Source organism: Microvirga arvi, from assembly GCF_016892765.1.
Classification (GTDB): domain Bacteria; phylum Pseudomonadota; class Alphaproteobacteria; order Rhizobiales; family Beijerinckiaceae; genus Microvirga; species Microvirga arvi.
Genome location: NZ_JAFEMD010000028.1, coordinates 1 through 57671 on the forward strand (window position 1 = coordinate 1; position 57671 = coordinate 57671).

Consider the following 57671-nt stretch of genomic DNA (forward strand, 5'->3'; position numbering starts at 1 on the left):
CGACTGTCGCGTTTCCTGCCTCATCTCCAATCCGAGACGCCGGCAAAACGGTGGATGGGCTTCCGCCCCTCGATCCCGGATTCCCTGCCGGTCATCGGGCCAGCCGGAAAGGACCGGCGCGTGATCTATGCCTTCGGTCACGGGCATTTCGGTCTGACGCAATCCGCGATCACGGCGCGCATGGTGGCGGCGCTGATCGCGGGTGAGACCGGGCCTGTTGCTGTCGAACCCTTCTCTACGCAACGCTTCTGACCAGCCTCAAGTGCCTTTAAAACGCTGAAGCACGATGCGAAGCCTGTCATATTGGATGAAAGACCGCTCATAATGGGCGTCCACAAAGCGAGCCTTGATAGATGCCCTCGAACCTCCTCCCCGATCTTGAGCGCCCCTCGCGGGCTCTTGTTGTCGGGGCTTCCGGTGGCGTTGGGTCTGCTGTGACCAAACTGCTGGCACGGGAAGGCTTCGAGGCTGTCCATGCCCTTTCGCGCAAAGGGCAAGCTGACGAACAGCCCGGCGTCCATGCAGGCCCGATCGATATCGAGCATGAGTCCAGCATCGCCGCAGCTGCTGAGGCGGTTCGGGAGGGCGCGCCCCTGCGCCTTGTTCTTGTGGCAACCGGGCTGCTCCATGACGCGACCCTCCAGCCCGAGAAGACCTATCGCAGCCTCGATCCGGAATTCCTTGCCAGGAGCTTTCGCGTCAATGCGATCGGTCCCGCCCTGGTCGCCAAGCACATGCTCCCCCTGCTGCCGAAGCACGGGAGAAGCATCTTTGCGGTGATCTCGGCCCGTGTCGGCAGCATCGAGGACAACCGGCTCGGCGGCTGGTACGGCTACCGCGCGTCGAAGGCTGCGCTGAACCAGTTCGTGCGAAGCCTCGCCGTCGAGCTTCGCCGCCAGAAGCCTGAGGCCCTCTGTGTTGCTCTTCATCCTGGCACGGTCGATACGGCCTTGAGCCAGCCGTTCCAAGGCGGCGTCGAGAGCGAAAAACTGTTCACGTCAGCCTATGCAGCGGAGCGACTGCTCACTGTATTGAATGGCCTGACAGCTACAGATACGGGGCAGTTCTTTGCCTGGGATGGGCAGCGCATCCCGTTCTGAGTTCTCCCTTAAGCGGATCTGAACCTGTGGCAGATTGCCCCGAGAGGATCCTGCAATTTCCGGTCGGCGTTCTCCGCTGAAGGAGATGCCATGTTGAAAGCCTCCGAACCGATCCTGGACGAGACGAGGGAGCAGGCAACGCCGAGGCTGTGGCGGCCGAAACGGGTGCTCGTAACCCCGGCTGCTCTCGGATGGGATCACGGCCGCTCCATCCTGGAGCGAGCTGCCTCTCTCGGATCCGAGATCGTCGAGCTGAGGAGCAATCGTCTCACAGGTCTCGCCGATGACGATCCTCGTAAGAGCTATGTGAATGCCAAGACGACGCTTGCCGTTGTGGTGGCGCCTCCGGGCAAGCGCCGGCTGCAGCCGATCCCGCCGAGCGCGGATTGGCGGGTCGATCTGGCGGAGGGATGCCCGGCCCATTGCCAGTACTGCTACCTTGCAGGCTCGCTCGCCGGTCCTCCGGTCACGAGGGTCTACGCCAATCTTCCTGAAATCCTAGGCGGGTTGGCGGATTATGCCGGCAAGGGAGCCGTGACATCCCGCTCCGTAGACCGCATGCATGAGGGCACCACATTCGAGGCGTCCTGCTACACTGATCCATTGGGAATCGAACACCTCACCGGCTCGCTCTCGGCAATGATCGCCCATTTCGGGTCATGGCAGGCCCCCGTGCAGCTCCGCTTCACCACCAAGTTCGACGCGGTCCGGCCTCTGATCGGCATCGAGCACGGCGGACGGACGCGAATCCGTTTCTCGGTCAACGCGGCGTCCGCCGCCCGCTTCGAGGGTGGCACGGCTCCCGTTGCGGCGAGACTGAACGCCATGCGGATGGCAGCCCTTGCCGGCTACCGGATCGGCCTCACGATCGCACCGATCATGCCGGTCGAGGGCTGGCGTGAGGTTTACGGGCGGTTGCTCAAGGACGCCGCCGGCGCGCTTCGGGACGTGCCGAACCTCGACCTGTCGGTGGAGCTCATCACCCATCGGTTCACGCCAGGGTCCAAGACCGTCCTGAACGGGTGGTATCCGGGCTCGGACCTCGACATGGATGAGCAGACACGGGCCCGAAAGACAACCAAGTTCAATTCGGTCAAGTATGTGTACACTTCCGACGTCATGAGGGAGATGCGCGGCTTCTTCGAGAGCGCGATCAGAAGCGATCTTCCGTCCGCCCGGATCCTGTACTGGACCTGAAAGCGGTCATCTGAACGAAAAAGTCCGGCATTGATCGCCATCAAGGAAATACCGGAATGCCACGTCATGATGCGCGGGACGCTTGCGCCAAGAACGGAGGCCCTCATGCTCAGCTGGATCGTTCGTCTGTTGATGATTGCAGCCGGATTCATGACGAGCTGGTTCGTCGCCAAGGATGCGCCGATTTTCGGGATAGCTCAGGTGATGATGACCCTCATCCTGATCGCGCTGATCGTCGCCGTCGTGGCCTTCTGGCCGCAGCGCTGGACAATGGCTCTCAACCGCCTACACAAGCCCCGGTGAAAGAGACCGCGTAGCCTGGTCACATGGCTCTACCCCTAGTGCTGAACCTCGAGCGGCCAGGGGGCAAACAGGTTGGGACGCCTCCACAGCACGAAGTGGTCCTGCACGGCGAGCTTCAGGTCGGCGTCTTTCCCCACAAGGGCAATCTGCGCCTCGACGATCTTGAGCTCCCGCTCAAGCTTTGCCGCGCGACGTGCGTCGAATGTAAAGGATTTTCTTTTCCTGCTCTTCATCTAGCACCTCATGGTCCGAAGAACAGCCTTCGTTCTTCCTGCCGAGGAAGACGATGACCGACATTCGGATGGCCATGCTTGTGCCCCCTCGAAAATCGTTCGTTGTATTGTTGATTCGAATGGTACCGAAGCGCGCTTCGTCTCGTCTGTCAGGATCCCGACACAGGCGTGACATTCTTTAACTTCGATTAACCTTTGAAACCTCAGATCAGCACCGACGGTTGAGAGGATGAATCAGGTCTCCAACCCAGGGCGCATGGTGGCAATTACCGTATCGCGACGCTATCATCCATGGCCGGGCTATGTGCTCGGCTTTGCCCTCGGTGGCTTCTTCGACGGGATTCTGCTCCACCAGATCCTGCAACGGCATCACCTTCTCAGCGCGATCAACGGTGATGACATCCGTTTTCAGGTCGCCGCGGACGGATACTTTCACGCGCTGATGTATGTGATCGCCGTCGTCGGACTCTGGATGCTTTGGACAGCCCGGCACGATCCTGGCAGGCGCTCGGGCCGTCGGCTGGGTGCCGGAATCCTAATCGGCTTTGGAATCTGGCATATCGTCGACGCCGTCCTGTCCCATTGGACGCTCGGGCTTCACCGCATCCGGATGGACAGTGGCACCCCGCTTTTCTGGGATCTCTTATGGCTGGGTCTTTTCGGCGTCGTGCCAACAGTTCTCGGATGGAGCCTGAACGGTCCTAGGGATGACGGACGGCAGATCGTCTGCTCGTCCGGTCCGAACATTGACAGTTCTTCTGGTTCTCGGGGCGGGAGCTTTGGGAATCTGGCCTGTGAGAGGAAACGAATTCACCACGGTGCTGTTCGCCCCGGGTATCGGGCAGGACCAAATTTCCAGGTCGCTCGCATCGGTCGGTGCCCAGCTGGTCTGGACGGACGATAGCGGGGAGCTTGCGGTGGTCAGACTGGCTGATGGGCAGTCAGGCTGGAGCCTGTTCAGGCACGGCGCGATTCTGGTGACCGGAGGTGGACTCCCCGCAGGCTGTTTCAACAATTTGCGCACCTGATTGCTTTGTTCGCACCTGATTGCTTTGTTCGAATGTCAGCGCCTGCGCAGCCGCTCGATGGCATCCTTGTGCGCGGATGGATCGACATCGTATTCGGCGGCAAGACGCTCGATCTCGGCGCGCCGCTCCTCGAGGCTCAGCTTGGGGCTGAGGCTTGCAACAGCTGCCAGAAAGGAGGCGCCAGCAAAGACCGGATCGCGACGCCGCGCGGTCTGCTCGCGCTCCTTCTTCAACTCGGCCTGCCGTTCCTTGTAGGTCTCGAGGGGGCCGAGCGCCCGCAAGGCCCGGTTTCGCAGAGCCTGAGCCGGCACTCCGTGCTCCTCTGCGATCTCCGACAGGACCACCTCCGGATCTTCTCCCGTGAGCAGGGCTTCTGCGAGTTCTTCGAGAGCGGAAACGAATGGATCCATTGCGGCCCCTTTCCAAGTGCTTTCATCGTCAACGGATGGTGATCCGTTCGGTTCGTGCAAAGTGTTGCCGAAGGCCCGGGCTGACCAATAATCCCTGTCATCGACTCCCATCCGCCCGCCATCTCCCACCTGCACGGAATCCCCACGCCATGGCTGAACAGATTCAGGAGCGCCCCGACCCCTATCTCTGGCTGGAGGATGTGGAGGGCGAACAGGCGCTCGCCTGGGTGCGCGCCCATAACGAAGCCACCAAGGCCGTCCTGTGCGATGCAGCCTTCGAGGCCGACAAGCGGATACTTTACGAGATCTCGACCCGGCCGGACAATATCCCATTCATCACCCGGCGGCGGGGACAGCTCTACAATTTCTGGCAGGATGCGAGCCATGTCCGCGGCCTGTGGCGGCGCACCGGCATGGAGGATTACCGCAAGTCAGAGCCCACTTGGGAGACGGTGCTCGACATCGATGCGCTGGCAAGGGCCGAGGGAGAGGACTGGGTTTGGAAGGGCTGCGGCACGCTCCAGCCGGAGCAGCGCTACGGCCTCGTGAGCCTGTCCCGCGGCGGTGCCGACGCGGTGGTGATGCGGGAGTTCGATCTCGTCGAGAAGCGCTTCGTCGAGGATGGCTTCGCCTTGCCCGAGGCAAAGGGCGGCGCGGCTTGGCTCGACCGCGATACGGTTCTCGTCTCGACGACGCTCGGCGAGAATGCTGCGACCGCTTCAGGCTATCCGCGTACCGTGCGCCGCTGGCGGCGCGGCTCGGATATCATGGACGCCCCGTTGCTCTTCGAGGGCGAAGCCAGCGATATCTATATCTCGGCGTCCGTCGACCTGGAGCCCGGCTACGAGCGCACATTCTACCGGCGGCAGATAACCTTCGAGGAGGGGATAAGCTATCTCGCGCGGGAGGAGGGCGAGCCCTTGCTGATTGACCTGCCGCTCGATGCGCGCTTCGACATCGAAAAAGACTGGCTCGTCGTGAAGTTGAAAAGCGACTGGGCTTTGATGGGGTGCACTTACCCGGCCGATGCCCTGCTGGCGATCAGCTTTTTCCGCTTCCTTGAGGGAGATCGGCAGTTCGAGGTGCTGTTCGAGCCGGGACCGCGGCGCGTTCTCTCCGGATTCTGGTGGACGAAGTCCCGTCTGGTGCTCACGGTTCTCGACAATCTTGCCAGTCAGATCTGGCTGGGAACGCCGGGCTCGCCCTGGAGCCTGGAGCAGTTGGAGGGCTTGCCGGATATGGCCTCCGTCCATGCCATGTCGCTCGACGCGAGCCAGGTCGAGCGCACGGACGAGTTCCTGCTCACGATTTCGAGCTTCGTTGAGCCGACGAAGCTCGCGCTGGTGACGGAGGACAAGAGAGTCGAGGTGCTGAAGGAGGCGCCGGCTTCCTTCGACGCCTCGGGTCTGGAGGTGACACGGCATGAGGCCGTCTCCGTGGATGGAGAGCGAATTCCCTATTACCAGATCGGGCCGAAGGATCAGGGCAGTCCTCGTCCGACGGTGCTCTATGGTTATGGCGGTTTCTCGGTTACCATGACGCCCGGTTATCTCGGTGGCATCGGCAAAGCATGGTTGGAGCGCGGCAATGTCTGGGTTGTGGCCAATATCCGCGGCGGCGGTGAGTTCGGGGCGGCCTGGCACAAGGCGGGCATGCGCGAGGGCAAGCGCCTCTCCCACGACGACTTCGCGGCCATCGGCCGAGACCTCGTTGAACGCGGCGTGACGACCCCGGAGCAACTCGCAGCCTATGGCGGCTCGAACGGCGGCCTTCTGGTCGGCAACATGCTGACCCGCTATCCCGACCTCTTCGGAGCGATCTGGTGCACCGTGCCGCTCCTCGACATGCAGCGTTACACGCGCCTGCTGGCGGGTCCGAGCTGGGTGGCGGAATATGGCGATCCCGACAAGCCTGAGGACTGGGCCTACATGGCGGGTTTCTCCGCCTACCAGAACCTGGAGGAAGGGCGCAGCTATCCTCCCGTGCTGCTCGTGACGTCCCGACGGGATGACCGCGTCCATCCCGGCCATGCCCGCAAGATGGCGGCCAAGCTGGAAGCCATGAAGAAGCCGGTCTTCTTCTACGAGCCCGACGACGGGGGTCATGGAGCGGCGAACAAGGAGCAGGCGGCCTTCCTGTCCGCCTTGGGCTTGTCCTTCCTGAGGAGGACACTGGGCGGCAGGGCTGGTGCCTGACCCCTTTCCACTATTCTCTAGGGGATAAACCCATGAGAACGGGAGCTGCCCATAGCCGGCGTCTCTCTTGTTATTGCAGGCTGCCATGATCACATAAGAACAGAGGAAAGACGCGGCACCTCAAGATCTTAACCCTGCAACCACCCATCCGAGGATGGGGCGGGGCAGCGGCGTGCTTTATCGCCTTGAGGCGGTATTCGAAAACATCTGCAGCCTTCTGGAGTTTACTCCGGCACGCGGCTCAAGCTGCGGCGATAGGCTGTCCCATGAACGAGGCTGGAGCCGCACCTTGCGTGTTCCACCCCGCGGAAACCTGAATGTCCAAAAAATCGAAGAATCTCGTCAGCCTCAACCACCTGCCCGGAATCCTGCTCGCAAGTCAGGCGGAGTGTGAGCGCTGGATCGAGTCCGGACTGATCCCCGTGGCCGAGCGCCGAATCGTCCATAAGCGTGGGCGCAGCTTCGAAGCACCGATGTTCGATCCGGACGTCGTCTCACAGCTTGCTGCCGAGGTTCCGGCTTGGCGGGCGCAGAGCGGAGATGAGGCAAGCGACCCTCGCCCTCATGCCCGACGAGGCGCAGAGGACAGGCCTGCTGACCCGTTGCTCGACGATGCAGCGCACCGCCGCCGCCAGAACATCCTCGCGCCCGTCCGCAGGAATACCGGGCTCTATGTCGCCGAGGACATCCGGCGGATCGAGAGCGGCCGCTGGAAGCCGGAGCGCGTCTTCGCCGGCTACCGGGCAGTATTCAGTCGCCCCATGCAGGTCTTGCCCGATAGCGACCCAATCGAAATAGCCATCGAATTCGCCTTTGCAGAACCTCTGGAGGTCGCAGCCGTCGCGCTCGCGCCGTCGCGGGTCGAACGCGCGGAACTGACCGCAGCCTCCGAGGCTCTCGAGGCGAAGCTGGTGGAGTTGCGCGATGCCACGTTCGAGGCGTGCGAGCAGGAGCTGGCGAGCTGGCGCGACGAACTCGAGACCTATCTCGACGCCTTCGAGGACGCGGACGAGCGACAGGCGATCCTCAGCGGTATCCGGGCGGCATTGGAAAAGCTCGACCGAGTCCATGCTTCCGACAAGGGCGGACCCGCCGGCGCAGGCCGAAAGCTGCGCCATAAGCTCGACGATTACCGCTCCAAGGCGGCCTCCCGACGGCTCCGGCATCTACGCGAAGTGCAGATCCGCGAGGCCTCCGGCTATGAACGCTACGCGGCAATCTTCCCTGTCGCCCGTTCCCTGAACCGCCGGTTTCTGTTCCTGGCTGGACCGACCAACTCGGGCAAGACCTATGAAGCCCTGAAGCTCGCGCGCGAGGCCGAGGCGGCCGAGATTCTGTCGCCCCTGCGCCTCCTTGCGCTCGAGCACTTCGAGCGCATGAGCGAGGAGGGGCTTCCTGCCGGCATGGTGACCGGCGAGGAACGGGTCTTGCCGGAAGGCGCGACGCACATAGCCCGCACCATCGAGACCCTCGATCTCCATCGCGTGGTCGATGTCTGCGTCATCGACGAGGTGCAGATGCTGGGTGACCCGAACCGTGGCTGGGCCTGGACACAGGCCATGATCGGCGCGCCTGCGCGACTCGTGGTTCTCACCGGTGCGCCGGAAGCTATCCCGCTCGTGGAGCACCTGCTCGCCATGACCGGCGAGCCGCTCGAGGTGAAGATCCTCAAGCGCAAGGGCAGGCTGCGCGTCGAGGGTGTTCCGGCAAACCTCAGCAAGCTGATCCGTGGCGACGCTGTCGTGGCCTTCACGCGCCGGGATGTGCACGAACTGCGCGCGCGCTTGGTGCATGCCGGCCGCACGGTGGCCACCGTCTACGGTGCGCTGGGGCCAGAGGTCCGCAGGGCCGAGGCCGCGCGCTTCCGCAATGGCGAGGCCGAGATCCTGGTGGCAACGGACGCCATCGGCATGGGCCTGAATATCGGGCCGTTGCGCAGGGTCGTCTTCTCCACCCTTCGGAAGTTCGACGGCATGCGCGACCGCCAGCTCACCGCCATGGAGATCAAGCAGATCGCCGGCCGGGCAGGGCGCTTCGGACACCATGACGAGGGTCTCGTGACAGCCCTGCAGCAGGCGGGAGCCTACGCACAGGTCGAGTCGGTTATCGGGAATGCTTTGACGGGCGATGCCGGCAAGCTACGGGGCAAGGCCTATGTTCGTCCGAACCAGGAGACCGTGTTGTCTGCGAGCGAGGTGCTGCAGACCGACCGCCTAGGCCGCGTGCTCCGGCACCTGAACGATACGCTGGTTGCCGGCCATCCGGATCTGCGCATGGCCGATATGGAGGAGATGATCGATCTGGCCACGCTCCTCGACACGGTGGACATGCCGATTCTCGATCGCCTGTCCTACTCCATGGCGCCGGTCGATGGACGCGAGCAGTTGGCTGTCGAACTTCTGATCGACTGGGCTCGCCAGCATGCTCGCGACGGACGGGTTCAAGCACCGGATTTCGGTGTCAACACGGACCTCCTGAAGCTGGAAGCCCGGGTGAAGATCGCGACGAGCTGGCTCTGGCTCGCCCAGCGTTACCCGGACGTTTTTGAGGATGTGGAAGCCGTGGTCGAATTGCGGGCGAGCCTGAATGCGAAGATTGAGGAAAAGCTCGTTGCGACCTCCGTTTCGCATCGCCGCAAGCCTGACGAGAAATCGCGGCGTGATCGAAGCGGAAAGGCCGAACGGCAGAAAAAGAATCGCCGCAATCGGGTCAAGGCCGATATTGGTGATGCTGAGCCCTATCGCTTGAGACAACGTTAAGCCTAAGGCTTCGATGAACGAAGTTTGGATGTCATGGTCGGGCTTGTCCCGGCCATCTCGATGATGTGAGGCGCAGCGCCTTTCGGATCGGGATTACCGGCACAAGGCCGGTGATGACGACAGAAAGTGAACCGCCCGCCAGCCTCAGGCCGCAAGCTCCTGCTCGACGAGCGCCACCCAAAAGGCAACGCCTGTTGGAATGGCCTTGTCATTGAAGTCGTAGGCTGCGTTGTGGTGAAGCGCTCCGTCAACCGCAGGGCCGTTTCCGAGCCACACATAAGCGCCGGGCGCAGCCTCACTGAGGAAGGCGAAATCATCACCGGCCGTCGAGGGCTCAAAATTCGTCACGACCTTCGAGCCGCAGACGGCCTGCGCCGCCTTCAATGCGCGGGCCGTCGCGTCGGGATGATTGATCACGGGCGGGATGCGCCGGCGGAATTCATAGACCACATCTATGTCGAACATCGCAGCGACGCCCCTGGCGAGGCGCCCGATCTCTGCTTCGAGCTGGTCGCGCACCTCGGCGGAATAGGCTCGGGCTGTGCCGCCGATCTCAACCACATCCGGAATGACGTTTAGTGCCCGCGGGTCGCCCGCCTGCACCGAGCAGGCGCTCACCACCGCAGGCTGCAGCGGGTTGACTACGCGTCCGACAATGGTCTGCAGGGCCGAGAGGAAGTGGCCGCTCGCCGTGATCGGATCCTTGCCGAGATGCGGCTTGGCACCGTGGGTGCCGACGCCCTTGAAGGTCACGAACCAGCTGTCGGACGAGGCAAGCTGCGGACCTGCGGTGACGGCCATTTCGTCGACGGCCAATCCCGGCATGTTGTGGAGCCCATATACCGCATCGCATGGGAAAAGATCGAACAGTCCGTCCTCGACCATCTTCTTGGCGCCACCCCGACCTTCCTCCGCCGGCTGGAAGATGAAATGCACCGTGCCGGAGAAATTGCGTGTTTTGGCGAGGTGGCGGGCAGCCCCGAGCAGCAGGGTCGTATGCCCGTCGTGGCCACAGGCATGCATCTTGCCGGGAAATCGCGACGTGTAGGGCCGCTTCGCCTGCTCCGGCATCGCCAGAGCATCCATGTCGGCACGGAGGCCGATGGTACGCTTGCCGTTGCCGACCCGCAGGGTACCGACCACACCCGTCTTGCCCAGGCCCCGATGAACCCGAAGGCCCGCTTCCTCCAGCAGGTTGGCGACGATCTCGCTCGTGCGCTCCTCCTCGAAGCCCAGTTCCGGATATGCATGCAGATCCTGGCGAAGGCTTCGCAGGAATGGTAGGTCGGCCTGGATGAGATCCTGAAGGAGCATCATGCTGTCGTCCTGGGTATCCCGTTTGGGCATGTTCGATAGCGCGGCGATGGTCAGGCTACAATCACCGTTCTCGCAGCCGATGGACAAGGACAAGCGATGCAACCTCATGACTTCTGGCAGGAGATTCATCCTCCCTTGACCTTCGAGCGTCAGCCGACAGATGGGCACCGCGGTTTTTATCCGGCGGAGTTCGAGGACGGGCGGCAGCTGCGCCTTCCCATCCGTGAGCTGGCGGATGGGGAGCATGCCCTGGCCTCCCTCATCATCAACCAGGCCGGCTTCGCCGTCGAGGAGGCTCTTTGCTCCAGCCTGGCTGAAAAGGTCCGCGCTTTCGAGCCGGAGGTGGTGGTCGGGCTTCCGACGCTGGGGCTCACCCTAGCGAGCGGTACGGCGAAGAAACTTGGGCTGAGCCGCTACGTTCCGCTCGGGACCTCCCGCAAGTTCTGGTACACGGAGGACCTTTCGGTGCCGATGACCTCCATCACCAGCCCGGAGCAGCTCAAGCGCCTCTATCTCGACCCGCGCATGCTGCCCGTGATCGAGAACAGGCGTGTTCTGCTCGTGGACGATGTCATCAGCAGCGGACGATCGATTGCCGCAGCGCTGGACCTCCTTTCCTCATGCGGGGTCAGACCTGTCGCCATCGGCGCGGCGATGCTGCAGACGGATGCGTGGCGGGAGAAGCTCGCGGCCATCGATCTCGCGTGGCCGGATCGCGTCGTCGGCGTGCTTCGGACCCCACGCCTGGAGCGGACAGAAACCGGCGGGTGGGCAGCTGAATAGCCCCTTTTCGATTTGCGAGCATTTTGGGCAGAATGGCTGTAACGTGGGCAGCCACCTCAAGAAGCGGGGCTTTCCCGAGGCCACGGTTGTGTTAATGCCTGTGCTCTGGGGCGGGTGTCCCTTTCGGTGGTGAAACCTTGGAACGTAGGAGACCTTAAGATGGTAGGGCGTTGGCAAAAACCAATTGCGAGCATGGCCTTTGTTCTGGCGGCGCTGTCTGCAGCCCCGGCCATGGCTCAGAACAAGACGCTCACGATCTCCTGGTGGGGCTTCAACGGCGACAAGCTCGAAGAAATCGTCCTCAAGCCGTTCCGCGCCCAATGCGGCTGCGAGCTGGTCTTCGAGACCGGCAACAACGCCGACCGCCTGAACAAGATCAAGATCCGCGGCGGCAGCGGCGTCGACGTGGTCTATCTGACCGACAGTTACTCTCAGCTCGGCATCCAGGAGGGCCTGTTCCAGCCCGTCGACCGCTCCAAGCTCCCCAACCTCAACGGAATCTATGAGCTGGCCCGCGCCCCGCAGGGCCAATTCGGGCCGGCCTACACCATCGGCCGTGTCGGCATCATCTATGACAGCGCCAAGGTCAGCGCTCCGATCACCTCCTGGAACGACCTGTGGCGTGAAGACCTCAAGCGCCGCGTCTCGCTGCCCGGCATCACCACCACCGCCGGCCCGATGACGGTTCTGGTTGCCGCCAGCAAGGCGGGCGTCGATCCGTACAAGGACGAAAAGGCCGCCTTCAAGGCCCTTGAGCAGCTGAAGCCCAACGTGGTGAAGAACTACAACACCGGCTCCGAGCTCGTGAATCTGTTCTCCACCGGCGAGGTCTCCGTCGCCATGGCACAGGACTTCACCCTGGCCCAGATCCAGGCGGCCGTGCCGACGGTGCGCTGGGCGGAGCTGAAGGAGGGCGACTATGCGACCCTCAACACGGTGAACGTCGCCAAGGGCGCCGCAAACCCGGAACTCGCGCATCAGTTCATCAACTTCATCCTCGATCCCAAGATCCAGCAGACCCTGGCCGAGCGGGGCGTGGACGCGCCCGTTGCCACCGCGGTGCAGCTGAAGCCCGAGGAGGCTGCCCGCTGGACCTATGGGCCCAAGATGATCTCGTCGCTCAAGCGGCTCGACTATGAGAAGCTCAATGCGGCCAAGAACGATTGGCTCGATGCCTGGAGCGAGGTCTTCGGGAAGTAATCCAGCCACCATGACCTCAAGACGCTTCTGGCGCCGGAACGGCGCAACCGGGTGGGCGCTCTCTGCGCCCGCCACGCTCGCCGTCATCGGCTTCCTGCTCGTGCCGATCGGGGCCGTGATCGCCGGCACCTTCATGGACCCGCGCGGGGTCTTTGCCCCTTACGTCTCCTATTTCAACAGCGGCTTCCGTACGACCGTCCTGTTCAGGACGCTCCAGATTGCGGCGCTGACAACCATCATATCGCTGATCTTCGGCTTCATGACCGCCTATGTGGTGTCGCGTGCGCCAGGAAAGCTCAAGAGCCTGCTCATCGTGGCGGCCGTGTTCCCGCTGCTCACGGGCGTCGTGGTACGCGCCTTTGCCTGGCTCATTATCCTTGGCCGCAACGGCATTCTCAACCAGACCCTGCTCTCGCTCGGCATCGTCAACGAGCCGCTCGAGATGCTCTACACCCAAGGGGCGGTCATCATCGGCATGGTCTATCTGTTCGTGCCGCTCATGGTTCTCTCCCTGGTCGGCGTGCTGGAGAACATCCCCAAGGATGTGCTGCAGGCTTCCTCCTCGCTCGGCGCATCCCCGATGGCGACGTTCTGGCAGGTGCTGCTCCCCTTGGCTGTGCCCGGCCTGATTGTCGGCGCCGTGCTGGTCTTCACCGGCAGCTTCACAGCCTATGCCACCCCGCAGCTGCTCGGCGGCGAGCGCCAGACCGTGCTCGCGACCCTGCTTCAGCAGCGCGCCATGGTATCCTTCGACTGGGTCGGAGCCTCGACGATCGCGGCCATCATGACGGTGATCACCATCACCATCGTTCTCGCGATGACCCACGTCGCTCGCCGCATCAATCCCATGGCCACGTGATGTCCGACAGACCTCATCCCATCCTCATCGCCGTTGCGGCGCTGGTCTATCTCTTCCTGATGCTGCCGCTCGTCATCGTGGTCGGCGCGGCGCTGAGCGACACGACCTACCTGACCTTCCCGCCGCAGGGGCTGTCCCTGCGCTGGTTCGAGAACATCTTCGCGATCAGTGCATTCCGCCGGACCATAGTCACGAGCCTGCAGATCGCCTTCACGGGAACTCTGCTCGCACTCCTGATCGGCATTCCGGCGGCCTATGCCCTGAACCGCTTCCGGGTCGAGCTGCCGAAATGGCTCGGGACGCTGTTCGTCCTGCCGATCCTCGTCCCTGAGATCGTCTTCGGCTTCGCGCTGCTGAAGTCGCTGACGGTTGGCACGGGAGTACCGATCTTCGCGGCTCTCCTCATCGGTCATACGCTTCTCGTGCTGCCTTATGTGGTTCGTGTGATCAGCGCGAGCCTGGCCTCGTTCGACTTTTCCATCGAGGAGGCGGCGATCAGCTTAGGGAGCGCGCCTGTGAAGACCTTCTTCACCATCGTGCTGCCGAACGTGAGGGCAGGGGTGATCGCGGCCTTCATCCTCGCCTTCATCACCTCGCTCAACGACGTGTCGGTGTCGCTCTTCCTGACCGGGCCGGGGATCAGCACCCTGCCGATCCAGATTCTCGCCCATGTGGAGCAATTCTTCGACCCCACCGTCGCGTCCGTCTCCGTGCTCCTGATGTTTCTCACCGTGGCCGTCATGGTCGTGGTGGAGCGAACTCTCGGCCTTACCTTTCTTGCGAAGTAGCTTTTACGTGACACAGCCCCTCGATCTCCATGCCGTCTCGGCCCATTACGGAACGACCAAGGTTCTCGAAGACCTTTCGCTCTCAGTCCAGGCCGGCGAACTCGTGTCGCTTCTCGGAGCCAGCGGCTGCGGGAAGACCACGACCCTGCGTCTCATTGCAGGCTTCCTCTCGCCGACCGCCGGATCGATCCAGCTTGGGGGGAGGGACCTGACGCGGCTGCCACCTCATAAGCGCGATATCGGCCTCGTCTTCCAGAACTACGCTTTGTTTCCGCATCTCTCCGTCCTCGACAACGTGGCGTTCGGGCTGAAACAGCGGGACATCCCGTCCGCAGAGCGCCGGAAGCGCGCCACGGCCATGCTGGAGCGCGTGGGCCTTGCGGCTTTGGCGGATCGTGCGCCCGGAGCGCTCTCGGGCGGCCAGAAGCAGCGCGTCGCCCTGGCGCGGGCTCTCGTCATCGAGCCGCCACTCCTGATGTTCGACGAGCCTCTCTCGAATCTCGATGCCAAGCTCAGGGTCGACATGCGCGTGGAGATCCGCCAGTTGCAGCGGTCGAATGGCACCACCTCCGTCTATGTCACCCACGACCAGGAGGAGGCCTTCTCGATTTCCGACCGCGTCGCCATCATGAATGCCGGTAGGTTGATGCAGTTCGACAAGCCTGAGGTGCTTTACCGACGCCCTGCCAATCCCTTTGTGGCCCGCTTCGTCGGGTTCGAGAACATCATCCCCTTCAAGGTCATCTCCCGTGACGGCGAGATGGTGACGGCAGAGACCGCCGGAATGACCCTGCGACTGTCGCAGGCCGTCTATGGCGCGATCCCTGATACCTTCCTGCTCGCTACAAGGCCCGATGGTCTGATGGTGTCCACCGATCCCGCCGCCAAAGGCCTTCCGGCTCAATTGGGCCTGCGGACCTACCTCGGCCGTGCCTATCAGTACCAGTGCGAGACCTCCGCCGGCCATCTTGTCGCCAATGGCAGCCTCACGACCCCGCTCGAGGCGGGCACCGGGGTGAAGCTCGTGCCCGTGCCGGAGCAGTGCACGATCCTCGCGACCGAGGATGCCCGGTGATGGCCTCGATCCTGATTAGGAACGCCTGCCTGCTCCCCATCGACGAGACCATGAGCGTCATCGAGCCAGGCTGGATCCACATCGAGGGCAGCACGATCCAGGCGCTCGGCGCCGGCGAGCCGCCGCAGGTGGAAGGGGCCGAGATCATCGATGTGGACGGTGATGTGATCATGCCCGGCATGGTCAATCCCCATGCCCATCTGGCAATGACCCTGTTCCGCGGTCTCGGCGAAGACGTAGACGACCGGCTCTTCCGTTATGTCCTTCCCATGGAACGCAAGTTCGTGACGCCGGAGATGGTGCGCGTGGGCACGATGCTGGGCGCACTTGAGTCTATCGAGGCAGGCGTCACCGCCATCGCGGATATGTACTACTACGAGACGGAGGTCGGACGAGCCCTCGATCAGGCTGGCCTGCGCGGCGTGGTCGGCCAGACCCTCGCCACCTTCGACCCGCCCGATCACAAGACGATGGACGAGGGTTTCGCACTGGTCGAGGAACTCGTCTCCGAGTTTTCGGGGCACGACCGTATCATTCCCTCCATCGCACCCCATGCGCCGTACTCGACCGATATTGAGATCATGGCGCGCGTCGCCCGCTGGGCCGAGGTGCGTCCCGGGGTGCCGGTGCAGATCCATCTCGCCGAAATGGACAGCGAGATGGAATGGTGCCGCAAGAATCATGGCTTGCGGCCCGTCGCCGTTGTGGAGAAGGCGGGGCTTCTGATCCCCGGCCTGATCGCGGCCCATTGCCTGCATATCGATCCGTTCGAGATCGAGCGCATGGCCAAAGCCGATGTGCGTGTCGCCCACAATGCCCGCTCGAACGCGAAGGCGGGGCGCGGCATCGCCCCCATCGAGGCCATGCGGGCCGCGGGCATCAAGGTCGGCATCGCCACCGATGGGTCGATGAGCGGCAACACCCTCGATCTGTTCAGCCAGTTCGGGCCGGTCTCCATGTTCCAGAAGCTCCTCGGCCACAGCCGCAAGCCCATGCCGGCGGCTGAAGTAATTCGCATGGCGACGCTGGAAGGCGCGCAGGTGCTCGGCCTCGACAGCCGCATCGGCTCGCTGGAGCCCGGCAAGCAGGCCGATCTCATCCGCATCGACCTGTCGGCCCCGCGCCTGCAGCCGGTCTACGACATCTACGCCACGCTCGTATTCTCCGCGATGCCGGTCGATGTGCAGGACGTGATGGTCGGCGGCCGCTGGATCATGCGCGGCCGCCATGTGGAAAGCCTGGAACGCAGGAAGATCCTGCGCGATGCCGGTCAGATCGCGGCGGCGTTCAAGGCCGAGATGGCCCGCATCGACGCCGCCGGCTGATCCCTACCAGACGACCGGGTGCGTCTGCCCGGTCGCCACATTGACGAAGCCCTGAGGCGCCGCCTCGCAGGGTGCCACGAGAACCCAGCGCCAGGGCGCGCAGGTGAGCGTTGCGAATTGGAGCCGCTCCGGAAAGCCCGGATACCAGCGCGGCGAGAAGGTGGGCTCGTAGAGCCAGTCGATGGCTTCTGCTGTTGCATAAAGCTGCTGCATGTCGGCATCGAGCTCTTCCGCCGGGCGCTGAGTCATCAATCCGCCGATCTCGTAGCGAACCTCCGCCAGAACCTTGCCACCGCTGACGAGAACCCAGCCGCCGCCGATCTCCGCCACGCGATTCGCCACCATCGCCATGGCCTCGTCCGACGAGCCGACGACCCAGAGGTTGTGCTTGTCGTGCGCAACCGTGCAGCCGACCGCTGTATCGGGTGTCTTCGGGCCGCAGCCGAGCCAGAACATGCGGGAAATTTTGGCCTCGCCGGAGAAGCGGTCGACGATGGAGAACTTGGTCACGTTGCGGGCTGGATCGCGCTGGACCTCGCCGTTCTGGACCGACAGTTCCATGGTGATGAAATCGTCGTGCCAGTGGAAGGGGCGCAACAGCGCCGCCCCCATGGTTTCCCGGCCGGGGTCGGCGGCAATGGCGAAATCCGTCGGTTCGATCCTGCGCTTGATATTCACGGTTCTTGAGGCCCAGTCGGGCCAAGTGATCGAGGGTAAGGGGCCGAGATACTCCGTTCCCCTCGAGGCGGCGTTCCCATCGGCCCACACCTCGGCGATGGAGAGTTTTTCCACGTCATCGAGCAGCACGATGTCGGCGAAACGCCCCGGCGCGATGCTGCCGACCCACGGCGTGAGTCGCATGTGGCGCGCCGGATTGATCGTGACGCATTGGATCGCGGTCTCTGGCGTGAGTCCCGACTGGATCGCAAGGCGCACATTGTGGTCGGTCGCGCCCATCCTCAGCGTGTCGGATGCGCTGCGGTCGTCTGTGGCGAAGGCGATCTGCGACCAGTCGGTGAGGCCTCGCTGGAGCAGGCCCTCGATGATCTCCGGCATGGAATGCGGCCTAATCTCGATGAAGATCCCGTGGCGCAGCTTGTCCCACACTTCTTCAGCGGTCCAACCCTCGTGATCGGACGCAAGGCCCGCCGCCGCGAAGGCGTTGATCGAATCGAGATCGCGCAGGCCCGCGCCATGGCCCTCGACCACGCCGCGCTTCTCGAACGTGGCCTGGATCATGCCCCAGAGCCGCTTGTGCGAAGGATTGTCCGGGTTCCAGACGGCAGGCCAGTCCATCACCTCGTCGAGGCCCGCGACCAGGAGGCTCTGTTCCAGGAAATCCGCTTGCTCGTCATGGCCAAAATAGCCCCCGCCCCACTCATAGGCGGTGGGCGGCACGGCCGATCCCGGAAGCGGGAAGATCTTCATCGGTGAGCCATGGCGGCGCGCCGTCAGCCAGAATTCGAGATTGTGAGGGCCATCGACATTGGAGAACTCGTGGCTCGCCTCGCAGGTCCATGTATTGCCGCGCGGCAGCACGAGCGCCGCTTCATATTCCGGGGTGATGTGCGAGCTTTCAATGTGCTTGTGCACCTCGCCGAAGCCCGGAACGGCGGCCAGGTTTGAGCGATCCTCACGCAGGAAAGCTGTCCCTGGAAATTTGCCCGCAGGACCTGTCCAAGCGACGCGCCGGCCGCGGATGGCGATCTCCTGATCCTCAAGCCAAGTCCGGGTGTGAACATCGAGCAGGCGTCCGACCCTCAGGAGCTTGTCCGCAGGTCGCTTGCCGAGGGCCACCAGAACCAGATCCTGGCGGATCGTCACCTCATCCACGGCATTCACCAGGAGGTCGTCGGGAAGCGAGGCTGAATGCGTCACGGGGCACCTGGAAGCTATGGTCAAATCGAATGCGCTGTCCGATAACCGAACGCTCGGACCTGAAAAGGCTTCTACCCCCATCATGCCCCATGCAAAACCCCGCGTGACCATCATCGACACCGATCCCGGCATCGACGATGCCATCGGCATCCTCCTGGCGCTTGCCTCCCCCGCTTTTACGATTGCCGGCATCACCACTGTCGCAGGCAATATCGGGATCGAAACGACGACCCGCAATGCAGGCCGGCTTCTTGCTTTTGCAGGCCGGGAAGATGTTCCGGTTTTCCAGGGAGCCGCCGCGCCCCTGTCTCGGCCGGGTCCGGAGCCGCTGAACCTTCATGGCGAGGGCGGCATCGGTGGTGTCGACTTGCCCGATCCTATACGAGAGCCCGAGGGCCTGAATGCCGTGGAGTGGCTGGCGGGCTTCCTGCTCGATCAGCCGGCGGGCACCGTCGATGTGCTCGCCCTCGGCCCGCTGACGAACATCGCTCGCCTCGTTCTCGGACAACCGGACGCAGCAAAGCGCATCGGCCGGATCATCGCCATGGGCGGGGCGATCCACGAGCATGGCAATGTTGGCCCTCGTTCTGAGTTCAATCTCTGGGCGGATCCCGAAGCCGCGGCGGCCGTCGTAGCATCCCGACTACCCCTGGTGCTCATCCCCCTCGACGTGACCCGCCGCGTGCGTGCGACGCGCGCGCTCGTGGAGACTTTGTCGGCCAGCGGCAAGCCCCTCGCATCCATGGTCGGCAGCCTCATCGAGTCCTATTTCGAATCCACGGCAAACCGTGAAAGCCGTCCGCTGCACGACCCCTGCGTGATGCTGTTCGCCCTGGCTCCCGAACTCTTCCGCGTCGAGGAGCTCAGTCTGAGCGTTGACATCGGGTCTGTCGAGGAGGCGGGAGCGCTGACGATTGACGGGAGCGGCACTCCGGTGCAGGTCGCTCTCGGTGTTGAGGGGCTGGCTGCTCTCGATCTTCTCGCCCGGCATCTCGCCGCCAGTTAGGCAGGGGTCGACGCGCCGAGCATGATCCGGAGACTGCAATGTCCGATGAGACGCCGAAGCAAACACCTGAAATGGACGAGGAGACGATCGCCTTTGCTCAGCGCGTATTCCAGCACGCGAGGGCAGGGCAGGTGCAGGAACTGGGCGACCTGCTCGGTATGGGGCTTCCGCCCAACCTGCGCAACGAGAAGGGCGATTCGCTCCTGATGCTGGCGAGCTACCATGGGCATGCGGATGCGGTGCGCCTTCTCCTCAAACACGGTGCCGATCCGGAACTCGCCAATGACCGCGGGCAGACGCCTCTGGCCGGAGCGGCATTCAAGGGCGATATGGCGACCGTTCAGAGCCTTCTGGATGGGGGTGCCGATGTGAACGGCCGCAGCGATGGCGGCAAGACCCCGCTCATGGTGGCCGCCATGTTCAATCGGGTCGAAATTGTCGAGACCCTGCTTGCATGTGGCGCGGATATTCAGGCCTGCGATGCGGGTGGTCTCACTGCCGAGGCGCTCGCCAGTGCCATGGGGGCAACTGAAGCTGCCGAATTGCTGGGGCGTTCAGCGTAGCCCTAGCGACCGGGGGATTGCGCGGGCTTGTGAGCCGTCAGAAGACCATAACCCATCGATCCCGTCAGATAGGCAATCCAGATGCGCGGAACGCTCAGGGCAAAAATGCGATTCCTCGCGCAGGCATCCAGCAGATAGCGTCTGTACTGCGGATGAGTCAGGAGTTTCTTGGCGACTCGGCTTGTGCAGAGCGCCCAGGTCCGGCGTACCCGTGTGCCGAGATCCTCAAAGCCATCGAGCACGAAGCCCGCCCCGGTCGCCCATGCGCGATACTCCGCTTCGCTCCCCATGCCCGGGAGACGTCCCTCGCGGCAGATGGGCTCCAGCAGATGACGCTCCTCCCAGGGACGAGCACCAGCGCGGGCGAGCCAAGCATACACGGCGAGCCGTCCGCCGGGGCGGAGGGTACGATAGGCTTCGTCGAAGAAACGCTGCTTGTCCGTCATATGCTCGGAACTCTCGATGGCGATGACGTGGTCAAAGGCACCATCCGCAAACGTGTTCTCCAGCCAATCCTGCTGAGCGAAATGCAGGAGGGGCGATGCGGCGCTTCGCATCTGCGCCTGCCGAAACTGCACGGCGGAGAGCGTGATGCCAGTCACGTGAACCTCGTAGCGGCTCGATAGCCACTCCGCCGTCGCCCCATAGCCGCAGCCCACATCGCAAACGTGCTGCCCCGGCTGAAGGCCCAGCGCACGGGCAAGGTGGGCGACGAGGGCTTCCACCGCCTGATCCGGCGTTTCACGACCGGTTGTCCAGAGACCGTGATGAACATGCTCGCCCCAGATCTCGCGGTAGAACGGATCCAGTTCGTCGTAATGCTCCGCGACAGCGTCCGGTGTCTGAAGCTCCCGAGGGACGATCATAGGGCAGCCAGCGCTCGTTGCATGGAGGTCTCCTGCACACGGGTCATGGACGCAACCTGCTGCATGATGGCGGGCCAGGTTCGGCAGAGATGAAAAATCAACTCCTGGCCGATTGCCTGGCGCGCAGCTTTGTTGAGCATGAAAGCGAACCGGATCTGCCTACGGATGTCCGAGCGCATCTGGCGGTGGAAAGCTGAATGGCTTCGGCCATGGCGAAGGAAGGCTGACGCGGCAAGACAGCCGCTGTGCAGGGCCATCGACATTCCTTCGCCCGTGAACGACGGAATCACACCCATCTGGTCACCAAGGCGGAAGAGCCCCTGAGACTCAGCTGAATTTGGCTGATGAAGAAAGCCGTAGGGAATCTGGAAGACAGAGAGAGGCTTCCCGAGTGGTGTGGCCGCGCCCTGCAACCGGTCCACCAAGTCCGGACATTCACGGGCAATCTGATCGATCAGGCCGTCCCAGCTCTTGCCGACTTCCTCGAAACGCCGCTGCGTCACCACCAAACAGAGGTTGGCGATGCCCCCTTCGATCAGTTGCAACCCGGCATAGCCCTCTTTGAACAGGATGATCTCGATAATGCCCTCAAGGGCAGCGCGTGCCGCTTCCGACAGGTAGTAATGCATCTTGAAGCCGATCAGGTCGGTGATCGATCCTGAAGCCTGCCTTTTGGCCCCTCTGACATCATGCTTGCCGCTGGCCAGGAAGAGGGTCTCAGCACGGATTGTCTCCAGAGGGCCAGCATCAAGCCGGTGCATGGATGCATCGGCGGATATGGAACGCACGGTCACGCCGCGAGACACCCGACTCCCCAGAGACGCGGCCCGCTGCAGCAGCGCCTCATCCAGAACCTTGCGGGAGAGCCCGCGAGCCATGAATGGAAGTTCCACTTCGGCCCGCATTCCGCGATGGAGCAGGCGAAGGCGGGACATCCGGCTGGCGCCGAGACCGTCAAGGTCGATGCCGAGATGAGTGAGGTAGACCTGGGCCTCTATGCTCAGGAACTCGCCGCAGACCTTGTGCCGCGGTTCGGGATCGCGTTCGAGCAGAAGGGCGGAATATCCGGCTTTTGCCAGGACGCAGGCTGCCGAAGCTCCGGCAAGCCCACCGCCGACGATCACGACCTTCTCGGCGCGATAATCGGTCATTTCAACCGGCTTACGCAGAGGCGGAATGCGACATGCCACTGGATCCGAGCCATTGCCGGCTCGATCCCTGCGGAACGGAGGATGCGCTCCCAATCCTCCCGTTTGAAACTGCGAGCGATGGAGACCGGGCCATCATGCTGCACGAACCGGTGCCATCGAGCCGCCCGTGACAGGACCTGGAAGAAGTAGAAGGGAACAGGATGACGGTGGAGGTCGGCGATGAACCAGCCACGCGCGGCCACATGCTCCATCCAGCGGATGAAGGTTGCAAGCTCTTCATCCGTCATGTGATGCGTCGTCTGGGAACTCAACACGAAGTCGATGGGCCGCTCCGGCTTGAAGTCGAAGACATTCCCCGTCCTGTAGTCGATGGATACGTCCGCGGGCGTCGCGGCCCTGGCAATCGGCTCGCTCATGGGATTGAGATCCACCCCAACCAGATCGACGGCGCGACCCTTGCGACGGCTCCAGGCGTGGATCCTTCTCAGGAGATCACCATAGCCGTAGCCCACATCGAGAACCGTGACGCGTTCGTTCGGCTTCAGGCTCCGCGTGGCGTGGTCGAGCCACTTCAGGATCGGGCCATGGGTGAGGGTCACTGCGTTGACCGTGGCGAGGTCTTTCAGGCAGGCGCGGTAGTCCTCGAGACTGACGGATTCGGTGTCCATCAGCTCCGTCTCGTGGCTGCGCTCGGCAAAGCTCCGGGCCATGGTTGACTATCCCGCGATGCTGAACCTGAAGGTTTCCGCGACCAATCCGGGGCCAAACGCCATGCCGAAGCCCTCCGAAGCCGGCGCTGCGTGCTGCATCATCCGGCCGAGCACGAACATCAGCGTGGCCGAGGACATGTTGCCGAAATCCCGGAGCACGCCGCGGGACCAGCGTAGCGCATCCGGCTCAAGCTCGAGCCCCTGCTCGACCGCGTCGAGGATCGTGCGGCCTCCCGCGTGCACGGCCCAGAGGTCGAACTCGTCCTTATGCTGCCCACGCAGGATGCCACCATCGTCATTTCGGGTCGCCTCATGGCGGAGAGCTTTCGCGATCTGCTGCGGCACCTCGCCGGAGAGGCTCATCTGAAAGCCGGTATCACCGATGCGCCAAGTAATGAGATCGCGTGTGTCGGGGATGGTGGCGACACGAAAATCCTTGAGAGCGATGCCTCTTGGCTCGGACGAGACGAGACTCGCGGCGCATCCGTCTCCGAAAAGCAGGGCGCCGAGAATGACCTCGAGGTCGGAGGTCTCCTGCAGATGGAGCGTGCAGAGTTCCAGATTGACCACGAGAACCTTGGCAGCAGGTTCGGAGCGGACGATGTGGTGAGCCACCTTCAGGGCGTTGACGGCCGCCGCGCAGCCCATGAATCCGACCAGGGTGCGCTCGATGGAGGGGTTGAGGCCAAGCCGATCCATCAGCTGCTGGTCGAGTCCCGGAGCGGTGAACCCGGTGCAGGACGCCACGACCATATGGGTGAGGGAGGAGTTCTCCTCGCCAAGGTCGAGAGCCTCGACGGCCTTCTGCGCGAGATCGACCGCATGGGTCTCGAAGCGATCCATGCGGGTGCTGGTCCCGACAAACTGCCCCGGCTTGAAAAAGCCCTCCCGGTCGGCAGCCGTCTCGAGATTCTGGCTGGGCGTGAGGGTCGAGTAGCGATGCTCGATTCCGGAGCGCTGCACCATGCGTTTGAACAGAAGCTTGTCCTTCCGTTCAGGTAGCAGGTTATCCATGAAGCCGATGAAGGTCTGATGGACGTCGTGCTCCGGCACGGCCGTCCCGATCCGGTTGATATACGCGCCTGCCACTGATCCACCCTGCCAATTTTGGCCCTGGCCCTTCCTCCGGCAACAGGGGCTTTCGATTTGAAGATAGGGCGTCGGATGGATGAGTGAACGCAGGGCGACACAGAAGTCGCAGCTGAGGCCCAAGGCCTTTTCAGCGTGACGTAGAGGCTGCTGACGGAGCAGGGTGGACGGTTTCGGCCGAGGGCACGGCCTGCGGCCGGCCGCGCTTCAGCGTCTGCTCCCGGGCGAAGATGAACAGGCCCGCGGCAACCACGATGGCGATGCCGAGAAGGGCGAGGGCGTCGGGCCATTCGTCGAAGAACAGAGCTCCGATCGCCAGGGCCCAGAGAATCTGGCTGTACTGGGTAGCACCCAGGCGGTCGGCCGGGGCGTACATGGTCGCGACGATGAACAGGGCCTGTGCAACGAAGGCCGTGGCGGCAAAGGCGAGCAGGAGGATCCATTGTTGTGCCGTCGGCCATACAAAACCAGGGATCATTAGCAGGCCGGCAATGACGGTCGTCCCAAGGAATACCGTGCTGATCAGGGTGAAGCGCTTTTCAGTTTGACCGATCATGCGGCCCGCGATAACGCCTCCAGCCGCGCAAAATGCGGCGGCGAGTGCTGCAAGGTGGCCGGGCAGAAGCTCCTTGAACCCGGGACGCACGATCACAAGAACGCCGATGAAGGCGGCACAGACGGCGAGCCCACGCCGCCAGCGGACATGCTCCTTCAGAATGAAGATGGAAAGGACTGTCACCAGGCTTGGCATCAAAAACAGGAGCGCAAAGGCCTCTGCAAAGGGCAGGCTCCGGAATGCTATGACACTCAGCGGAGTCGTGACCGCGAGCAGGAAAACTCTCACCCCCATGAGCCAGGGCCTGTTCCAGCGCACGATATCGATCACGCTGTCTCCGGGCTTCATGAAGACGGGGGACAGGATCAGCGGAATGAGATAGCCGAAAAAGGTCACCTCGAAAGGGTCGAGGCCATAGCCTATCGCCTTCACGATGGCGTCGCCCCACGCGAAGATTGCGAAGGCGAGGAAGGCGAAAACGATACCTTTGACCATGTTCGGGCAATCCCGCAGGGGAGGCGGAGTAAAAGGCCGTGGCACCGGCCGATCGGCCGGCGGCATTGGGCGGGATAACAGAGTAACAGGCTTAGCGTGGCATGACGAGGCGAGGGCGCTTACGCTCGACAACGACCATTTTCGGCCCCTCGCTCCGCTCAGGCATGAAGGCACGCTCGGTCAGACGCATGGGCCTGCGGGCCTGCACCGGTGTTTTCAAAACCTCAGGCCTGACCTCGTCCTCGGACATTCCCATGAGCTGAGCCGCGATTTCGACCTGGCTCTCGATGTCATCCGTCAGGCCCTGGGCGGCGGCAATGGCCTCGTCAAGGGCCGGGAGGTCGACACGGGTAACGCGCCGGTTCTGGGCTTCGGAGGGTCTCTTCTTGGCTAGCATCGGGCTTCTCCTGCGCAGACCCCTTAAATCACGAAGCTCAGGTTTGCGTAATGCATGGTTGAGACGGCAGGGCTGCACTCAGCGCAAGCGAGGCTGAATCCCTTCGATGCTCGTGAACGCGGCTGGAGGAAACCGGATCCATAGCTGGCCCAAGAATAGCCGGAAAATAAGGCCTGCCTGCGATCAGGCAATGCCGGCTGCAGGTCATGAGAGTCCGGTCGATCTTCCGTGCCTCTCCCGGGCGGGTCCGGACTCGACCATATCGTTCGCCTGAGGCATTGAAGGCTATCGCAGCCCGGATAGACGAAAGGCATTCCCGTGTTCACTGCCAAAATTCTCCTCCTCGGATCCGGCGAACTCGGCAAGGAGTTCGTGATTTCGGCCAAGCGGTACGGATGCCACGTCGTCGCCTGCGACAGCTATGCGAATGCACCTGCCATGCAGGTATCCGATGAAGCTGAGGTCTTTTCCATGCTCGACCCGGATGCCTTGAGGCAGGCGATCGAGAAGCATCGGCCCGACTTCATCGTCCCCGAGATCGAGGCGATCCGGACGGAGGTGCTGCAGGATTTCGAGGACAAGGGCTTTACTGTCGTCCCCTCCGCTCGCGCTGCCTCGCTGACCATGAACCGGGACCGGATCCGCGAACTCGCCGCCACCGAACTCGGCCTGCGCACATCCAAGTACCGATATGCGGAAAGCCTGGAACAGGTGAGAGCCGGGGCCGAGCACACGGGGCTGCCGTGCGTCATCAAGCCGGTCATGTCCTCCTCGGGCAAGGGGCAGAGCACCGTGCGGACCGCCGATCAGCTGGAACAGGCCTGGAACGATGCCGTGGCCAATATGCGTGGCGACCGCAAGAAGGTGATCGTCGAGGAGTTCATCGCCTTCGACTACGAAATCACCCTTCTGACCATCCGCTCCCGGGAGGGCGTGTCCTTCTGCGAGCCCATCGGGCACCGGCAGGAGCGGGGCGACTACCAGGAATCCTGGCAGCCGACGCCGATGACCGAAAAGCTTCTCGATGACGCCAAGGAGATGGCCCGGAAGGTGGTCGACGATCTCGGCGGCTATGGCATCTTCGGGGTGGAGTTCTTCGTCACCCGCGACGAGGTGATCTTCTCCGAGCTCTCCCCCCGTCCGCACGATACGGGCCTCGTCACGCTCCTGTCCCAGAACCTCTCCGAATTCGACCTGCATGCCCGCGCCGTCCTCGGCCTGCCGATCCCGCCGGTCAGGCTGCACGGTCCTACGGCGTCGGCTGTGATTCTGGCAGACCGTGAGGCTGAAGCATTCTCGATCACAGGCCTGCGGGAGGCGCTGGAGCTGGGGGTAAAGGATGCGGAGGTGGAGGTCCGGCTGTTCGGTAAACCCACGACGCGCAAGCACCGCCGCATGGGTGTCGCCCTGGCTTCCGGGAACACGGTTGAAAAGGCTCGTGAGCGTGCGCGCCAGGCAGCAGCCCGTGTGGAGATCAAGTACGAGAGCTAGTTCCGCGCATCAGTCCGCTTCGCTCTCCCGATCCAGCACCTCAGTCGCGCGCTGGTAGAGGACCTCTGCCTCTGCATGGGAAGGGGCGATGCAGAGAACCCCGAGCTTGCCGAACTCGGACAGGGCGCCGATCAGGTGAAAGACGACACCTTTCTGGCAGGCTCCATCGAAGTGCAGTCTGTTGAGAGCCGCGATGTCGATCAGGTCGGCTGGAGTCAGTCCGCGATAGAGCGACGACTCGAGGTTGTCGGAGGCGTAGTAGCAGCGGGGCTGCCCGGCCGGGGTGAGGAAGTTGCCTGTGTCCGGGTCATAGCAACCGTCCGTAAGGAACTCGAGCATCATGAACGGATGCGTCGTGCCTCCTCGCCTGAGATTGATCTCGATGGCGTAATGACGCCATTCGCTGCCTTCCAGGACAGACAGGAAATCGATGGCAAAGCGCCCGCAGACGCCCTTCTCCGCCAGGGCTCGTGCCGCCTTGAGGCCGTCCTCCTGAATATCCAGACGGTAGTGTTCATCGGCAGGGAAGGTGCAGCCGAGAAAAACCTGCCCGCTCTCACCTCCAAGAACCTGATCGTGTGTCGAGACAGGCTCCAACTGCCCGAGCGGGTCGATGCGGAATTGTGCTGAGGGTGAGCGCTTGACTTCGCCCTCGATGAATTCCTCCACGATGCCGCCCATGACTGAAAGTTTGTCCCTGAACAGCTCCCAGGTCATGTCCTTCGCCTCGAAGGCAAGATGGGGAAGACGGTTTTGGACCCAGCTTCGAAGCTCGTCTCCCTCAGGAGTGTCCTCGTAGGCGAAGACGGCATTACCCTCGCCTGAGAAGCCTTCGTTGAGCTTCACGACCGCGCGCCTGATGGCTGGCCGACGGTTCTTGAGCTCCACCAGTGCATCGGTGATCGCGTCCGGCGTAAAAAGGTCCTCAAAGCCCTCTGGCATCGCAATCCCGGCCTCCCGAAAAATCTTCCGGGAGCCGCTTTTGGAGCCCAAGGACAGGAGATCCGGGTTGCAGCCATAGATCGGCAGGTTCAGACGAAGGGCGAGATCACGCTCCAGCTCCGTGACGTTGAAGCAGATCATGTATGCTTTGGCCGGATCCAGGATCGCCTCCCTGATCCGTTGCTGCAGACGTGGCCGCTCGAGAATCTTCTCCGTGAGAGCCGTCTGAGAGCCGTCGTGGCAGGAGAGAACGGTCAGGCGCTTCCTGGCATGCTGTGCCGGGATTCCTGGCAGCAGGTGCAGGTAATAGTCGATGATCGACTCCGGGATCGGGTAGCTCGTCACATAGATGATCTGCGTACGGGGCAGACGAAGGAGCATCAGATAGCAGAGCATCCGCTCCTCGTAGTGATGGGCTCCCGATATGTTGGCGAGAACCTCACGGTCCATGCTGAGGCTGGGAACGATCAGAACCGTTCGTGGCTCGCCCGGGACCAGAAAGCTCTCAAACATCTGTGTCAGGCGAGATTGCAGCGCCTCGAACCTGCGCTGTTCGGCAGACGGCGCTGGCGTGCCGGCTTCATGCACCATCGACCTGTCGTCTCCCTGCATCGGCCATGGGATCCCGGCCATGCAGCGGAACGCCTGTAGCCAAGGTTTTGTTGCTCCGCATCCACGAGCCGTCCGCAGCAACAAGGGTACAACTGCCCCCATAGGGGAGTGTCTGATCGGTCACAGTAGCGGTGTAATTGGCGCATGCCATGGCGCTTGGCCGGAAGCTGCCTAAATACGGACAAGCTCTGTCCGGGAGCGGGTTTAGGGGGCTGGCGGTTGCCGAGCAAGAACCAGTGAAGACGATCAATTTCGAAGCGCTGTTCAGCGCATCTCCCAATCCTTATGTCCTGGTGGATCTCTCGCTCAACATCGTTGGGATGAATGACGCGTATCTCGAGGTCACCATGCGTCAGCGGGAGGACCTCATTGGGCGCAACATGTTCGATGCTTTCCCCAGCGATCCCGACTCCCCGAGCCATCGCCAGCTGCGGAATTCCTTCGAAAAGGTCATTCACGAGAAGGTGGCCGACCATCTTCCGTTGATCGAGTACGCCATCCCCCTGCCCAACGGCCAAGGTTTCGAGGAGCGCTTTTGGAGCGCGTCCCACACGCCCCTCTTCAATCACGAAGGCGTTATGACCTTCATCCTCCAGCACACCGTCGACGTGACCGAGCTGCAGCGACTGAGGGTTCTCGCAAAAAGCTCGGCCCTGTCCTCGGGCCCGTCCACCCTCATCGAAACGGACATGTTCCGCCGTGCACAGGCCGTGCAGGAAGCCAATCAAGTCCTGACCGAGGAGCGGCAGCACCTTCGCGGCCTGTTCGAGCAGGCCCCCGGCTTCATGGCGGCGCTCAGCGGTCCGGAGCATGTCTTCACCATGGCCAACGCCGCCTACCTGCGGCTGGTCGGTCGCGAGAATATCGTCGGAAAAGCTGTTCGGGAGGCCCTGCCGGAAGTGGTGGAGCAAGGCTTTCTCGCGTTGCTCGACCGCGTTTACACGAGCGGACAGCCCTTCGTGGGGCGGAGTATCCGTATCGTTCTGGAGCAAACCCCGGGCGGTGCCCCAGAAGAGCGCTTCCTGGACTTTGTCTATCAGCCCATCTTCGGTCCCGATGGCAGCGTGTCCGGCATTTTCGTCCAGGGTCACGATGTCACCGAGCAGAAACGGAACGAGGAGGCATTGCGCGAAAGCGAGCAGCGTTTCCGCTTGGTGGCTGAGAGCGCCCCCGTCATGCTGTGGATGGGCGACCAGACCGGCAAATGTGTCTACCTCAACCGCCCGCAGCGGGAATTCTGGGGCGTTAGCGAGGCTGACATTCAGGGTTTCGACTGGGGCCCGACTGTTCATCCCGAGGACCACGAGGCCTTGTTCGGTCCTTTGATGCGGGCCATGCAGACCCATACGGCCTTCACAACGGAAGCCCGCTTCCGGCGCGCTGACGGGGAGTACCGCATTGTCCGCACCGATGCCCAGCCGCGCTTCGGCTCGGGGGGCGAGTTCCTCGGGATGATCGGCGTCAACGTGGACATCACCGAGCCCCGCCTAGCCGAGAAGGCCCTGCAGGAGAGTGAGGAGCGCTTCCGGGTGATTGCGAACTCCATCGATCAGATGATCTGGGCGACGCAACCGGACGGCTTTCACGACTACTACAATCAGCGCTGGTACGAGTACACGAGGGTTCCGGAGGGCACCACCGACGGCGAGGAATGGAACGGCATGTTCCATCCCGATGACAGGGACAGGGCCTGGAGCGTCTGGCGTCACTGCCTTGAGACGGGGGAGCCCTACCATATCGAATATCGACTTCGGCATCGCTCCGGCGAGTACCGCTGGGTGCTCGGACGGGCCCAGCCCCTTCGTGACGGGAAAGGCCGGATCATCAGGTGGTATGGCAGCTGCACCGATATTCACGACCTGAAGCAGGCCCAGGATGAATTGAGGGAGAGCCGCGAGCAGGCGATTCGATCCGAGGAGGAGACCCGTCGGCTGGCATCGATCCTGGCCGAACGAGTGGCCGAACTCGACGAGGCGAACGAGGAGATCCAGCGCTTTGCTTATATCGTAAGCCACGACCTGAGAGCCCCCCTCGTCAACGTCATGGGGTTCACAAGCGAACTGGAAGGGGCTCAGGCAGAGGTGGAGCGGTTCTACCGCAAGGTTCTCCAGGCCGATCCCCAACTCGTCACTCCGGATTCTCGTGCTGCCATCGAAACCGATCTGCCTGAAGCCATCGGCTTCATCCGATCCTCGACGGTGAAGATGGACAAGCTGATCGGCGCCATCCTGAAACTCTCCCGCGAGGGGCGGCGCGTGCTGATGGCGGAACCGCTCAGCATGCGCCAGTTGCTCGAGACTCAGCGCCATAGCGTCGCACATCAGCTCCAGGAGCGCGGGGCGGAACTGGTCGTGGAGCCCGTTCCCGATCTCACGAGCGATCGTCTCGCCATCGAGCAGGTGTTCGGAAATTTAATCGACAACGCGGTTAAATATCTGAATCCAGGCCGTCCCGGCCGCATTACGGTGCGCGGACAGGATCTCGGAGCCCTTGTCCGGTACGAAATCGAGGATAACGGCCGCGGAATCGACCCTAAGGACTTCGAACGGATCTTCGACCTGTTCCGGCGGTCGGGAGTTCAGGATCAGCAGGGCGAGGGCATTGGACTTGCGCATGTGCGGGCGCTTGTGCGAAGGCTCGGCGGTACGATTACGGTGGCGTCGCGCGTGGGAGAGGGCTCGACCTTCACCGTCATTCTGCCAAAATACGTCAGCATGAGCTCGGAAGCCGCCTAATGCCCCACCAGCAACCTGTCACCATCATCATGGTCGAAGACGATGAGGGGCATGCCCGCCTGATCGAGAAGAACATTCGTCGCGCAGGCGTCTGCAACGAGATCCGCACCTTCGCGAGCGGAACGGCGGCCCTGGAGCACCTGTTCAGCGGGGAGGTGCGCAATGCGGGACCTTTCCTCGTGCTGCTCGACCTCAACTTACCGGATATGAACGGGGTGGACATTCTCATCAAGCTGAAAGGCGACGAGAAGTTGAAGCGCGCACCCGTGGTTGTGCTCACGACCACAGACGACCAGCGCGAGATCCAGCGCTGCTACGATCTGGGTGCCAACGTCTACATCACCAAGCCGGTGGAGTATGAGTCGTTCTCCCAGGCCATCCGCCAATTGGGGCTGTTCCTTTCCGTTATCCAGGTTCCCGAGGCGCTATGAGGGAAGGGGCTGCAGAGACCTCGCCGATCAGGCTTCTGTACATCGACGACGACCATGGTCTGGGGCGCCTCGTCGAACGCACCCTGTCGCGCCACGGCTTTCAGGTCAGGCATGCGGTGAGCGGCGACGAGGGTTTGAGCCAGCTCGCGGCCGAACGCTACGATGTGATTGCCCTCGATCATTTCATGCCCGGCAAGGAAGGGCTTGAGGTTCTGGGCGAGATCCAGAACCTCTCCAATCCGCCGCCCGTGGTCTACGTCACCGGCGCAGACGAGGGTCGGATCGCGGTGGCTGCTCTCAAGGCAGGTGCGGCCGATTACGTGATCAAGGACGTGGGTGGGGTCTTCCTCGATCTCCTTCGCACCGCTGCCGAGCAGGCGCTGGCGGCCGCCCGGCTCCGGCACGAAAAGGAAGCGGCCGAGAGGGAGATGCGTGAGGCCCGGGAGCGGGCGGAGATGCTCCTCCGCGAAGTCAATCACCGGGTCGCCAACAGCTTGCAGCTTGTCGCATCCCTCGTGGCCATGCAGCAGCGCTCGCTTGGCCGCGATACGGTGGCGAGGGACACGCTGACCGAAACCCAGAGCCGGATTACGGCGATCTCGCAGATCCATCGCCGTCTCTATACCTCGAATGACGTTCGTTTCGTGGAAATGGACACTTATCTGCAGGGACTGGTCGAGGAGCTCGAAGGCGCCATGCGGGCCGCCGGCCGTGAGCATACGATCACACTCACCGCAGAGCCCATCTCAATCCCGACAGACAAAGCCGTCTCAGTCGGCGTCATCGTGACGGAACTCGTCACGAACGCTTTCAAATATGCCTATCCCGAGGGTGCATCCGGCGATATCCGCGTTGCCCTTTCTTCTATCGGCGAAAAGGCGATCCTGGTGGTCGAGGATGATGGAATTGGATGGAAGGGCAATGGAAAGGTGCAGGGGAGCGGCCTGGGAACGAAGATCGTGAAGGCTATGGCGTCTAACCTGCAGTCTTCCATCGAGTTCGACCAGCACTACGCTGGAACCCGCGCGGTCCTGCCCTTCGCTGTCTGACAGTTCACCTGTGAATGACCATCAGACGGCAAAAGGCGCGCATTGCCTGCGCGCCTCGTTTCCTTCGTCAGATATGATATTTGCCGGTCGTCAGATGACGTAGAAATGGCTGAACTTGAGCTCGAGCCAGCCTTGATCTTGGCGAACTCTATCGCCTGACTCTTGCCGGAACCATCGGCATCATAGGAGAGCGTACCTGTCTTCTTGTTGTAGATCAGGTAGTCGTTCCTGTCCTTGGCCTTATCGAGACTGAAGAAGTTCTTGTTCAACTGCTTCGGGTTCGTGGGCTTGCCTGAACCCAGCTTCTTGAAGATGGCGTTGTCGAGGTAGAACCTGTCGTCCTTGACGCTGAAGTCGGTGATGGTGTCCAGGTTAGCCTTGGATAAGGCTGTATCGAAGAGGAAGGCGTCCTTGCCGTTGTTCCCGGTCAGCACGTCCTTGCCCGCGCGGCCGGCAATCTCGTTCGAGCCGTCATTGCCGACAATGATGTTGCCGAGCTTGTTGCCGGAAAGATCGATCGCCTTGCTGCCGCTGACCGCGACCAGCTTCTGGGCATCGCCGGTGAGCGTATAGCTTTCGGAAGTAGTCACTTCCTTCATGCTGCTCAGCTTCGTGTTGATCAAGCCGACGGCACCTTCCACCTCCGAATCCAGGGTGGCTTCGGGGCCGATCTTCAAGCCTTTGAGAAGCAGGCTCTTGTCGTCAACAACGAGGTTGAAGGGCGTGCGGACCGTAAGACCGATGGTCGTTGTCTGGCCTTTGGCGAGGCTGCCGTTCCAGGGCGCGTTCTTCAGCTCATACAAGGCGCTGGTGCTGCCGCTCTGGACCTTGGAGAGCTCGGCGCCCCAGACCGATGTGATCTCGTATGCGCTGTTGAGGAACAGGTTCCATCCGGCAAGGCTCGCATCGGCCTTGACCGTCACAGTGACCTCGAAGCCGCCCCACCAGTTCTTGCCGGGGGTGATCACGAGCGGACCGGCGGATACGCTGGTGCCGTCGACGGGATCGGCCGGGTCGAAGAGAGCGCGGTACTTCTCTTCGAGACGCAAATTGAACCTGAAGTCAAAGCCGGAACGGGAGATGTTCTTGCCATCATCCACCCCGTCCGTGTCGCCATAGATGATGTCGGCTCCGCCGGCGCCGTAGAGCTTGTCGGAGCCGACGCCGCCGATGATGGTGTCCGCACCGCCATTACCGAAGCCGAGATCGTTACCGTTCCCGCCGATCAGGATGTCCTCGACATTGCCGCCATAAAGCTCGTCGAAGCCGTCATTGCCGTTGAGTTTGTTAAAGCCCTCGTTGCCGTACAGGCGATCATTGCCCGCGCGCCCGATCAGAGCCTCGGCATCGTTGCTCCCGAACAGGTCGAGCGAGTTGCTCATACGGCTGGAGGCGCGGCTGCCGCTGACCGATACACCTGACCAGGTCTCCGGCAGCTCGGTTGATACCGGCTTGCTCTCGGTCAGAGCAATGATGTCCTTCATCGACATTGTCTTGCCGTTGGCGAAGACGAAAGCTTTCCGCTCGCTATCCTTCAGTCCGCCGAAATCGTTGATGACGATGGCATCGTGGATCGTCGCGCCTTTGCCGAGGATCAGCGCGATCTTGTCGTGACTTGGGGTTTCGATGCGGTTCGTGACCCCGCGAACGTAGGTGGCACCGATGATTTCCATCGAGCTGAAGCCGAGTACGATCGTGTCTTCGTCGGGCCTGAAGTCCCAGATCAGATCGACACCATCGCCCTTTTCATAGAAGTACGTGTCGGCGCCGTCATTGCCATAGAGGTTGTCGCCGATGGTGACCTTTTTGAGCGTGTCGCCATTCCATTCGAGACGGCCATCATCCGTGCCGCCCAGAATGGTGTCGTTGCCGCCTTCACCCTGCATCTCGTCGTTGCCACGGCCGCCATGAATGATGTCGTCGCCGTCGCCGGCTTCGATCAGGTCGTCATAATCCCCGTCAGGTGTCACGACGGGCGGCTCTGTGGGGCCCGGATTGGCTGGCTCGGGTGGGGTGGATACGACCTTATGAACGCCCGCATCCAGGCTGAGGTTGGATGTGCCTGAGGTCACGGTGAAGACGCCGGTCCGTCCTGACGAGCCAGCATCGCTGTCCAGGGCATCGCTGGCGCCCTGATCGTTAGGGGAGAATGTATAGCCTTCAGGGGCAGCGAACTCGACCGAATACGTTCCTGGCACGACCTTGTTGAAGCTGTATGCGCCGTCGGCCCCCGTCGTGGTGGTGGCTACGACGGACCCGCCGGCATTCAGGAGCTTGATCGCGATGCCGCTGAGGCCTGCCTCGCCGGCGTCCTGGAGACCGTTCGCATTGAGGTCTTCCCACACCAGATCTCCGATGGCCGCCGGCTTGTAGAAGCCTCCATCGACGGAATTTTCGTTCATGCCGGGGGTGAGGGTGTACACGCCCGTGCGGCCCGTGGCGGGATCGGCATCGCTGTCGGCGGCATCGTTGCCGCCCTGATCACGCTGGGTCAGCACATAGCCCGCAGGGGCAGCGAACGCGACGCTGTACTGGCCGGCAACAAGATCGCTGAAGTTATAGGCGCCGGTGCTGTCGGTTACTCTCGTCGCAACGTTGGCACCGTTGACGTCGAGCAGGTTGACGGTCACGCCGCCAAGACCTGCCTCACCCGCGTCCTGTATTCCGTTGCCGTCTACATCCTCCCATACCCGGTCGCTCAAAGAGACCTTCGCCGGAGGCAAAGATACGGGAGCGCTGGGAGCCACCCCCCAGAGCTTGAGGCTGTCGCTCCGACGTCCCCCTTCCGCGCCGACGCTGGTCAGGCGCGCACCGAATCCCTGTTGTGCGAGGTGCTCCAGGGTCAGGTTGTCGGTGGCATGGTCGAGGACGAAGGTGACCGACTTGATGTCGTCAGTTCCAATCCCTGACGTGCCCACACCGATACCCACATCGTATGGGGTGAGTGGGCGACCGTTCATGTTGTCGCTGTTGCTGCCCTCAGGAACGTTATCAACGCCGTCGCCGTCGAGGGCGATCCCGTTGATGTAGGCTGCGCTGGAGCCTACTCCGGTCACCGTCAGCTTCTTCACCCAGGCATCGTTGGCTGTATTGTTGTCGATACCAGCAATGTGGAAGAAGACGCCGCGCAGATCGGCCGTGTCCTTGATTGTGTTGCCGTCGTTGTCGAAAACGGATGCGGTGACCCGCAGCGTGCCATCAGCCAATTGCTCGATGTGAAACTTAACCGCTGGGCTGCCGATCTCGTAGACGGAACCGCTCTTATTGATGATTCCATTCTGATCGATGATGAAATCGATCGAGCGCACGACATCAGACATACATTTGCCCCCAGGCAAGGTGAGCTGACGCCTGAAGCAAATTCAAAGCTGCCCACTTTATATTACGGGCTTATCAACTCTCTTCATGCCGTAAAGTCAATGTAAACTTAAGGCAATCAAAGGTCTTGCGGGGGGAGTATTTCTAATGATTAACGTATTTGTTTTATAGTAACAATTCGCCTCGCGCATAAGTATCGAGGTCATGATATTGGACAACTACGGAGGTGATCGTTGTTTCGGTCTGAAAGACTCCAAAGCTACAATTAAGTTGAACGTTTCTTCCCTGAAGCATGGACTAAAGAAGAGGGCTAGGTCACTGCTGATCCAGTGCAATGATCATGCCGGATTGAGCTTTATCTCTGCGGATTTCTCCTCGAAGATCCTGCACTCAATCTCGCCCGGACTTCCCCAACAATCAGATTGAGTTCCCGCTGCAGGCGGTTCAGCCGGGACAGAAGCTCCCCATCGGCCATGTTCGTGCCGGGACTTCTCTCTTTCCCATTCGGAAGAGGCTGCGTCATGCTTCGCAACTCCTCCAGGGTCGTGGGTCCGATGTTCGGAACCGTAAGCCACTGCGCATCGGGGATGCTGGCAACTTCACGAATGGTAGGACACCGGCCTTGAAATTCTGCCAAGATGGCTCCCCGGACGCGTCCGGAGCACTTTTCGATCGGAAATGGATCGTCCAAACCCATCTCGCGCCCTCGCATGCCAACTAGTGTGATACTGTCCATCAAGACTGGGACCCTCAGACTTGGCCGTGTCAACAACTCCATGCGTACCGGCTAAATGTGGAAATTAGCAGACGGCATTTCGGGGGTGACCGCATGCGTTGGGAGTAGCCTAATTGCTCCATGCTCCCATTTTGCTGCCTCCGGGAGGATATGGATATCCAAACGACTGAGCTTATTCAGTAAAAATCGATGGCCACAGCGCATCGGCACTCGTTGCCTCTTATCATGTTTTCAACGGATCATTTCTTGCCTTTTGCTCGGAATTTTAAGCAGATAGTCATTATTAGCCGGCAACCTTATTGCGCTCGTGTCCATAGGTGGATAAGCAAGACGATCGTGCCGTGCTTTCCCGTTCTTTGAGGGCTGAATGTCTGCGACCTCCGTCTTGATTCATCTGTTCGGTGAGATCGCCCTGCTTCTCTGGGGCATCACCATGGTCAACAGTGGGGTTCAACGCGCGTTCGGCAGCGATCTGCGCTGGATCCTGGGAATGGCGCTGAGAACGCGGCTTCAGGCCTTTCTTGCAGGCCTCGGCGTTACGACCGTGCTTCAGAGCAGCACCGCCACAGCCCTCATGGTGGCATCCTTCACCGCGGGCGGTGCAGTCGACCTCGTGCCAGCACTCGCCGTTATGCTCGGCGCGAACGTGGGCACGACGCTGATCGTGCAGGTGCTTTCCTTCGATGTTTCTCTGATCTTTCCGGTGCTGATCTTCGGAGGTTTCGTCGCCTTCCGGCGCGGAAAGTCGAGCCGCACCAAGGATCTGGGACGGGTTGCGATTGGCCTTGGGTTGATGCTTCTGTCGCTCCACCTCCTGAGCGAGACGATCCATCTGATCGAGAAGTCGGTGGTCCTGAAGGAACTCCTCGCGTCCATCGCTTCGGACCCGCTGATCCTCCTGCTGCTGTCAGCGTTCTTTGCCTGGGTTGCACATTCCAGTGTGGCCGCAATCCTTCTGATTATGTCCTTGGCCGCGGCCGGCGTGATCGGCACGCCCGCGGCCCTGGTCATGGTGCTCGGCGCCAATCTCGGCAGCGCGCTCAATCCGTTCCTGGAGGCAGTGGGCGGCGATCCGGCGAAGATTCGCGTACCGGTCGGCAATTTGGCGACACGGGTGATCGGCTGCGCGTTGGCCCTTCCGTTCATTGCCCCGATCATGGCGGGCTTGACCCTGATCGATCCGAATCCCGCGCGTCTGGCGGCGAACTTCCACACGATCTTCAATGTGGCGGTGGCTGCCATCTTCATCCTGCCATTGCCGTGGGTCGCGAAGCTGCTCATCCGGTTCTTTCCGGAAAAGCTCCAGGCTTCCGATCCGGGCGTGCCGCAATATCTGGACAAGGATGCCCTGGACACCCCCTCCGTCGCTCTGTCCAACGCGGCCCGCGAGGTTCTGCGCATGGTCGATACGGTGGAATCGATGCTGCGCAGCTCTCAGGATCTCTTCCGGGAAGACGACATCAGCCGCGTCGCTCAGGTCAGCCGCACGGACGACGTGCTGGATCGGCTCTTCAGTGCGATCCGTCGCTACCTGAGCTCCATCAATCATGAGGCCTTGAACGCGTCAGAGGCAAAGCGCCTGTCGGACATCCTGGCCTTCGCCATCAACCTGGAGCACGTCGGCGATATCATCGACAAGAATCTCATGGAGCTGGCCGCCAAACGCATCAAGAACCATCTGCGCCTGCCGAAGGACAGCCTGGAGGACATCACGAGCATGCATGGAAAGCTGCTGGAGCACCTGCAGCTTGCGGCATCGGTCCTGATGTTCCAGGACCTCGGCTCGGCCCGAAGGCTGGTCTCGGAGAAGGAGCGGTTCCGCGATCTCGAACGGGCCGTCGCCCAGAAGCATCTCGATCAGCTCCGGTCCGGCCGGACAGTCGGCGACACCAGCACGCTCCAGCTCGACATCGTCCGCGATCTCAAGCGGATCGAGGCGCACATCGCATCCACTGGCCACTCTCTCCTTGAGCAGAGCGGGGAGCTCAAGCCGAGCCGGCTGACATCCTGATCGACAGCGTCATTTCTGGTCCTTCAAGCTGCGCCAGTCCATGTACCGGATCGGGTCGGGAAGGCCGATGTCGCGCCTTTCGTAATCGGATAGGTGGCTCAGATCCGAGATGATCGATTCCTCTCGGCGAAATGCTGGGCGGAGCCAGAATTTCAGGCGCAGCCAAGCGCCCTCGATACCGCGCAAGCGGCGAGTTTCTTCATATCTCATGACAGCCTACCGATTTGTTTCGTCAGAGGGCGCCAGACGCCCTTGATCAAGCATCCATAAGGTGCGCCCGTTGCAGGAGCTTGACAAAGCGAAAGCCAATGGGCTGCCATAAGGCAGCCTTATGGATTGCCCATGTCAAAGCTGCCGTCGAAACTTCCGCCCATGAGTGCCGTCAGAGTCTTCGAGGCTGCGGCGCGCCACCAGAGCTTCACGCGCGCTGCCGAGGAATTGGGCATGACGCAGGCTGCCGTGAGCTACCAGATCAAGATTCTGGAGGATCGCCTTGGTGCCCCCCTGTTCATGCGCCTCCCGCGCCAGGTCACGCTCACCGCGAAAGGGCGCCAGCTCGCCCCGGCCGTAACGGAGGCTTTCGAAGCGTTGCGCACTGCGTTCGCAGGCGTTGAGGAGACCGTTCAGTCCGTTCTGTCGATCTCGACCCTGACGACCTTTGCCGCCAACTGGCTGGTTCCACGACTGGGCCGCTTCCAGCACCTTCATCCGAACATTGCAGTTCAGATCCATGTCTCAGGGCAGGTGGTGGATTTCGGCCAGAGCGACTTCGACCTGGGCATCAGGAGCGGAAATGGCAGCTGGCCCGGCCTGGAGGCGCATCTTCTGTTTCCAAACCTGTTTACGCCGGTTTGCAGCCCCGAGCTCATCCGGGGCGTCACGCTTAAAGAGCCATCCGATATCCTGAAATTCCCGATCATCTCGCCCAGCGATCCGTGGTGGCAGGACTGGTTCGCTGCGGCAGGGGTGCAGGACTTCGATCCGTCGCAACGCCCCGACAACAATCTCGGGACACAGCAGTTCGAGGGAATGGCCGCCATGGCGGGGCAGGGCTTCGCCCTTATCAACCCCTATTTCTTCCCAGGTGACCTTTCGGCCGGTCGCCTCGTTCAGCCCTTCGACCTGCTCGCCACGTCCGAGCGGGGCTACTGGCTTGTTTATCCCAAGGCCAGGAGGCGCTCTGCGAAGATCGAGGCTTTCCGGGATTGGATGCTGAGCGAAGTGGCGGACGATACCGAAAAGACGTCAGCGTTGGCCCAAGTGTAAGCTCAGGCCTGACGCTGCTTGGAAAAACTATGCGAACTACTCGGCCGCCTGCGCTTCGGCCGGTTTCGGCTTCAGGTGAACCAGCATGTCGATGAGCGCGCGGTCGTGGAGAACAACCATGCGTTCCTTGTTTTGGAGCCAGTTCACCGCATCCTCGATCGTCTCGGCATCCACGAGCTTTGCCTCCGCGAGGGCACGCTCCGTCTCGATCAGGCCGCGTTTGCGGGGCAGGGCTGGCGGAAGCATCTCGATGTGGCGCTCTCTCAAAGTGGCGTCCTCGTAGATCGCCTTGAGGCTGTCCGCATCATCGAAGCCGAGGGTACCGTTGCGGGCCTGAAGCTCGTTGGCACGGGTAGCGATGGCCGGCGGCCGGTGCTCCTCGGGCGTCATGAGAAGACCGAGCCGCTTGAGGGCAAGCCCGGCTCCCAGCTGCCCGCTGAGCCAGGACAGAGGGATGGCCAAAAGCAGGCCGATGATCGTCGGCGACATCCACAGGAACAGGGATGTGGCGATCATGAAAGCGGACAACCCCGCAAGGGCTCCGAGAACCGTATGAGCGCGGTGGCGGCGGACGATGTCCTTGAACGGAATGGAACCGTCATCCCGGCGCTGGGGCTGCCAGCCCGTGTCGCGTCCAAGCATGATCTGGAAGACCGAGCCGGACTGGATGAGCATCAGGATCGGGGCAAGGAGGGCCGAGAGGATGATCTCGATCGTCGAGGAAATGATCAGGCGGATTCCGCCGCCCGAGGCGCGCCGGTCCTCGCCGCGGATGAGCATCAGCAGGAGCCCGAAGAGCTTCGGCGCGAGCAGGATGCCCATGGTCAGCGCGAACAGCGCCAAGGCTCGCTCGGGATCGAAGCGGGGCCAGATCGGATAGAGGCGGAAGTCGCGCGCGAAATATTCCGGCCGGATATAGGTCGTCTGCAAGACAAGGGCGATACCGACGATAAGCTGGAACAGCCAGAACGGCGAGGCCAGATAGGACATGATGCCGGTGGCGAAGTGCTGGCGCGTCGGCAGCTTCAGGCCCTTCGCCGTAATCACCCGCGTGTGCTGGAGGTTGCCCTGGCACCACCGCCGGTCGCGGGCCGAGAGGTCGATGAGGGAGGGCGGGCTTTCCTCATAGGACCCCTGCAGGTCCGCCAGCATGTAGACCGACCATCCGGCGCGGCGGAGCAGGGCCGCCTCGACGAAGTCATGGCTGAGGATGTGGCCTCCGAAGGGCGGCTTGCCTTTCAGGTCCGGCAAACCGCCATGAGCAGCGAAGGCGCTGGTGCGGATGATCGCATTGTGGCCCCAGTAGTTTCCGTCGCGTCCCATCCAGACCGCAAGGCCCATGGCGATGACCGGCCCGGTGACCCGGGCGGCATATTGCTGGAGGCGCGCAAAGAGGGTGTTGCGGTTGATGATGAGCGGCAGGGACTGGATGATGCCGGCATCCGGATCGGCTTCCATGGCGGCTGCCAGGCGCACGATGCAGTCGCCGCTCATGAGACTGTCGGCGTCGAGCACGAGCATGTGCTCGTAGTGCCCCCCCCAGCGTGAGACGAAATCGGCGATATTGCCCGCCTTGCGATGATGGTTTTTCTGCCGATGGCGGTAATAGAACCGCGCTCCGGGTCCCAGACGCTCCCTCAGGGCCAGGAACGCCCGTTCCTCCGCGACCCAGGCATCCGGATTGGTGGTGTCGGACAGGATGAAATAGTCGAAGTGATCTCCTGATCCGGTTGCCTGAACCGATTCATGGATCGCTTCCAGGGCGGCGAAGGTGCGGTCCGTCTGCTCGTTGTAGACCGGCATGACGATGGCGGTCTTGTGCTGCAGCGGCGCGGTCAGCGGCCCACCATGTCCTGGGCGTCGGAACAGGGCGAAGAAGCCCAAAAGCGCAGAGGTGAACGCAACCGAGATCCAGGAGAAGTTGATCGTGAACAGGCCGACGAGCACCCACTGGAGGGCAGTGGTGCGGCTCACCGACACCACCTGGTACATCTCATAGGTGCCATAGGCTGTCAGCAGCAACCCGCCGCCGAAGACGAACAGGCGTGCGAGCCATGTTCCCAGCTTGGGATGCTGGAGGACCGGCTTGCGCTCTTCGGAGGCCGACCAGCGCCGAAGCGACTGGGTCGGCATGTCGAGATGCTTTTCGGGAGGCATAGCGGATGTAATCCGCTCGAGGGCGGCTACATTCTCTTTCGAGTCGTGACTTAGGGTGTCCAACGATAAAGCCATGTCTCGCTAATCGGTTTCCCGCCTGATTCAAGGATCAGGCGCATCTCACACGCGTTTTCGTTGCCCGGGTCAAGCTCGAATGCGACACGTACTGTCTTTCGCTCCGGATATGGCAAAAGTTTGAGGTTCTGGAACGTTCCAGGGCCAACGGTTAAGACGGATCTAAGGTCCGTCGGCAAATTGTCACCCAACGCATCGCTCGAAAAATCAACTGTAAACCGTCGCCGACGCCCCCCACTGCCGCGGCCCGAGCGAGTGGCGGTCACCGTTGCGAGCGGCGGCCGCTCCGGCGAGTTCCATCCCCAATACTGACGATAGGCAAGGGCAACTTCGGAGCCTGCGGCCATGGGCGCCTTAGGGCGCCAATAAGCGAGAATGTTGTCGTTGATCTCGGCGTCCGTAGGAATTTCCAGAAGCTGGACACTCCCTTGGCCCCAGTCCCCCAAGGGCTCTATCCAGACACTCGGCCGACGCTCGAAGCGCTGGTCGTCGTCTTGGAAAGCCTCGAAGGAGCGCTCCCGCTGGAGCAGGCCGAACCCTCGCGGGGAGCTGTCGACGAAGGCAGAGATCTGGAGGGTTTCGGGATTGTGAAGAGGCCGCCAGAGCCATTCTCCAGAGCCGTTCAGAATTTGAAGGCCGGAGGATTCATAGACGGCTGGCCGGATATCGTCTGAGTTGAGCAGATCGTTCGAGCCGTAGAGATAGGTGGAGGCGAGGCCGCCAAGACCCACATGCTCGAGATTGACGCGAGGGAAGAGAGTTGTCTCGACGTCGATGATCGTCATATCACCGGGACGGAACGTCATGCGGACCGCACCTGTGGTCGATTCAGAATCGAGCACGCCATGGACGGTGATGCTGCTGCTGCCCACGGCCGGGCGCTCCAGCCAGAATGCCCGGAAGACCGGGAACTCCTCTCCGCGGGCTTCCGCAGGCCGCAATGTCAGCGCCCGCGCGATGGCGCCGTAGTTCTGACCACGGGCAATGGCACGGAAGAAGGTGCCGCCCTGAACCACGGCGAAGTCGAAAGGCCTACCGCTCCCGGCCTGCGCAGTGAGTTTGAAGCCGGAATAGCCAATATCCTGGATATTGTTCGGCAGGTTGATGCGGCCGAACTCGTATTGAGAGGTATTGTAGGCCATCCGGCGGATAGCCCCGTCCTCGACCAGGTAAAGGTCGACCGCATCCCTGAACACGAACCCGCGGTGGAGCGGCTCAATGGAAATCCCGCGGGCTTCCGTGCTCCAGATCGGCGGCTGAGTATAGCGGATAGCCGCATACTGCTCTTGGTTCAAATTCGCGAAAACGTCCGGCAGATCATTTGGCGATGGGGCGAACGGCTTCTTCGAGAGCTGGCGCGCAATGTCGATCACTACCGCCGGATCGAACCGCTGATTCTCTCCCATCCTTGCGGAAATCGTGGCCTGAGGGGTTTGGGCGCGGACAGTCGGCGCGTATGCGAGCCCGGCGACGGAAGCGCCGATATAGGCCAGCATGTCGCGCCGGCGGGGATGGAAGGGGGATGGACCCCTTGGCGAAACCGGCACAGTGATACTCTTGCGTAAACGACGGCTCTACAGCCAGACAATTGGAATGCCTAATACATATCGTCAATCATGAGCACGAAGTAAACGAGGCCACGAGGGAAACTGCCTGATTGCTCATGAAACCATTGCCGATTTACCTCTTCTGATTTAGCTCCACGGCAGACCCTCATTGGATTGAAACTGTATGACCCCCACTCACGCCGCTTCATCGCCAGCCCGGACTTGCCTAGCCATCGTGCTTGCGGCAGGAGAGGGCACGCGGATGAAGTCCGAAAAGCCCAAGGTCCTGCATCAGGTCGCCAATCGCTCCATGCTGGGACACGTGCTGGCGACCCTCACGCAGGCCGGCGCTACGGATGCTGCGGTCGTGATCGGGCCCGACCGGGAGGATGTGGCCAAGGAGATCCAGAAGGTTTCGACCCAAGCCCGGATCTTCGTTCAAAGGGATCGCCTCGGAACAGCCCATGCGGTTTTGAGCGCTCGCGAGGCGCTGGCGCAGCTGGTCGACGACGTGATCATTGCTTTCGGTGATACGCCTCTGATCCTTCCTGAGACCTTCTCGAAGCTCCGCATTCCGCTGGCGGAAGGAGCGGCCGTGGTTGCGATGGGCTTCGAGGCCAAGGACCCGGCCGGCTATGGCCGCTTCATCACTTCGGGCACCGACCTTCTGGCCATTCGCGAGCACAAGGACGCAACCGAGGAAGAGCGGGCTATCACCCTCTGCAATGGCGGCCTCATGGCGATCCGCGGGGATTTGGCGCTAGCCCTTCTCGACCGTGTCGAGAATAACAATGCCAAGGGCGAGTACTACCTGACCGACATCGTCGAGATCGCCCGCAGCCTCGGACACAGGACGGCCATCGCCGTCGTCTCAGAGGAAGAAGTGCATGGGGTGAACGACCGGGCTCAACTCGCGGCCGCCGAGCGCATGATCCAGGACCGGCTGCGTCAGGCGGCCATGGCGTCCGGGGTGACGCTCGTGGCGCCGGAGACGGTCTTCCTGAGTCACGACACCCGGTTCGGCCAGGATGTCGTCGTCGAGCCGCACGTGGTCTTCGGCCCAGGCGTCGTGGTGGAGAACGGCACGCTCATCCACAGCTTCAGCCACCTTGAAGGTGCTCGGATTTATTCGGGCGCAGAGGTCGGCCCGTTTGCGCGTCTGCGTCCCGGTGCCTCGATCGGCTCCCAGGCGAAGGTCGGCAACTTCGTCGAGATCAAGAACACGGAGCTCGGAGCAGGCGCCAAGGTCAACCACCTGTCATATTTGGGCGACGCCAGTGTCGGGGCCAAGGCGAATATCGGAGCGGGCACCATCACCTGTAATTACGACGGTTTCGGCAAGTACCGGACTGAAATCGGCGAGGGCGCCTTCATCGGCTCGAACTCCTCGCTGGTCGCGCCCATCACGATTGGGAAGGGAGCTTTCGTCGGCTCCGGTTCAGTAATCACGGAAAGCCTCCCCGACGATGCCCTGGGTCTCGGGCGCGGGCGCCAGACGGTAAAGGAGGGCTGGGCCATCACGTTCCGGGAGAAATCCCAGGACAAGAAGAGAAAATAAGCGCGGCTGTCACAATAGGTTACGCAAGTTGATTCTGCCCTAAGGGGGCTGCCTCTATATGACAGGCGTTAAGCGTAGCGTTGGTCGCGGTGCAAAAGGAAGTTCTTAATCATGTGCGGAATTGTCGGGATCATCGGAAAGACGCCCGTGGCACCACAGATCGTGGAGGCTCTCAAGCGGCTTGAATACCGCGGTTACGATTCCGCCGGCGTGGCAACTCTGGAAGAAGGTCGGCTCGACCGCCGTCGGGCCGAGGGAAAGCTGCGAAATCTCGAGTCCAAGCTCTCCCAGGCTCCGCTGTCGGGCGTCATCGGGATCGGCCATACCCGCTGGGCCACCCACGGTAAGCCCAACGAGATCAACGCCCATCCTCATGCCACCGACAAGCTGGCTGTCGTCCATAACGGCATCATCGAGAATTTCCGTGAGTTGAAGACCGGGCTCGAGGCCAAGGGCGTCCGTTTCGAGACCGAAACGGATACCGAGGTGGTGGCCCAGCTCGTGACCTATGAGATCCGACAGGGACGCGGTCCCATCGAGGCCGTCGCCGTAACTCTGCCGCGCCTTCGCGGCGCCTTCGCACTCGGCTTCCTGTTCTCCGGCGAGGACGATCTGCTGATCGGCGCCCGTCATGGGGCCCCCCTGGCCATCGGCTACGGCGACGGCGAAATGTATCTCGGCTCCGACGCCCTGGCGCTGGCGCCGTTTACGGACGAGGTGGCCTATCTGGAGGACGGCGACTGGGCGACCCTGACGCACAGGGGTGCTGAGATCCACGACGAGTCGGGACGGCCGGTCCAGCGGCCCCGTCACAAGGTCCCGGCCGGCTCCTTCATGGCCGACAAGGGCAATTACCGCCACTTCATGGCCAAGGAGATCCACGAGCAGGCAGAGGCGGTGGGACGCACGCTCGCCCATTACGTCAACTTCGCAGCTGAACGGGTTGAACTGCCTGTTGAATTGCCGTTCGACTTCAAGGACCTGAAACGCATCTCCATTTCGGCCTGCGGTACGGCCTATCTGGCAGGGCTGATCTCGAAATACTGGTTCGAGCGCATAGCGCGCATCCCGGTCGAGATCGATGTCGCTTCGGAGTTCCGCTACCGGGAGGCTCCCCTGGAGCCGGGTGGTCTCGCGCTCTTCGTCTCGCAATCGGGTGAGACCGCGGACACTTTGGCTTCACTGCGCTACGCCACGGCCGAGAAGCAGTACACGATGTCGGTGGTGAACGTCCCGACGTCCACCATGGCCCGCGAGAGCCATGTGGTCGCCCAGACCCTCGCCGGGGTCGAGGTGGGCGTTGCCTCGACCAAGGCCTTCACTTGCCAGCTCACCGTGCTCCTCTCGCTGGCCATCGCCGCCGGCCGGGCAAGGGGGACGCTCAGTGCCGAAGAAGAGAAGGAACTGGTGAATGCGCTGATTGCCGTTCCGGGCCAGATCACCGAGGCGATCAGGCGGGAGCACCAGATCGAGGTTCTCGCCCGTGAGCTTTCGAAGGCCAAGGACGTGCTCTATCTCGGACGCGGCACTTCCTATCCGCTCGCGATGGAAGGAGCCCTGAAGCTCAAGGAGATCTCCTACATCCATGCGGAAGGCTATGCGGCCGGGGAGCTGAAGCACGGGCCCATCGCGCTCATCGACGAGACCATGCCCGTCATCGTCATCGCGCCCCACGATGCCATCTTCGAAAAGACCGTCTCCAACATGCAGGAAGTCGCAGCCCGTGGCGGACGCATCGTCCTGATCACTGACGAGCGGGGCGCTCTGGAAACGGGCCTCGAGACGATGGCCACCATTGTGATGCCGTCGGTGCATCCGATCGTGGCGCCCATCATCAATGCGGTTCCCATCCAGCTGCTCGCCTATCACACGGCGGTCTTCATGGGGAAGGACGTGGACCAGCCGCGCAACCTCGCCAAATCCGTGACGGTGGAGTGAACGGGTTCCGGCCATCGATCCGCCTCGCTCGACCGGCGGATATCGGCAAGCTCGCTGCCGTCGAGCGTTCTGCGGCGTCCGCGTTCAGGAGCGTCGGTCTGGCGTGGCTGGCCGATAGCGACGGGACGATGGATCCCGCCCTGCTGGAATCCCTGTGCCGGGCCGCAACATTGTGGGTGGCTGTCGACGAAAGGGACGAGCCGACAGGCTTCCTCGCCGCGCATGAGCTGGACGGGCACTTCTACATCGCCGAGGTCTCCGTAGCGGCATCCCATCACCGGCAGGGCATTGGAAGCCGACTGGTGGAAGCTGCCATGGAGCATGGCAGACGCCTGACATTCGATGCCGTCACGCTGACGACCTATCGTGACGTGCCGTGGAACGGGCCGTTCTATGCCCGGTTCGGATTCGTCGAAGTCGATGCTGATGCGGCAGGTCCCGGCCACCGCGAGACGCTGCGACGGGACGCGGAGTACGGGCACGATCCGGCACGGCGCTGCATCATGGCGCTGCGCCTCGATCAGCCCGCCCGTAGCAGCCGTATCGCGGAATCGCGCTCGAACAGATAGAGCAGCACCCGCAGGGCCTGCCCTCGCTCGCTGACGAGATCCGGGTCGCGGTCCACGATCAGGCGGGCATCGTCGCGGGCGGCTCCGAGCAGATCTCCATCCACCTCGAGGCGGGCGAGCTTGAAGCCGGGCGTGCCCGATTGGCGCGTGCCCAGAACCTCGCCCTCGCCGCGAAGCCGCAGGTCTTCCTCCGCGATGCGGAAGCCGTCCTCGGTCTGGCGCATCATCTCGAGCCGGGCCTGGGCGACCTGCCCCAATGGGCCCTTGTAGACGAGAAGGCAGGTCGAGGATTTCGAGCCGCGGCCGATGCGCCCGCGCAGCTGGTGGAGCTGGGCGAGGCCGAACCGTTCCGCGTGCTCGATCACCATGATGGTGGCGTTCGGCACGTCGACGCCGACTTCGATCACGGTGGTGGAGACCAGGATCTTGGTCTCGCCGCCCGAGAACCGCTCCATGGCGGCGTCCTTGTCCTTGCCCGCCATCTTGCCGTGCACGAGGCCGACTTGGGTGCCGAAGAAACCCTTCAGCATCTCGAACCGCTCCTCGGCTGCGGCGAGATCGATGGATTCGGATTCGCCCACGAGAGGACAAACCCAATAGACCTGATCGCCGTTGGCGATGGCGCGCCCGATGCCGCCGACGACTTCGTCGAGCCGGTCGATGGCGATGAGCTTCGTCGAGATCGGCTTGCGGCCGGCCGGCTTTTCACTGAGCACGGAGACGTCCATGTCGCCGAAATAGGTGAGCGCCAGGGTTCGCGGGATCGGGGTCGCCGTCATGACGAGGATGTCGACGGCCTCGCCCTTGGAACCCAAGGCGAGACGCTGGTGCACGCCGAAGCGGTGCTGCTCGTCCACGACCGCAACGCCGAGATCCAGGAAGGCGACGCCTTCCTGGAACAAGGCGTGGGTGCCCACCGCGATCTGGATGCTGCCATCGGCGAGCCCGGCGAGGATCGTCCTGCGTGCGACGCCTTTCTCCCGCCCCGTCAGCAGGGCGATGGTCAGGCCCGCCTGTTCGGCCATGGGCGCCAGGCGTTCGTAATGCTGGCGGGCGAGGATTTCGGTCGGTGCCATCATGGCGGCCTGGCGTCCGGCCTCGATGGCGCTCGCCATGGTGAGCAGGCCGACCACGGTCTTGCCCGAGCCGACATCGCCCTGGAGCAGCCGCAGCATCTTCTTGTCGGACACGAGATCGTGGCGGATGTCCTCGACGGCTTTTTCCTGCGAGGCCGTGAGCCCGAAGGGCAGGGCGGCCTTCAGGCGCTCGACCAGATGGCCGTCGCCCGCATTCACCCGTCCCGGCAGTCTCCGCATGCGGCTCCTCACGAGGGCGAGGGCAAGCTGCGAGGCCAGCAGCTCGTCATAGGCCAGGCGACGGCGCGGGGCGGATTTGGCAATGGCCTCCTCGGAAAGCTGCGCCGCATTGTCGGGCCGGTGAAGGGCAAAGAGCGCCTGCCGGAACTCGGGCAGGGCGTTGCGGTCGAGCCAGGCCGCATCCTGCCATTCGGGCAGGTGAGGGACCTTCTCGAGGGCGGCGCCGATATAGCGGCCGACCATGCGCGAGGACAGGCCTTCGGTCAGGCCGTAGACAGCCTCCACGGCTGGCAGGCTCTCGATACTGCGCTCGTCGAGGATCCGGTCCGGATGGACCATCTGGCGCCGCGCCTCCCAGAGCTCGATCTTGCCGGAGACATAGCGGCGCTCGCCGACAGGCAGGGTCTTTTCGAGACGCGCCCTCTGGCCGTTGAAGAAGATCAGGGTCACGTCGCCGGTCTCGTCCTCCACCAGGATCCGGTAGGGCGCGCGCCGGCCCGGCGGAGGCGGACGGTGGGCGACGACGGTGACGGAGAGGGTGACCGGCTCGCCGATGGGGGCATCTGCGACGGAGCCCTTCATCTCCCGTGAAATGCCGCTGCTCGGCAGGTGGAAGAGCAGATCCGCGACGCGCGTCGGCTTGCCGGGCTCGCCGAGGAGCCGGTCCAGCAGGGGGGCGATCTTAGGTCCGACCCCGGGCAGGGTGTTGGCCGGGGCGAAGAGCGGATCGAGAATGGAAGGACGCAGTGACATTCAAATGGGTAGCAACGGGAAGGGAGATGGTTATATAGCGGCTAGAGCATCGGACCCAAAAGTGGAAGGCGCTTTTGGGTCCGATGCTCACTCCTTTATGCGGCGCATCGTTGAGTGCGGCCCGCTGGGTCCGCACGATGCGCTAAGCCGCCCGGAGGCGACGCAATCTTATCAGATCGGAGCAATGTCATGAGCGGAACGACCCGCAGCAGCGCCGGACTCGACACCCGCCGCAGGCAGATCCTGTACCGTTCCTGGCACCGCGGCATGCGCGAGATGGACCTGATCATGGGCCGCTTCGCCGATGCGGAGATCGGAGAACTCTCCGAGGAGGACTTGGCCGAGTTCGAGCGACTGATCGAGGTCACCGACCGGGACCTTCTGGGCTGGATCACCGGCGAGATCGAGACGCCCTCGAACTACGACACGCCGCTCTTCAAGCGCCTCAAGGCGTTCCACACCCACACGTCGCCGATCCATAGTTGATGCCACCTTGTCATCCCCGGCGGTCCGTAGGACCGGGAAGGGGATCCATCACTGACACCGCGCTAGAACGTGGGTTCCCTTCCCCTCCGCTGACGCTCCGGCCGGGAATGACACCCTTTCCGTCATGGCCGGGCTTGTTCCGGCCATCCCGATGCGATGAAGCGCGGCGTCTCAAACAATCGGGATCACCGGCACAAGGCCGGTGATGACGAGGAGGGCGGCTCTCTGCGAGGAGAAGCGAACTAGGCGCTCTAAGCAGGGATGACAGGTGGCCCGGCCTCGGACTACACCATCTCTCTTTTCTCTAACCCACCGAACCGTGCGGAATCGCCCGCGTTTCTTACCCTATGGCCCGACAATCCACCATGAAGCCTTCCCTGACACGCGCCCTCGATGCCCTCAAGAAAGGCCAAAGCCTGACCCTGTCCGGCGCTCCGGACGGCTTCGACGCGCTCGCTGTCGCCGATCTCGCGCGCGGCCTCTCGGGGCAGGTGGAGGGGCCGGCGGTTCTCGTCCATGTGGCCCGCGACGGGCAGCGGCAGCAGAACTTCGCCAGCAGCCTCGGCTTCATCGCGCCCGAGATCGAGATCCTCACGTTCCCCGCCTGGGACTGCCAGCCCTACGACCGGGTGTCGCCGAATGCGGCGATCACGGCGCAGCGCATGACGACCCTGGCGCGGCTCGCCCGCTCCAAGACCTCCGAGGACAAGCCGCGCATCCTGTCGACCACGGTGAACGCACTCGTCCAGCGCGTGCCGCCCAAGAGCCGCATCGCGGCGGAAACCTTTTCGGCCGCGCCCGGCAACGTCGTCGACACCACCCTGCTGATCGCCTGGCTGGAGGCCAACGGATTCATGCGCACGGGAACCGTCCGTGACACGGGTGAGTATGCGGTGCGAGGCGGCATCATCGATCTCTATCCGGCGGGCCTGCCCAATCCGGTGCGTCTCGACTTCTTCGGCGACGCCCTGGAATCGATCCGCGCCTTCGACCCGGAAACCCAGCGCACCATCGGCACCCTGCGCTCCCTCGACCTTGTCCCCATGAGCGAGGTTCAGCTGACCACCGAGAGCATCAAGCGCTTCCGGCAGGCCTATGTGGCGGCCTTCGGCGCCCCGACCCGGGACGACCGGCTCTACGAAGCCATCAGCGAAGGGCGGCGCTATCCGGGGCTCGAACATTGGATGCCGCTGTTCCACGACCATCTCGACACGCTCTTCGACTATCTGCCCGGCATTCCGGTGGTGTTCGACGCGCTGGCCGACGATGCGGCCGCCGAGCGGCTTGCTCAGGTGAAGGACTACTATGACGCCCGCCGGGAAGGCATGGGCCAGAACCAGCCCGGCGTCGCGCCCTACCGCCCGCTGCCGCCGGATGCTCTCTACTTCAAGCCGGAGGAGTGGTCGGAGAAAACCGCCACCCTCCCGCTGGCCCGCCTGACGCCCTTCGCCATCCCGGAATCGCCCGGACGTCTTGTGATCGACTGCGAGGTCCGGCAGGGCCGCAACTTCATCGCCGAGCGGGCGGACGAGAACGCCAACGTGTTCGAGGCGGTCATCCGCCATATCCGCGACCTGCAGGCCGCCAAGAAGCGCGTGATGCTGGGCGCCTGGTCCGAGGGCTCGCGCGAGCGCCTGTGCCATGTGCTGCAGGACCACGACCTGCGCCAGACCAAGCCGATTGCCCGCTTCTCCGATGCGCAGGCCTATCCGCGCAACGAGATTCCGGTCGGCATCTGGCCGCTGGAAGCCGGCTTCGAGACCGCCGATCTCGTGGTCATCAGCGAGCAGGACATCCTCGGCGACCGCCTCGTGCGCCAGAAGCGCAAGTCCAAGCGGCCGCAGGACTTCCTCACTGAGGTCGCGGCGCTGACGCCGGGCGATCTCGTCGTCCACGTGGATCACGGCATCGGTCGCTTCGAGGGGCTGAAGACCATCGAGGCGGCTGGCGCCCCGCATGACTGCCTCGAGCTGCATTATGCCGGCGGCGACCGGCTGTTCCTGCCGGTGGAGAACATCGAGCTTCTGACCCGCTACGGCTCGGAGGAGACGGAGGTCCAACTCGACAAGCTCGGCGGAGGGGCCTGGCAGGCCCGCAAGGCGCGGATGAAGAAGCGCATCCGCGAGATGGCGGGCGCGCTCATGAAGATCGCCGCCGCCCGCATCCTGAAGGATGCTCCGCGCCTGACGCCGCCGGAAGGACTCTATGACGAGTTCGCCGCCCGCTTCCCCTATGACGAGACGGAAGACCAGCTCAACGCCATCGAGGCTGTGCTCGACGACATGGGATCGGGGCGCCCGATGGACCGCCTCGTCTGCGGCGACGTCGGCTTCGGCAAGACCGAAGTGGCGCTGCGTGCCGCCTTCGTGGCGGCGATGAGCGGCAAGCAGGTGGCGGTCGTGGTGCCGACGACGCTGCTGTCGCGCCAGCACTACAAGACCTTCTGCGACCGCTTCCGCGGCCTGCCGCTCAACATAGGCCAGGCCTCCCGCTTCGTGCCCGCGGCCGAGATGAAGAAGACGAAGGAGGGACTGGCCGACGGGTCGGTGGACATCGTTATCGGCACACATGCGCTTCTGGGCAAGTCGATCAAGTTCAAGGATCTCGGCCTCATCGTCGTCGACGAGGAGCAGCATTTCGGCGTGACCCACAAGGAGCGCCTGAAGGAGCTGAGGGCCGAGGTCCACGTGCTGACTCTGTCGGCGACCCCGATCCCGCGCACCTTGCAGCTGGCGCTCACCGGCGTGCGCGAGCTGTCGCTGATCACGACCCCGCCGGTCGACCGGCTGGCGGTACGCACCTTCATCACGCCGTTCGACCCGCTGCTCATCCGCGAGGCGCTGCTGCGCGAGCGCTACCGTGGGGGCCAAGCCTTCTATGTGGTGCCGCGTCTCGACGATCTCGGCGAGGTGAAGGCCTTCCTCGACAAGGAGGTGCCGGAGGCGAAAGTCGCGGTGGCGCACGGCCAGATGGCGGCGGGCCAGCTCGAGGATGTCATGACCGCCTTCTACGAGGGCAAGTACGACATCCTGCTCTCCACCACGATCGTGGAATCGGGCCTCGACATCCCGACCGCCAACACGCTGATCGTCCACCGTGCCGACATGTTCGGTCTGTCGCAGCTCTACCAGCTGCGCGGCCGCGTCGGACGCTCCAAGACCCGCGCCTATGCCCTGTTCTCGGTGCCGGCCAACAAGCCGATGACCGTGCAGGCGGAGCGGCGGCTCAAGGTGCTGCAGACCCTCGACACCCTGGGCGCCGGATTCCAGCTCGCCTCCCACGATCTCGATATCCGCGGCGCGGGCAACCTCTTGGGCGAGGAGCAGTCCGGCCACATCAAGGAGGTCGGCTACGAGCTCTACCAGCAGATGCTGGAGGAGGCGGTGGCGCAGCTCAAGGCCGGCATCGAGGAGCCGACGGAGGATCAGTGGTCGCCCACCATCGCGGTCGGTGCGCCGGTGATGATTCCGGAGAGCTACATCGCCGACCTGCAGCTGCGGCTCGGTCTCTACCGCCGCCTTTCGACCTTCGAGACAGACCAGGAGATCGGCGCCTTCCGGGCGGAGATGGTGGACCGGTTCGGGCCGGTGCCATCCGAGGTCGACCAGCTTCTCAAGATCATGGCGATCAAGGTGCTGTGCCGCCGCGCCAATGTGGAGAAGGTGGACGGCGGTCCGAAGGGCATCATCATCTCGTTCCGCGACAATTCCTTCGCCAATCCGGCAGGCCTGATCTCCTACGTCACCGAGCAGGCCTCCTTCGCGAAGGTGCGGCCCGACATGAAGATCGTGTTCGTTCGCGACATCGAGAGCCCTGACGAGCGCATCAAGGCGTCGACGACGATCCTGCGCGATCTCGTGCGCATTGCGGAGAAGAAGGCGGCCTGATGGTTGAGGCCTGGGCTCTTGTCGAGGATGGCATCGTGGCAGAGAGCCACGATGCCGACCGGCTCGTGCCCTGGTGGAGCTTCACCAAGACTGTTCTGGCGGCAACGGCTCTGGTCCTGGTCCGCGACGGCCTCGTCGGGCTGGACGATCCCGTCGCGGACAAGCCCTACACCCTCCGGCATCTGCTGCAGCACCGCTCCGGCCTGGCGAACTATGGCGGATTTCGAGCCTATCATGAGGCCGTCGAGCGCAACGACGAACCCTGGCCCGTTCCCGAACTCCTCAGCCGCCTCGATGCCGATCGTCTTCGCTATCCTGCAGGCGAGGGGTGGGACTATTCCAACATCGGTTACCTGGTCATTGGTCAGCTGGTCGAGACCATCTCCGGCTCCGATCTGAATGAGGCTCTCAGGCGCTTCGTGTTGAAGCCGCTCGGAATCGAGAACGCACGCATTGCAGGGAAGCGAGCGGATCTTGCGCATGCCGCCTTGGGAAGCGCTGCGGGATATCACCCGGGATGGGTGTATCACGGGCTTCTTGCGGGGAGCGTCGCCGATGCCGTGCTCCTGCTTGATCGCCTGATGGCGGGCCACCTGCTGCCGCCCTCGCTGCTGGGCGAAATGCTCACGCCGTTTGTGCTTCCCGGTCCTGTGCCGGAGCGGCCATGGACGGTGCCCGGCTATGGGCTCGGTGTCATGACCGGAGAAACGAGCTCAGGTCGTAGGGTGGTCGGGCATACGGGAGGAGGACCGGGCAGCACGATTGCCATCTACCGCACCCTGACAGGTGCGCGTGCGAGGACGGCCGGCTTTTTCAGGACGAGCGAAGATCAGGCCAAAACGGAGAAAGACGCTTTCCGGCTGCTTGAGGGTTAGAGTTCCGGTGCGGCGACGGCTCTCACGCTGAGCTCGTTCTGGAGCATGGTGGCCGCGCCGCTCACGCCGCCCGTGATGATGACCGGGGTGCCGCTGTCCGCCAGGTTCTTGCGCAGCCGGCGGGCGAGGTCGAGGAACCGCCTGCGCTCCGCCCAGTCGGCATGGCGGGGCATCTGCAGCACCACAGCCGCGGGGCTGGGCATGAGGGCCAGAACGTCGTCGGCTGCTTCGAAGGGGGTCGTCACGCTCGCATATCCCATGCCTGCCAGCTCTGCGGACAGAGCGCTCTCGGGAGCACGCGCGCCGCTATCGACGACGAGAACCTTCGGCATTCCATTCATGGTGATACCCTGCGTTAAGACGCGACAGTGAGACAGGAGGTACTCACCCAACGTCGAAGCAGGGCATTAGTTTCATTGTCTACATGAATGGAAGCTCAACAATAAGGGTTACAGAATAGCCCTCGAGATCAGTTCGGCCGTCGCCACCACGTGTCGATATTGGTTCCCATGAGCGGCGCCTTTTCCGGCTTCCTCAGGTCGCTGTTATAGGCAAGCCACTGATCCTTCAGGTAAAACAAGGGAACGACATAGAAGCCTGACAGCAGGGTGCGGTCGAGGGCGCGGACGGCCGAGACGAAATCCTCGCGGCTTTCCGCTTCCAGTAGCGCATCGATGAGGCGGTCTACCGCAGGCGACGCTACCCCGGCGTGGTTATGGGACCCACTCCTTTGCGCCGCGGCCGAGCCCCAGCGGTTGCGCTGCTCGTTGCCGGGGGAGAGGGAGGAGGGCCAGAGCCACTGGACCATGTCGAAGTCGAAGCGGGCGAGGCGCCGCCAGTACTGCACGTCGTCCACGAGGCGCACCCGCGCCTGAACGCCGATCCGGCTCAGGGACTGGGAGTAGTTGAGGGCCAGGCGCTCCTGCGAACGGGAGTTGACCAGCATCTCGAAGGCGAAGGGCTCCCCCGTGCCCTTCCGGCGCAGCACGTCGTTGTCGAGCGTCCAGCCTGCCTCGGAAAGGAGCGCCAGGGCGCGGCGGGCCATGCCCCGGTCCCGGCCCGATCCGTCGCCGGCCGGCGGCTCCCAGCGTCCTGAGAGGATGTCCTCCCGGACGGCGCCCGGGGCGGCGGCGAGGAGAGCCCGCTCCCGCTCGTCGGCAGGGCGGCCCGTGGAGGCGAGGTCCGAGCCCGAGAAGTAGCTGTCGGAGCGGGTCAGCTGCCCGAAGTAGAGGTTGCGGTTCACCCAGTCGAAATCGAATAGGTAGCTCAGGGCCTCGCGAACCCTGACGTCGGCGAAGAGAGGTTTTCGGGTGTTGAAGACGAAGCCGTTCATGCCCTTGGGCAGCCGGGTGGCCAGGGTCTCCCGGACGACACGGCCGTCCCTGACGGCCGGGATGTCGTAGCCCGTGGCCCACTGGCCCGGATCGCCCTCGATCCTGAAATCGTAAAGTCCCGCCTTAAAAGCCTCGAACAAGCTGTTGGCGTCGCGATAGAAATCGTAGCGGATCTCGTCGAAGTTGTAGAGGCCGCGGGTGATGGGAAGGCTCTCGCCCCAGTAGTCCTTGCGCCGTGTCAGCACCACCCGCTCGCCGGGCTTCACCTCGGTCAGGGCGTAGGGTCCCGATCCGATGGGCGCGGCGAGGGTTGTCCTGTCGAAGGTGTCCGGGTTGGTCGCGTGGGCCGGAAAGATCGACATCATCCCGATGAGCAGCGGCAGTTCCCGGTCGTTGGAGCCGGACAGGTCGAATCGGATCCGGTGCGGGTCCAGGATCTCCACCGCCTTGACCTGGCTGAAGCTCGACCGGTGGAAGGGCTTGCCATGCTTCTTCAGCACCTCGAAGGAGAAGCGCACATCCTCCGCCGTGAGAGGATGGCCGTCCGAGAAGCGGGCCCGGGGATCGAGGTGGAAGGTGATGAAGCTGCGATCCTCCGGCATCTCCACGGCGCGGGCGAGGAGGCCGTAGATCGTGAAGGGTTCGTCGGCGGAGCGCATCATCAGGCTCTGGAGCACGTAGCGCGGCACCACGTCCGGAGCGACGCCCAGAACGATCAGGGGATTGAGGCTGTCGAAGGTCCCCTGGAGGGCAAGCGTGATTCGCCCGCCTTTCGGAGCCTTCGGTTCGGCATAGGGCAGGTGCGCGAAGCCGGGCTCCAGCGCGGGCTTCCCATGCATCGCGATGCCATGCCGCAGGATTCCCGCCTCCTGGGCGGACGCGCCGAGGGCCATCAGGGTGAGGGTGACGGAAAACAGCAGATTTCGTAGAAGCCAGCGGCCCATGGCACTCCCGGTGCGAGCACTAACCTGGGCAATGTTGTACAGAATTTTGCCCAAGGTGACTGGAAACCTATCACATGAAAGGTTAAAGGAGCGCCACACGTCTTGTCTTCGCCACATTGGGCAAGGATTTGACCACGTCATCACAGGTTAAGAACGCGCCGGATCAACGGCCAATTCGAAAGCCGACCTTTCGACTGAAGAGGATCTAACGACATGTCATTCGCGACACGCTTCGCGAGCCTGGGGGGGACCCGTGGCCTGGCAGCAGCTCTGGCCGTTTTGGTGAGCGCACCCGTTCTGGCTCAGACGGCTCCGGCCCAGACAGCCCCCGCTCAGAGGCCCGCCGCTCCGGCTGCCC

General features: G+C 62.9%; 46 protein-coding genes (1 of these 46 running past the window's edge). 28 read left to right on the forward strand and 18 right to left on the reverse strand.

Annotation, left to right across the window (positions count from 1 at the left end; genetic code table 11):
• From ILT44_RS17520 to ILT44_RS17535, 4 genes are all read left to right on the forward strand, one after another.
• Positions 1–252 (forward strand): NAD(P)/FAD-dependent oxidoreductase (locus ILT44_RS17520; protein WP_204240900.1); only part of this gene is annotated, 252 nt, incomplete at its 5' end.
• A gap of 101 nt (positions 253–353) precedes the next feature.
• On the forward strand, positions 354–1100 hold the full coding sequence (locus ILT44_RS17525) for an SDR family NAD(P)-dependent oxidoreductase (RefSeq protein WP_204240901.1): 747 nt from the start codon (positions 354–356) through the stop codon (positions 1098–1100).
• Positions 1101–1190: 90 nt separating this feature from the next.
• Positions 1191–2297: a spore photoproduct lyase family protein gene (locus ILT44_RS17530; protein ID WP_204240902.1), complete on the forward strand. Its 1107-nt coding sequence runs from the start codon at positions 1191–1193 to the stop codon at positions 2295–2297.
• 105 nt (positions 2298–2402) lie between these two features.
• On the forward strand, positions 2403–2600 hold the full coding sequence (locus ILT44_RS17535; protein WP_204240903.1) for a hypothetical protein: 198 nt from the start codon (positions 2403–2405) through the stop codon (positions 2598–2600).
• Between the two features lie 35 nt (positions 2601–2635).
• On the opposite strand, the gene ILT44_RS17540 is transcribed toward ILT44_RS17535, so the two are convergent.
• Positions 2636–2833, reverse strand: coding sequence for a hypothetical protein (locus ILT44_RS17540; RefSeq protein WP_204240904.1), 198 nt, complete (start codon positions 2831–2833; stop codon positions 2636–2638).
• Positions 2834–3062: 229 nt separating this feature from the next.
• Between ILT44_RS17540 and ILT44_RS17545 the strand changes: the two genes are divergently transcribed.
• Positions 3063–3737 (forward strand): DUF2243 domain-containing protein, encoded by a 675-nt coding sequence (locus tag ILT44_RS17545; protein WP_204240905.1) that lies wholly within the window; start codon positions 3063–3065, stop codon positions 3735–3737.
• A gap of 159 nt (positions 3738–3896) precedes the next feature.
• Here ILT44_RS17545 and ILT44_RS17550 read toward each other — a convergent pair whose 3' ends face one another.
• Positions 3897–4271 (reverse strand): hypothetical protein, encoded by a 375-nt coding sequence (locus ILT44_RS17550; protein ID WP_204240906.1) that lies wholly within the window; start codon positions 4269–4271, stop codon positions 3897–3899.
• 35 nt (positions 4272–4306) lie between these two features.
• Here ILT44_RS17550 and ILT44_RS17555 point away from each other — a divergent pair, with 35 nt between their 5' ends.
• A complete protein-coding gene (locus ILT44_RS17555; RefSeq protein WP_255549752.1) occupies positions 4307–6466 on the forward strand; it encodes a prolyl oligopeptidase family serine peptidase in 2160 nt (719 codons plus the stop codon).
• A 317-nt stretch (positions 6467–6783) separates the two neighbouring features.
• Positions 6784–9225 (forward strand): helicase-related protein, encoded by a 2442-nt coding sequence (locus tag ILT44_RS17560; protein ID WP_204240908.1) that lies wholly within the window; start codon positions 6784–6786, stop codon positions 9223–9225.
• A gap of 144 nt (positions 9226–9369) precedes the next feature.
• On the opposite strand, the gene ILT44_RS17565 is transcribed toward ILT44_RS17560, so the two are convergent.
• Positions 9370–10539 carry a M20 aminoacylase family protein gene (locus ILT44_RS17565; protein WP_239468337.1) on the reverse strand — a complete coding sequence of 390 codons (1170 nt, stop codon included), beginning with the start codon at positions 10537–10539 and terminating at the stop codon, positions 9370–9372.
• A gap of 99 nt (positions 10540–10638) precedes the next feature.
• Here ILT44_RS17565 and ILT44_RS17570 point away from each other — a divergent pair, with 99 nt between their 5' ends.
• The 6 genes from ILT44_RS17570 (at position 10639) to ILT44_RS17595 (ending at position 16572) form a co-directional block, all read left to right on the forward strand.
• Positions 10639–11325, forward strand: a complete 687-nt coding sequence (locus tag ILT44_RS17570) for a phosphoribosyltransferase (protein ID WP_204240910.1) — start codon at positions 10639–10641, stop codon at positions 11323–11325.
• Between the two features lie 159 nt (positions 11326–11484).
• Positions 11485–12525, forward strand: coding sequence for an ABC transporter substrate-binding protein (locus ILT44_RS17575; RefSeq protein WP_204240911.1), 1041 nt, complete (start codon positions 11485–11487; stop codon positions 12523–12525).
• A gap of 10 nt (positions 12526–12535) precedes the next feature.
• Positions 12536–13384 carry an ABC transporter permease gene (locus tag ILT44_RS17580; RefSeq protein ID WP_204240912.1) on the forward strand — a complete coding sequence of 283 codons (849 nt, stop codon included), beginning with the start codon at positions 12536–12538 and terminating at the stop codon, positions 13382–13384.
• On the forward strand, positions 13381–14172 hold the full coding sequence (locus ILT44_RS17585; RefSeq protein WP_307826547.1) for an ABC transporter permease: 792 nt from the start codon (positions 13381–13383) through the stop codon (positions 14170–14172). The genes ILT44_RS17580 and ILT44_RS17585 overlap by 4 nt, the downstream gene beginning before the upstream one ends.
• 7 nt (positions 14173–14179) lie before the next feature.
• Positions 14180–15247 (forward strand): ABC transporter ATP-binding protein, encoded by a 1068-nt coding sequence (locus ILT44_RS17590; protein ID WP_204240914.1) that lies wholly within the window; start codon positions 14180–14182, stop codon positions 15245–15247.
• Entirely contained in the window at positions 15247–16572 is a 1326-nt protein-coding gene (locus ILT44_RS17595; RefSeq protein WP_204240915.1) for an amidohydrolase family protein, read from the forward strand. The genes ILT44_RS17590 and ILT44_RS17595 overlap by 1 nt, the downstream gene beginning before the upstream one ends.
• 3 nt (positions 16573–16575) lie before the next feature.
• Here ILT44_RS17595 and ILT44_RS17600 read toward each other — a convergent pair whose 3' ends face one another.
• Positions 16576–18450, reverse strand: a complete 1875-nt coding sequence (locus tag ILT44_RS17600) for an adenine deaminase (RefSeq protein WP_204240916.1) — start codon at positions 18448–18450, stop codon at positions 16576–16578.
• A gap of 82 nt (positions 18451–18532) precedes the next feature.
• Between ILT44_RS17600 and ILT44_RS17605 the strand changes: the two genes are divergently transcribed.
• Together ILT44_RS17605 and ILT44_RS17610 are read left to right on the forward strand one after the other, a co-directional pair.
• Entirely contained in the window at positions 18533–19456 is a 924-nt protein-coding gene (locus tag ILT44_RS17605) for a nucleoside hydrolase (protein ID WP_204240917.1), read from the forward strand.
• 38 nt (positions 19457–19494) lie between these two features.
• The gene (locus ILT44_RS17610) at positions 19495–20019 is read left to right on the forward strand and encodes an ankyrin repeat domain-containing protein (RefSeq protein WP_204240918.1); all 525 of its coding nucleotides are present in this window, start codon (positions 19495–19497) and stop codon (positions 20017–20019) included.
• Positions 20020–20021: 2 nt separating this feature from the next.
• On the opposite strand, the gene ILT44_RS17615 is transcribed toward ILT44_RS17610, so the two are convergent.
• The 6 genes from ILT44_RS17615 to ILT44_RS17640 form a co-directional block, all read right to left on the reverse strand.
• Positions 20022–20885, reverse strand: coding sequence for an SAM-dependent methyltransferase (locus ILT44_RS17615; protein ID WP_204240919.1), 864 nt, complete (start codon positions 20883–20885; stop codon positions 20022–20024).
• Entirely contained in the window at positions 20882–22036 is a 1155-nt protein-coding gene (locus ILT44_RS17620) for an NAD(P)/FAD-dependent oxidoreductase (RefSeq protein ID WP_204240920.1), read from the reverse strand. The genes ILT44_RS17615 and ILT44_RS17620 overlap by 4 nt, the downstream gene beginning before the upstream one ends.
• Positions 22033–22746, reverse strand: coding sequence for a methyltransferase domain-containing protein (locus ILT44_RS17625; RefSeq protein WP_204240921.1), 714 nt, complete (start codon positions 22744–22746; stop codon positions 22033–22035). Before ILT44_RS17625 ends, ILT44_RS17620 begins: the two co-directional genes overlap by 4 nt.
• 6 nt (positions 22747–22752) lie before the next feature.
• Positions 22753–23835 (reverse strand): type III polyketide synthase, encoded by a 1083-nt coding sequence (locus ILT44_RS17630; protein ID WP_204240922.1) that lies wholly within the window; start codon positions 23833–23835, stop codon positions 22753–22755.
• Positions 23836–23965: 130 nt separating this feature from the next.
• Positions 23966–24886 (reverse strand): DMT family transporter, encoded by a 921-nt coding sequence (locus ILT44_RS17635; protein WP_204240923.1) that lies wholly within the window; start codon positions 24884–24886, stop codon positions 23966–23968.
• A gap of 91 nt (positions 24887–24977) precedes the next feature.
• Complete coding sequence (locus ILT44_RS17640; RefSeq protein WP_204240924.1) at positions 24978–25283, reverse strand: hypothetical protein; 306 nt, start codon at positions 25281–25283, stop codon at positions 24978–24980.
• A 318-nt stretch (positions 25284–25601) separates the two neighbouring features.
• On the opposite strand from ILT44_RS17640, the gene purT reads away from it, so the two are divergent.
• On the forward strand, positions 25602–26774 hold the full coding sequence (purT, locus tag ILT44_RS17645) for a formate-dependent phosphoribosylglycinamide formyltransferase (RefSeq protein WP_204240925.1): 1173 nt from the start codon (positions 25602–25604) through the stop codon (positions 26772–26774).
• Between the two features lie 9 nt (positions 26775–26783).
• On the opposite strand, the gene ILT44_RS17650 is transcribed toward purT, so the two are convergent.
• Positions 26784–28307 (reverse strand): peptide ligase PGM1-related protein, encoded by a 1524-nt coding sequence (locus ILT44_RS17650; RefSeq protein ID WP_204240926.1) that lies wholly within the window; start codon positions 28305–28307, stop codon positions 26784–26786.
• A 257-nt stretch (positions 28308–28564) separates the two neighbouring features.
• On the opposite strand from ILT44_RS17650, the gene ILT44_RS17655 reads away from it, so the two are divergent.
• Genes ILT44_RS17655 through ILT44_RS17665 form a run of 3 tightly spaced genes read left to right on the forward strand, consistent with a single transcriptional unit; the run spans position 28565 to position 32543 of the window.
• Complete coding sequence (locus ILT44_RS17655) at positions 28565–31063, forward strand: PAS domain-containing sensor histidine kinase (RefSeq protein WP_204240927.1); 2499 nt, start codon at positions 28565–28567, stop codon at positions 31061–31063.
• On the forward strand, positions 31063–31494 hold the full coding sequence (locus ILT44_RS17660; RefSeq protein ID WP_204240928.1) for a response regulator: 432 nt from the start codon (positions 31063–31065) through the stop codon (positions 31492–31494). Before ILT44_RS17655 ends, ILT44_RS17660 begins: the two co-directional genes overlap by 1 nt.
• Positions 31491–32543: a histidine kinase dimerization/phosphoacceptor domain -containing protein gene (locus ILT44_RS17665; protein ID WP_204240929.1), complete on the forward strand. Its 1053-nt coding sequence runs from the start codon at positions 31491–31493 to the stop codon at positions 32541–32543. Before ILT44_RS17660 ends, ILT44_RS17665 begins: the two co-directional genes overlap by 4 nt.
• Here ILT44_RS17665 and ILT44_RS17670 read toward each other — a convergent pair.
• Positions 32504–35863 (reverse strand): SdrD B-like domain-containing protein, encoded by a 3360-nt coding sequence (locus ILT44_RS17670; RefSeq protein ID WP_204240930.1) that lies wholly within the window; start codon positions 35861–35863, stop codon positions 32504–32506. The two genes, ILT44_RS17665 and ILT44_RS17670, sit on opposite strands and share 40 nt — an antisense overlap.
• Positions 35864–36964: 1101 nt before the next feature.
• Here ILT44_RS17670 and ILT44_RS17675 point away from each other — a divergent pair.
• Positions 36965–38608 carry a Na/Pi cotransporter family protein gene (locus tag ILT44_RS17675; protein WP_204240931.1) on the forward strand — a complete coding sequence of 548 codons (1644 nt, stop codon included), beginning with the start codon at positions 36965–36967 and terminating at the stop codon, positions 38606–38608.
• 9 nt (positions 38609–38617) lie between these two features.
• Here the strand turns inward: ILT44_RS17675 and ILT44_RS17680 are convergent, their stop codons facing one another.
• Complete coding sequence (locus tag ILT44_RS17680) at positions 38618–38818, reverse strand: hypothetical protein (protein WP_204240932.1); 201 nt, start codon at positions 38816–38818, stop codon at positions 38618–38620.
• 132 nt (positions 38819–38950) lie between these two features.
• On the opposite strand from ILT44_RS17680, the gene gcvA reads away from it, so the two are divergent.
• The gene (gcvA, locus tag ILT44_RS17685) at positions 38951–39874 is read left to right on the forward strand and encodes a transcriptional regulator GcvA (RefSeq protein ID WP_255549753.1); all 924 of its coding nucleotides are present in this window, start codon (positions 38951–38953) and stop codon (positions 39872–39874) included.
• A gap of 36 nt (positions 39875–39910) precedes the next feature.
• On the opposite strand, the gene mdoH is transcribed toward gcvA, so the two are convergent.
• Together mdoH and ILT44_RS17695 are read right to left on the reverse strand one after the other, a co-directional pair.
• Positions 39911–42106 (reverse strand): glucans biosynthesis glucosyltransferase MdoH, encoded by a 2196-nt coding sequence (gene mdoH, locus ILT44_RS17690; RefSeq protein ID WP_204240934.1) that lies wholly within the window; start codon positions 42104–42106, stop codon positions 39911–39913.
• Entirely contained in the window at positions 42082–43653 is a 1572-nt protein-coding gene (locus ILT44_RS17695; RefSeq protein WP_204240935.1) for an OpgD/OpgG family glucan biosynthesis protein, read from the reverse strand. The genes mdoH and ILT44_RS17695 overlap by 25 nt, the downstream gene beginning before the upstream one ends.
• A gap of 184 nt (positions 43654–43837) precedes the next feature.
• On the opposite strand from ILT44_RS17695, the gene glmU reads away from it, so the two are divergent.
• From glmU to ILT44_RS17710, 3 genes are all read left to right on the forward strand, one after another.
• Positions 43838–45211 (forward strand): bifunctional UDP-N-acetylglucosamine diphosphorylase/glucosamine-1-phosphate N-acetyltransferase GlmU, encoded by a 1374-nt coding sequence (glmU, locus tag ILT44_RS17700; protein ID WP_204240936.1) that lies wholly within the window; start codon positions 43838–43840, stop codon positions 45209–45211.
• Positions 45212–45322: 111 nt separating this feature from the next.
• Positions 45323–47149, forward strand: coding sequence for a glutamine--fructose-6-phosphate transaminase (isomerizing) (gene glmS, locus ILT44_RS17705; protein WP_204240937.1), 1827 nt, complete (start codon positions 45323–45325; stop codon positions 47147–47149).
• On the forward strand, positions 47146–47718 hold the full coding sequence (locus ILT44_RS17710) for a GNAT family N-acetyltransferase (RefSeq protein WP_204240938.1): 573 nt from the start codon (positions 47146–47148) through the stop codon (positions 47716–47718). Before glmS ends, ILT44_RS17710 begins: the two co-directional genes overlap by 4 nt.
• Here ILT44_RS17710 and recG read toward each other — a convergent pair.
• Entirely contained in the window at positions 47670–49787 is a 2118-nt protein-coding gene (recG, locus tag ILT44_RS17715) for an ATP-dependent DNA helicase RecG (protein WP_204240939.1), read from the reverse strand. The two genes, ILT44_RS17710 and recG, sit on opposite strands and share 49 nt — an antisense overlap.
• Before the next feature lie 189 nt (positions 49788–49976).
• Here recG and ILT44_RS17720 point away from each other — a divergent pair, with 189 nt between their 5' ends.
• From ILT44_RS17720 to ILT44_RS17730, 3 genes are all read left to right on the forward strand, one after another.
• Entirely contained in the window at positions 49977–50273 is a 297-nt protein-coding gene (locus ILT44_RS17720; protein WP_204240940.1) for an FAD assembly factor SdhE, read from the forward strand.
• Between the two features lie 365 nt (positions 50274–50638).
• Positions 50639–54160, forward strand: a complete 3522-nt coding sequence (gene mfd / locus ILT44_RS17725) for a transcription-repair coupling factor (protein WP_204240941.1) — start codon at positions 50639–50641, stop codon at positions 54158–54160.
• Positions 54160–55035, forward strand: coding sequence for a serine hydrolase domain-containing protein (locus ILT44_RS17730; protein WP_204240942.1), 876 nt, complete (start codon positions 54160–54162; stop codon positions 55033–55035). The genes mfd and ILT44_RS17730 overlap by 1 nt, the downstream gene beginning before the upstream one ends.
• Here the strand turns inward: ILT44_RS17730 and ILT44_RS17735 are convergent.
• The gene (locus ILT44_RS17735) at positions 55032–55376 is read right to left on the reverse strand and encodes a hypothetical protein (protein ID WP_204240943.1); all 345 of its coding nucleotides are present in this window, start codon (positions 55374–55376) and stop codon (positions 55032–55034) included. The two genes, ILT44_RS17730 and ILT44_RS17735, sit on opposite strands and share 4 nt — an antisense overlap.
• Before the next feature lie 128 nt (positions 55377–55504).
• Positions 55505–57313 (reverse strand): extracellular solute-binding protein, encoded by a 1809-nt coding sequence (locus ILT44_RS17740; protein WP_204240944.1) that lies wholly within the window; start codon positions 57311–57313, stop codon positions 55505–55507.
• Positions 57314–57526: 213 nt separating this feature from the next.
• Between ILT44_RS17740 and ILT44_RS17745 the strand changes: the two genes are divergently transcribed.
• Positions 57527–57671: the 5' portion of an invasion associated locus B family protein gene (locus ILT44_RS17745; RefSeq protein ID WP_204240945.1), read on the forward strand. It continues 689 nt past the right edge of the window; the window shows 145 of its 834 coding nt (coding positions 1–145); the start codon lies at positions 57527–57529; its stop codon lies beyond the right edge, outside the window.

Bases quoted from the DNA above. Each gene is read 5' to 3' on its own strand.
- ILT44_RS17610 (WP_204240918.1), top strand. From the start codon at position 19,495: ATGTCCGATGAGACGCCGAAGCAAACACCTGAAATGGACGAGGAGACG.
- ILT44_RS17670 (WP_204240930.1), bottom strand. From the start codon at position 35,863: ATGTCTGATGTCGTGCGCTCGATCGATTTCATCATCGATCAGAATGGA.
- ILT44_RS17625 (WP_204240921.1), bottom strand. From the start codon at position 22,746: ATGGCCCGGAGCTTTGCCGAGCGCAGCCACGAGACGGAGCTGATGGAC.
- ILT44_RS17620 (WP_204240920.1), bottom strand. From the start codon at position 22,036: ATGACCGATTATCGCGCCGAGAAGGTCGTGATCGTCGGCGGTGGGCTT.
- ILT44_RS17530 (WP_204240902.1), top strand. From the start codon at position 1,191: ATGTTGAAAGCCTCCGAACCGATCCTGGACGAGACGAGGGAGCAGGCA.
- ILT44_RS17635 (WP_204240923.1), bottom strand. From the start codon at position 24,886: ATGGTCAAAGGTATCGTTTTCGCCTTCCTCGCCTTCGCAATCTTCGCG.
- ILT44_RS17565 (WP_239468337.1), bottom strand. From the start codon at position 10,539: ATGCTCCTTCAGGATCTCATCCAGGCCGACCTACCATTCCTGCGAAGC.
- ILT44_RS17550 (WP_204240906.1), bottom strand. From the start codon at position 4,271: ATGGATCCATTCGTTTCCGCTCTCGAAGAACTCGCAGAAGCCCTGCTC.
- ILT44_RS17555 (WP_255549752.1), top strand. From the start codon at position 4,307: ATGGTGATCCGTTCGGTTCGTGCAAAGTGTTGCCGAAGGCCCGGGCTG.
- ILT44_RS17525 (WP_204240901.1), top strand. From the start codon at position 354: ATGCCCTCGAACCTCCTCCCCGATCTTGAGCGCCCCTCGCGGGCTCTT.
- ILT44_RS17615 (WP_204240919.1), bottom strand. From the start codon at position 20,885: ATGATCGTCCCTCGGGAGCTTCAGACACCGGACGCTGTCGCGGAGCAT.
- ILT44_RS17580 (WP_204240912.1), top strand. From the start codon at position 12,536: ATGACCTCAAGACGCTTCTGGCGCCGGAACGGCGCAACCGGGTGGGCG.
- ILT44_RS17575 (WP_204240911.1), top strand. From the start codon at position 11,485: ATGGTAGGGCGTTGGCAAAAACCAATTGCGAGCATGGCCTTTGTTCTG.
- recG (WP_204240939.1), bottom strand. From the start codon at position 49,787: ATGTCACTGCGTCCTTCCATTCTCGATCCGCTCTTCGCCCCGGCCAAC.
- ILT44_RS17720 (WP_204240940.1), top strand. From the start codon at position 49,977: ATGAGCGGAACGACCCGCAGCAGCGCCGGACTCGACACCCGCCGCAGG.
- mfd (WP_204240941.1), top strand. From the start codon at position 50,639: ATGAAGCCTTCCCTGACACGCGCCCTCGATGCCCTCAAGAAAGGCCAA.
- gcvA (WP_255549753.1), top strand. From the start codon at position 38,951: ATGTCAAAGCTGCCGTCGAAACTTCCGCCCATGAGTGCCGTCAGAGTC.
- ILT44_RS17665 (WP_204240929.1), top strand. From the start codon at position 31,491: ATGAGGGAAGGGGCTGCAGAGACCTCGCCGATCAGGCTTCTGTACATC.
- ILT44_RS17605 (WP_204240917.1), top strand. From the start codon at position 18,533: ATGCCCCATGCAAAACCCCGCGTGACCATCATCGACACCGATCCCGGC.
- ILT44_RS17675 (WP_204240931.1), top strand. From the start codon at position 36,965: ATGTCTGCGACCTCCGTCTTGATTCATCTGTTCGGTGAGATCGCCCTG.
- ILT44_RS17595 (WP_204240915.1), top strand. From the start codon at position 15,247: ATGGCCTCGATCCTGATTAGGAACGCCTGCCTGCTCCCCATCGACGAG.
- ILT44_RS17735 (WP_204240943.1), bottom strand. From the start codon at position 55,376: ATGAATGGAATGCCGAAGGTTCTCGTCGTCGATAGCGGCGCGCGTGCT.
- ILT44_RS17740 (WP_204240944.1), bottom strand. From the start codon at position 57,313: ATGGGCCGCTGGCTTCTACGAAATCTGCTGTTTTCCGTCACCCTCACC.
- ILT44_RS17640 (WP_204240924.1), bottom strand. From the start codon at position 25,283: ATGCTAGCCAAGAAGAGACCCTCCGAAGCCCAGAACCGGCGCGTTACC.
- mdoH (WP_204240934.1), bottom strand. From the start codon at position 42,106: ATGGCTTTATCGTTGGACACCCTAAGTCACGACTCGAAAGAGAATGTA.
- ILT44_RS17540 (WP_204240904.1), bottom strand. From the start codon at position 2,833: ATGAAGAGCAGGAAAAGAAAATCCTTTACATTCGACGCACGTCGCGCG.
- ILT44_RS17650 (WP_204240926.1), bottom strand. From the start codon at position 28,307: ATGGTGCATGAAGCCGGCACGCCAGCGCCGTCTGCCGAACAGCGCAGG.
- ILT44_RS17560 (WP_204240908.1), top strand. From the start codon at position 6,784: ATGTCCAAAAAATCGAAGAATCTCGTCAGCCTCAACCACCTGCCCGGA.
- ILT44_RS17545 (WP_204240905.1), top strand. From the start codon at position 3,063: ATGAATCAGGTCTCCAACCCAGGGCGCATGGTGGCAATTACCGTATCG.
- ILT44_RS17570 (WP_204240910.1), top strand. From the start codon at position 10,639: ATGCAACCTCATGACTTCTGGCAGGAGATTCATCCTCCCTTGACCTTC.
- glmS (WP_204240937.1), top strand. From the start codon at position 45,323: ATGTGCGGAATTGTCGGGATCATCGGAAAGACGCCCGTGGCACCACAG.
- glmU (WP_204240936.1), top strand. From the start codon at position 43,838: ATGACCCCCACTCACGCCGCTTCATCGCCAGCCCGGACTTGCCTAGCC.
- ILT44_RS17660 (WP_204240928.1), top strand. From the start codon at position 31,063: ATGCCCCACCAGCAACCTGTCACCATCATCATGGTCGAAGACGATGAG.
- ILT44_RS17730 (WP_204240942.1), top strand. From the start codon at position 54,160: ATGGTTGAGGCCTGGGCTCTTGTCGAGGATGGCATCGTGGCAGAGAGC.
- ILT44_RS17535 (WP_204240903.1), top strand. From the start codon at position 2,403: ATGCTCAGCTGGATCGTTCGTCTGTTGATGATTGCAGCCGGATTCATG.
- ILT44_RS17680 (WP_204240932.1), bottom strand. From the start codon at position 38,818: ATGAGATATGAAGAAACTCGCCGCTTGCGCGGTATCGAGGGCGCTTGG.